Raw genomic sequence first — 55,428 nt, 5'->3', positions numbered from 1 at the left:
AGAAGCCGACGGCTCGCGATTCGAGGCGTCCCCGGCCCAGCCCGCGACCCGGCCATCGATGGGCTGCGACGACGAGGAATTGTCGTGGACCTTCGAGGTTCCCGACGACGACGTCGACCGACTATGGGTGGTCGTCTCCTGGTTGGAGGCGCGCGGCTACGACCTTCGACCGGCCGCGATTACGCGTCAGCTGAGCACCTCGGAGACCTATGTGTGGAAGTGGTATCTCGGACGGCTCGGCGGGTGGCGCAGCCAACGAACCGCGACGGCACCGACAGCGGTGTTTCCGGCGGTGAGGAGTCGGCCCAAGGGTGAGCAGAGCTAAGCGGCGGGCGCGCGGGACAGCTTGAACGACGGCCGGCGCAACCGCGACGACTCGGGTAGCTCGCCGACCGGTCGGTGCTCCGGTGCCTCCCAGATGTCGCCACCGAGCACCCCGGGCAGGCCGGCTTCGCTGGCGACGAAGACGGGATGGCTGCCCTCGGCTGACTGACGGTGGAAATCCCTGACCGCCGCGAACGCCCACTTGCCCAGCAGGCAAATCGCGACCAGGTTGACGATGGCCATCAGGGCCATCGCCAGATCGGCCAGCGCCCACACCAACGTGAGCTGAGACATCGCGCCGACGGCGATCGCCGCCAGCGTCACCACCTTCAGCACGTTGATCGAAAGCCGCCGGCCACCAAGGAAGAACACGTTGGCCTCCGCACACACGTAGTTGCTGAGCACAGAGGCAAACGCGAAGACGAAGACGACGGTCGTCATCAATACGGTGGTCCACGAACCGAGGCCGGCGGCGATCGCCGACTCCGTCAGGCTTGCGCCGGCAACCGAACCCGGGTGGGCCGGGTCGTAGACGCTTGGACCCGACATCAGCACGATGAACGCGGTCGCCGTGCAGATCACCATGGTGTCGACGAAGACGGCGAGCGACTGAATCAGGCCCTGCTCCACCGGATGTGACACAGTCGCGGCGCCCGCGATGTTCGGCGAACTACCCATCCCGGCCTCGCAGGCGAACAGGCCCCGCTTGACCCCGATCAGCATCACCGTAGCGATGCCGCCGGCGAAACCGCCTGCCATTTGCCGGATTCCGAACGCGCCACCGATGATTTCCTGAAGCACCGCCGGCAACGCGCTGACATTGACGGCGACGATCGCCAACGCGAGCAACGCATACACCAGCGCCACGACCGGAAGGACCCGTTCGGCGAACTTGGCGACGCTGCGGATCCCGCCGAACAGCACCGGCGCCGCGAGTGTGGCCAACCCCGCTGTCGTCCAGCCGATTCCGACACCGTGCGATGATTTCAACACGCCGCTGATCGCGTTGGTCTCCACCATGTTGAACGCGGTCGAAAAGGTGAACACCAGCAGCATGGCGAAGACGACGCCGCCCGCCCGCGAGCGCAGGCCGCCCTGGATGTAGAAGGCGGGGCCGCCGCGGAAGGTGCCGTCCGGGGAGCGCACCTTGAAAATTTGCGCCAGGGTGGCCTCGATCAACGCGGTCGCCATGCCGACCGCGGCCACCACCCACATCCAGAAGATCGCGCCGGGACCACCGACGGTGAGGGCGATCGCCACGCCGGCGATGTTCCCCGTGCCCACGCGCGACGCCAGGCCGACGCAGAAGGCCTGAAAAGACGAGATCCCACCCTCTTGGCGGTGGGATCTGCCTAGCTGGCGGATCATGCGCCTGAAGTATCGGACCTGAATGAATCGGGTGCGCACCGTGAAATAAATGCCGACACCTATGAGCAGGTAAACGAGGACGTGGCTATTCAGGAGATTGCTGAGCGGATCGACAAACTGCGCCTGAACGAAGTCCAAATCTCCCATCCTCTTCAAGCCGGCCGGCGGTTAATCGCAGGAGCGTATGCAGGAAATGTTGACGACATGTTTCGTTAACCGTGCGTTGGTCGCCGGGATTGTAAAAATCCGATGACGAGCGGTTATGACCCCGGATTGCCGCTCGTCGTCGACAACGCTTGGGGGCAGTAAACATTGGCAGCGATCGCGGTGAACCGGGCGGCGTTGTCCCCGTGCAATCCCGCGTTCTGAGACTGGATCGTCTTGACGACGTCCGCCATTTGCGTCCCCTGGCCGACGGCCTGGCACACCCATTTCCCGGCCGCTACGACCCGGGCCGGGTCGGGAAATGTGATGCCGGCCGCATGGAGCGAGACGAGGAATGCGTCGTCGTTGCTGTCGGCGCGCGCGGGCACCGCCATGCCGACTATGGCGGCAAGGCTTGTCAGCGTCAGGACCAGCGGCTTCACGGCCCACTGATGGTCGCAGAGCGGCGGCCGGGCCGCATCTCGAGCGACATGTCGGATAGCGTCAACCAACGGTTGACAGCCGGAGGGCCGTCAACTTAGAGTTGACGGCATGTCCGATCCGACACCCGTCGCCTACCCCGTCCGCCTCGACGAGCTGATCAACGCCATCAAACGGGTGCACAGCGACGTGCTGGACCAGCTCGCGGACGCCGTCCTGGCCGCCGAGCACTTGGGCGAGGTCGCCGATCACCTGATCGGGCACTTCGTCGACCAGGCCCGCCGCTCGGGTGCCTCCTGGACCGACATCGGCAAGAGCATGGGCGTCACCAAACAGGCCGCCCAGAAGCGGTTCGTGCCCCGCGCCGAGGCCACCACCCTGGACCCGGAACAGGGCTTTGGACGCTTCACGCCGCGGGCGCGCAATGCGGTGGTCGCCGCCCAGAACGCCGCCCACGACGCTGCCAATTGCGAGATCACTCCCGATCACTTGTTGCTCGGCGTACTCGGCGATCCCGCCGCACTGTCCAGCGTCTTACTGGGTCGGCAGAACGTCGACGTCGACACCTTGCGCGCCGCGGTGACCCTGCCGCCGGCCTGTGCCGAGCCACCGGAACTCATCCCGTTCAGCGGACCGGCCCGCAAGGCCCTCGAGCTGACCTTCCGCGAGGCACTTCGCCTCGGCCACAACTACATCGGCACCGAACACATGCTGCTGGCCTTGCTCGAGCTTGAAGACGGGGCCGGGCCGCTGCACCGGGCCGGCGTCGACAAGGACCGCGTCGAGGCCGACCTGATCGCCGCGCTCGACGCACTCACCAGCAGCAAGAACCCCTCCCCTTCGCCGTAGCGCGTGTGCGATCATGCGATGGTGCGCCGCTGGCTGATCGTTCTGTCCGCCCTTCTCGTCGCCGCGGCGGGCCTCACCGCTCCCCGCGCCCGGGCAGGAGACGCGCCGATCGGTCACATCGGCGACACCCTTCGGGTGGATACCGGCACCTATGTCGCCGACGTCACCGTCAGCGGCGTGGCCCCCGTCGACCCGCCGCCGGGATTCGGCTACACGCGCGAAGGCACCTTTAGGGGTTTCCCGGGCAGCACGGTTGACCGGGCCGACGTGACGGTCCGCGCCGTCCGGGTGCCGAATCCGTTCATCATGGCGACCACTTTCAGCTTCGACGGTGTGACCCCCTACGCCGACGCCTACAAGCCGCGGCCGTCGGATGCGCCCGACGCGCTGGACAACGTGCTCGTCAACGCGCCGAACGGGGCGATCGTGCGCGGCGGAGTCTATTGGGACGCCTACCGGGATCCGGTCTCCACGGTGGTCCTGCTGGACAAAAAGACGGGCTACCACCTCGCGCAGTGGAATCTGTAACGCTGGCGACGGGTTCGGCCGACGCCGACGAACTGGCCGCCGTTGCCGCACAAACCTTTCCGTTGGCATGCCCGCCCTCGACTCCTGCGGAGGATATCGCGTCGTTCATCGACGCCCACCTGTCGGCAGGACGCTTCGCGGACTACCTCGCCGACCCCCGCCGTGCCATCATCACCGCGGCCCACGACGGCCGAATCATCGGTTACGCCATGCTGATTCGCGACGCCGCCGGCAACACCGCCGAGCTGTCGAAGATCTACGTGCTGCCCGACCACCACGGCACCGGCGCCTCGACCGCCCTGATGGACCGCGCGCTGGCCACCGCCGAATCGTGGGGCGTGCGCTGCGTGTGGCTGGGCGTCAACCAGGCAAACCAACGCGCCCAACGCTTCTACGCCAAGAGCGGCTTCAACGTCAACGGCACCAGGACTTTTCAGGTGGGCACCCGCCTCGAGAACGACTACCTCATGGTTCGCGAGCTTGGCTGACGCCTGCGTGCCCCATCGATGTCAAGGCCAACAGTCGTGACGTCGCCCGCAGGTACTTCTTTCGATACCCGCCGGCCAGCATCTCCTCGCTGAAGACGGTGTCCAGCTTGGCACCGGACGCCACCACCGGGATGCCGGCGTCATAGAGCCGGTCGGTCAGCGCCACCAGCCTCAGCGCGACGTTTTGGTCGTCGATGCCGTGCACGCCGGTCAAAAACACCGCCGTCACGCCCTCGATCAGCGTCAGGTACCGCGACGGATGCATGGTGGCCAGGTGCGCGCACAGCGCGTCGAAATCGTCGAGCGTCGCCCCGTCGACCGCGGCGGCGCGTGCGGTCACTTCCGCGTCCGACAGCGGCTGCGGCGCCGGCGGCAGGCCGCGGTGCCGGTAGTCCGGGCCCTCGATCCGCACGGTGGTGAAAATGCTTGCCAGCGTGTTGATTTCGCGCAGGAAGTCCTGGGCGGCGAAGCGGCCCTCGCCGAGCTGCTCGGGCAGCGTGTTGGAGGTGGCGGCCACCGAGACCCCCCGCTCGACCAGCGACGAGAGCATCCGCGAAATCAGCGTGGTGTTACCGGGATCGTCGAGCTCGAATTCGTCGATGCACACCGCGGTGTAGTCGGCCAGCATGTCGATGCACTCGACGTAGCCGAACACCCCGGCGAGCTGGGTGAGCTCACCAAATGTGGCGAACGCCTTGGGAGTTGGGGGCTGCGGCCCCTCCCCGGGCAGCTGGTAGTAGGACGAGGCCAGCAGGTGGGTCTTCCCCACGCCGAAGCCGCCGTCGAGGTAGAGCCCTACGCCGGGCAACACCTCGCGCCTGCCAAACAGTTTGCGCCGGCCGGCCCGGCGTTCCACGGCCTGCCGGCAGAAGTCCTGGCAGGCGACGACGGCGGCGGCCTGGGTCGGTTCGGCGGGGTCGGGGCGATACGTCGCAAAGCTGACGTCGGCGAACGTTGGCGGCGGCCGCAATTGAGCGATCAGCCGCTCCGGCGACACGCTGGGATGCCGATCCACCAGGTGAGCCACCGCGGCGGAAGCGGACCCGTGCATGCACCGAACTGTAGCGGCGTGCTGCAATCGAGCTCATGCTGACGCTGCTCGGGTCGATCCGCGAACTCGACAACGGCGAACTCCCCCGGCTCTACGCCTACCCGGAGCGGGACGGCCCGTGGGTGCGCGCGAACTTCATCACCAGCGTGGACGGCGGCGCCACCGCCGACGGCAAGAGCGGTGGCATGGGAGGACCCGGCGATCGGCTCATCTTCGAGCTGCTGCGGGAACTTGCCGACGTCATCGTGGTCGGCGCGGGCACGGTGCGCATCGAGGGCTATTCCGGCGCGCAGCTGGGCGCCGCAGATCGCCAGCGGCGGCAGGCCCGCGGTCAGGGCGAGCTTCCGCCGCTGGCCATCGTCACCAAGTCGGGTCGCCTCGACCGCGACATGGCGGTGTTCACCCACACCGAGGTGCCTCCGCTGGTGCTCACCTGCACGGCGGCGGCCGAGGAGACGCGCCGCCGGCTCTCCGGGTTGTGCGAGGTGATCGACTGCTCGAGTGGCGATTCCGGCCAGGTCGACGAGGCGGCCTTGCTGGCGGTCCTCGCGGGCCGCGGCATGCGCCGCGTGCTGACCGAAGGCGGGCCGACCTTGCTCGGGGCGTTCATCCAGCACGACCTGCTCGACGAGCTGTGCCTGACCATGGCGCCCTACGTCGTCGGCGGCCTGGCCCGGCGCATCGCGACCGGACCCGGCCAGCTGCTGACCCGGATGCGCCGCGCCCACATCCTGAGCGACGACGCCGGCTACTTGTACGCCCGCTACGTCAAGGCATAGCTACTGTGGTCGGCATGAGTCGGCAGCTGGCGTCCGCGACGGTCCTGGTCGCGGTGACCACATTGCTGGCCGGCTGCGTCCCGGGCCTGGCCGCGGACCCGCGCTTCGCCACCAACTCCGGCGCCAAACCGCAGGGGGTGGCCACCACCAAGCCCCCGCCCAGCGGCCCGCCGCCGATCGCCGCGCCCAAGAACGACCTGTCCTGGCACGACTGCACGTCACGCGTCTTCGGCGACGCCGCCGTCCCCGCCAAGCCGGGCGTCCAGCTGGATTGCGCGACCTACGACACCGACCTCGACCCCGCGGGCGGCGGGGCCGGGACCCTGAGCATCGGCGTGGTCCGCGCGCGGTCGGACCAGACCCCGCGCGACGCCGGCCCGCTCGTCTTCACCACCGGCTCCGACCTGCCGTCGTCGGCGCAATTGCCGGTGTGGCTGGCCCGGGGCGGTACCGACGTGCTGCAGACCCACCCCATCGTCGCCGTCGACCGCCGCGGCATCGGGATGTCGAGCCCGATCGACTGCCGCGACCAGCTCGACCGCCAGGCCATGCGCGACCAAGCGCAATTCCAGCCTGGCGACGACCCCGTCGCCAACCTTTCCGAAATCTCGAACACCGCCACCACCAACTGCAGCGACGCCATCGCGCCTGGCGCCTCCGACTACGACAGCTCCCACGCCGCCTCCGACATCGAGCGGCTGCGCAGCCTTTGGGACGTGCCCGCGGTCGCGCTGGTCGGGATCGGCAACGGCGCCCAGGTGGCGCTGGCCTACGCCGCGTCGCGGCCCGACCGGGTGGCCCGGCTGATCCTCGACTCCCCGGTTGCGTTGGGCGTCAACGCCGAAGCGGCCGCCGAGCAACAGGTCAAGGGCCAGCAGGCCGCGCTCGACGCGTTCGCCGCCCAGTGCGTCGCGGTGAACTGCGCGCTGGGCCCGGACCCGAAGGGCGCCGTCAGCGCGCTGCTGGCCGACGCCCGCGCAGGCAAGGGGCCCGGCGGCGTACCAGTAGCCTCAGTGGTCAACGCGATCACCGTCGCGTTGGGCTTCCCGTCCGGCGGGCGCGTCAACGCCACCACCAGCCTGGCGAGCACCCTGGCGGCCGCCCGCTCCGGCGACGCCAGCCAGCTCAACAACCTGATCAATCACGCCTTCGCCGTCAACGACTCCGACGGCCAGTTCGTCAACTTCTGCAGCGACGCGGTCAACCGCCCGACCCCCGACCGGGTGCGCGAGCTCGTGGTGGCGTGGGGGAAGCTCTATCCGCAATTCGGCACCGTCGCGGCGCTCAACTTGGTCAAATGCGTGCACTGGCCCGTTATTTCGCCGCCGGCGGCCCCGAAGGACCTCAAGATCGACGTCCTGCTGGCCGGAGTGCAGAACGACCCGATCGTCGGCATGGAAGGCGTCGCGGCGACGGCCGCCACCATCATCAACGCCAACGCGGCCAGCAAGCGGGTGATGTGGCAGGGCATCGGTCATGGCGCCAGCATTTATTCGCCGTGTGCGGTGCCGCCGCTGATCGGCTACCTCAACAGCGGCAAGCTGCCGGCAACCGACACGTACTGTCCCGCCTGAGACTTCGCGATTGGGCCCGGTGTACGGTGCGCTGGTGACCGCAGCTGACTCGACCCGAACCGGCCTGCGCGAATCGATCCTGGCCCCGTTTCGTCCCCGCACCAGCGCGCCGAGCGCGGCGACGGTATTGCGATCGGCGCTGTGGCCGCTGGCGATTCTCTCGGTGCTGCACCGCAGCATCGTGCTCACGCTCAACGGCAACATCACCGACGACTTCAAACCGGTCTACCGCGCGGTGAACAACTTCCGCCACGGCCTGGACATCTACAACGAGCACTTCGACTACGTCGACCCGCACTACCTGTACCCGCCCGGCGGCACGCTCCTGATGGCGCCCTTCGGGTATCTGTCCTTCACACCGTCGCGCTATCTGTTCATCCTGATCAACACCGTGGCCATCCTGCTCGCCTGGTACCTGCTGCTGCGACTGTTCAAGTTCACGCTGTCCTCGGTGGCCGCGCCCGCCCTGCTGCTGGCGATGTTCTGCACGGAGACGGTGACCAGCACGCTCGTCTTCACCAACATCAACGGCTGTGTCCTGCTGGCGGAGATACTGTTCTTGTGGTGGCTGCTCGACCGCAAAGTCGGCCGTCAATGGTGGGCAGGCGTCGCGATCGGGCTGACACTCACACTCAAACCCCTGCTCGGGCCGCTGTTGTTGCTGCCCCTGCTGAACCGGCAGTGGCGGGCAGTGGTGGCCGCGATCGTGGTTCCGGTGGTGATCAACCTGGCCGCGCTGCCGCTCGTCAGTCACCCGATGGACTTCTTCACCAAAACGCTGCCGTACATCGGAGGGACCCGGGATTACTTCAATAGCTCGATCGAGGGCAACGGGGTGTATTTCGGCCTGTTCACGTGGCTGATCGTGTTCCTGCGGATCATGTTCACGCTGCTTGCGATTGGCGCGCTGTGGCTGCTGTACCGCTACTACCGCACCCGCGACCCGCTGTTCTGGTTCACCACCTCGTCGGGCGTGCTGCTGCTGTGGTCGTGGCTGGTGCTGCCGCTGGCCCAGGGCTACTACTCGATGATGCTGTTCCCGTTCCTGATGACCGTCGTGCTGCGCAACTCGCTGATCCGTAACTGGCCGGCGTGGCTGGGGATCTACGGCTTCCTGACGCTGGACGACTGGCTGATTTACCGGTACATGAGGTACGGCCGCGCGCTGCACTACCTGAAGATCACCTACGGCTGGTCGTTGCTGCTGATCGTGGCGTTCACCGTGCTGTGCTTCCGTTACCTCGACGCCAAGGCCGAGAACCGGCTGGACGGCGGCATCGATCCGGCGTGGCTGACGCCCGAGCGTGAGCGGGCTAACGTGGACGCATGACCTCCTCTGACACGTCGCGTCCCAAGGTGCAACTGTCTGATGACGAGTGGCGTAAGAAACTCAACCCGCAGGAGTTCGACGTGCTGCGCCGCGCCGGCACCGAGCGGCCGTTCACCGGCGAATACACCGACACCAAAACCGAAGGCATCTACCAATGCCGGGCATGCGGGGCCGAATTGTTCCGCAGCACAGAGAAATTCGAGTCACACTGCGGCTGGCCGTCGTTCTTCGACCCCGCCAACTCCGACGCGGTGATCCTGCGGACCGACCACTCGATGGGCACGACGCGCACCGAGGTGCTGTGCGCCAATTGCCACAGCCACCTGGGCCACGTTTTCACCGGCGAGGGCTACCCGACGCCGACCGATCAGCGTTACTGCATCAACTCGATCTCGCTGCGGCTGGTGCCGGCGGGCGCCTAGCGTCGACTGGGTTCCCCCGCGACACATAACCAGTTGTGAAGACACGCTGGAGCGCGTCGCAACCAGTTATGTGGCGCGGCATCCGCGACGAATGAGCGCCTCGCGCACGCGTCGGATGACGTCGTCCGGCTTGTCCTCGGCGATCACCCGGATGACGATCCAGCCAAGCGCGTCGAGCTTGCGCATCCGCCACTGGTCTCGGGCGTACTGGCGGCGGCTCGTGCGGTGCTGGTCACCGTCGTATTCGGCGCCCACCTTGTATCTCTCCCAACCCATGTCCAGCACGCCGACCGTTCGCCAGTTCTCATTCACCGGTATCTGTGTCTCGGGAGCCGGCAATCCGGCATCGATCAGCAAGAGTCGCAGCCAAGTCTCCTTCGGCGACGCGGCACCCGCATCGACAAGCGGTAGTGCCGTGCGTAGCCGCCGCAGGCCCCGCGCACGCGGGTACCGCTTGGCCAGCAGCAACACCTCCTCGACACAAAACGGCGTCGCCCGCATCAAAGCATCGAGCCGCGCGACCGCTTCGTCTCTGGGCAGTTGCCTGGCCAAGTCGAACGTCGTCCGAGCGAGAGTGGTCACCGGTAGAGCCGCGACACGGGTGACCTCGTCGGGCTCGACTCGCTGATTACGGGTGATGACGCCGACCGGAGCATGCTGATTGCGCCAGATCAATTCGATGGGCTCGTCGTCGTCGATCCAATTCGAGCCGTGCAATGCCGCAGCCGCGAGCCCCGCCACGACACCGCGTCTGCCTGACCACAGCCACGCTGCGGCGGTACGGGTCCGAAGCGACAGCGGCGAGCGCTCCGCCAGGTAAACGTCGGGATAGATCGCGCGGAACCCGGTCCGCAGCTGGTATGGCGTAAGCCGCCCCTGCCGCACGGCCTCGCTGCCTCTGAACACGTCGTCCACACGACGAAAGACGCCCCCGCCCACAGCACGGATCCACCAGACATTAACCGCTGCGACACTTTTCGGCGTGTCGTCGCAGACGTTTATGTGTCGCGGCGCGAGGCGCGAGGCGCGAGGGTCGCGGCGCGAGGCGCGAGGCGCGAGGCGCGCAGCGCGAGGCGCTGTAACTCAGTCCACGCGCGTGGCGTGCACTTCCCAGAACGGCGCGTGCACCCGGCCGCCCTCCAGCCACGGCTCCATGGCCCGGAACCGTTCCAGCATGGGCTGCACCTGGTCGGCCAGGTCGGGGTTGCGCGCCGCCATCATCTCGATCGTCTCGGTGCTGAGGTTGACCAGATAGGTGGTCGGGCCCAGGTAGGTGATCTCCCAGCCGCCGGCCGGCAGCACGTCACGAAAGTCGCTCTCGGATAGCGACCGCATCATCTTGAAGCCGTTGACGTCGTGCTCGCCGAACTCGAACATGTAGAGCCGCGCGCCGGGCTTGGTCGCCCGGTGCAGCGCCCGCACGTAGGACCGCTGGAGCTCCGCATCGGTGCTGAACACGTGGTAGAAGGCGCAGTCGACGACGGTGTCGAACCGGTTGTCGAGTCCCTCCAGCTTGGTGGCGTCGGCCAATTCGAAGTTCACCGACACCCCGGACTTGCGCGCGTTGTCCCGCGCCCGCTCCAACGCGCCCGCCGACCCGTCGATCCCGGTCGCCGAGTAGCCCTTGGAGGCGTAGTAGATCGCGTGGTGCCCTGGCCCGGTGCCGGGGTCGAGCACCTCGCCCTTGACCGCGCCGAGCGCGACCAGCCTCTGCACCACCGGCTGCGGACCGCCGATGTCCCACGGCGTGGCCGCGGGCAGGCCGTGCGACAGCCGTTCGTCGCGGTACATCTCCTCGAAACGGGTGGGGTCAGTCGGGTCGAATTGGGTCGTCATGTTCCCTTCATTTCCGGTTTACGGCAGCGAACTCACCAACTGCTCGACGGGCACGCGAGGCCCGGTGAAAAACGGCGTCTCCGCGCGGGTATGCCGACGGGCGTCGGTGGCGCGCAGCTCACGCATCAGGTCGACGATGCGGTCCAGTTCGGGGGCCTCGAAGGCCAGGATCCATTCGTAGTCGCCCAGCGCGAACGCCGGCACCGTGTTGGCGCGGACGTCCTTGTACTCGCGGGCGGCCATGCCGTGCTCGGCGAGCATGCGGCGGCGTTCCTCGTCAGGCAGCAGGTACCACTCGTAGGAACGCACGAACGGATACACGCAGATGTAGGCGCCGGGCTCCTCGCCGGCCAGGAACGCCGGGATGTGGCTCTTGTTGAACTCGGCCGGCCGATGCAGCGCCACGCTGCTCCACACCGGCACGCAGGCCCGCCCCAGTGTGGTCGTGCGCCGGAAGTCCGCGTAGGTGGCCTGCAGCGCCTCGACGCGCTCGGCGTGGGTCCAGATCATGAAGTCGGCGTCGGCGCGCAGGCCCCCCACGTCGTAGAGGCCGCGCACCACGACACCGCGCTCCTCCTGCAGCTTGAAAAAAGTTGATGCGTCGTCGATCACGGCGTCGCGTTCCTGGCCGAGCTCACCGGGCCGCACGGAGAACACCGAGAACATCAGGTAACGCAGCTGTGAGTTCAGGGCGTCATAGTCGAGCTTGGCCATGGAACCTATCGTGCCACTTCCGCGTCGAGCGCCTCGATCGCGCGCCCGGCTGACCCGATGCACGCGGGTACGCCGATGCCGTCCAGATAGCTGCCCGCCACGGCGATCCCCGGCGGCAGGCCGGCGCGCACCTCGGCGACCACCGCGGCGTGGCCGGGGCCGTACTGCGGCATCGCGTCGAACCAGCGCTGTACGCGGGCGTCGACGGGATCGACGGTCAACCCGAAGACTGCGGCGAGATCCTCGACCGCCCAGGCCAGCAGCTCGTTGTCGGACGCGGTACGGGCCAGGTCGTCACCGAACCGCCCGAACGACAGCCGCAGCAGCTGGGTGTCCCCGCGCTCGCCCCATTTTCTGGAAGACAGGGTGACGGCCTTGGCCCGCAACGGCTCACCGGTGGCCACCAGCACGCCCGAAGACTGCGGGAAGGGGGTGTCGGCGGGCACGGCGAGCGCCACCACCACCGCCGACGCGCTCGCGATCCGGTCCGCCGCCGCCGACGAACGCGGCGCGATGTGCCGGACGAGGACCGCCAACCGAGGCGCCGGGATGGCCAGGATCACCGCGTCGGCGTGCCAGCGGGCGCCCGTGTCGTCCAACAGCGACCAGCCCGGTTCGGCGGGGTCGAGCCGTTGCACCGCGGCGCGGACCCACCGCGGCCGGCCGCGCTCGACGAGCTCGTCGATCAGCACCCGGTAGCCGCCGTCGATGGCCCCGAACACCGGCGCGCCGGTCGACGGCGGCAACCCCTGCCGGACCGCGTCGGTCAGGCTGCGGGCACCGCGATCCAATGCCGCCGCCACGCTGGGGGCCGCCGCGCGCAAACCGATCGTCGACGCGGAACCCGCATACACCCCGCTCAGCAGCGGGTCTACCGACCGGGCCACCGTCTGCTCGCCGAACCGCTCCCCCACCAGCTCGGCCACCGCGGGGTCGCCGCCGGACTCCCAGCCGAAGGGGCGACCGGGTTCCGCCTCGATCCGCGCGACCGTCGCCTCGTCGACCAATCCGGCAATCGCGGCGGCCGACGACGGAATCCCGACGACCGTGCCCGCCGGCAGCGGGCGCAAGCCTTGCTGGCTGTAGATCAGGGGCCGGGCGCCAGTGGTCGACAGCTGGCGTCCCGACAGGCCCAGCTCGGCCAGCAGCGCCGGCATCTCGGGCCGGCGCAGCACGAACGCCTCGGCCCCGACGTCCATCGGGCGCCCGCCGACCACCTCGGTGCGCAACACCCCGCCCAGCCGGTCGCCCGGCTCGAACAGCGTGATCGTCGCGTCGTCACCGGCGGCCGCGCGCAGCCGGTACGCGGCCGTGAGTCCCGAAATCCCGCCGCCCACAACGCAATACGAAGAGGTCATAGCGAGTGGATCAACGCCACCACGTCGGTCAGCACGCCGGGATCGGTCTCCGGCAGCACCCCGTGGCCGAGGTTGAAGACGTGCCCGGTCGCGCCGGCGCGGACGGCGCGGCGGCCTTCGGTCACCACGGCCCGCGCGGCGTGTTCGGCCACCTCCCAGCCGGCCAGCAGCACCACGGGATCGAGGTTGCCCTGCAGCGCGGTACCGGGTTCGACCCGGGCGGCGGCGTCGACCAGGGACGTGCGCCAGTCCACCCCGACCACGGTGGCCTGTCCGGGCTTCATGCCGCACTTCAGCGCCGCCGACATCGCGCCCAGCAGTTCGGCGGTCCCCACCCCGAAATGCGTCATGGGCACGCCGTATTCGGCAAGGGTGGCGAACACCCGGGAGCTGTGCGGCAGCACGTAGTGGCGGTAGTGGGCCAGCGACAGCGTCCCCGCCCACGAGTCGAACATCTGGATGGCGTCCACCCCGGCCTCGATCTGGCTGCGCAGGAACGCGACGGTCAGGTCGGTGAGCTTCGACATCAGCTCGTGCCAGCTGGCGGGTTCGGCCAGCATCATCGCCTTGGCGCGGGCGTGGTTGCGGCTGGGGCCGCCCTCGACCAGGTAGGACGCCAGCGTGAACGGCGCACCCGCGAAACCGATCAGCGGAACGTCGCCCAGCTCGGCGACCAGCAGCGACACCGCCTCGGCCACCGGCTGAATCGCTTGTGCCTCAAGGGGTTTCATCGCTTCGATGTCGGCGTCGGTGCGCACCGGGTGCGCGATCACGGGGCCGACGTCGGCGACGATGTCCAACTCGACGCCCGCGGCGCGCATCGGTACCACGATGTCGGAGAACAAGATCGCCGCGTCCACGCCGTAGCGGCGTATCGGCTGCAGCGTGATCTCACACGCCACCTCGGGCTCGAAGCACGCCTCGAGCATGCTGTGCCGTTCGCGCAGCGCCCGGTACTCCGGCAGCGCGCGGCCGGCCTGTCGCATGAACCACACCGGCACCTGAGCGGGCTGGCGTCCGGTGACGGCGGCCAGGTACGGCGACTCGGGAAGGTCACGACGAGGATTGTTCATTGGCCTCAATGCTGCCACGGCCGCATATCGGCGCTTGCGTAACATCAATCCGATGCCGGTCAACTACGACGAGTTCCCCAGCCTGCGGTGCGAACCCGGCGAGAACGGCGTCCTGACGCTGGTTCTCGACGCCCCGGGGCTGAATTCGGTGGGCCCGCAGATGCACCGCGACCTCGCCGACATCTGGCCGGTGATCGACCGCGATCCCGACGTGCGCGTGGTGCTGGTCCGCGGCGAGGGAAAGGTCTTCTCATCCGGCGGCAGCTTCGACCTGATCGAGGAAACCATCGGCGACTTCGAGGGCCGGATCCGCATCATGCGCGAGGCCCGCGACATGGTGCTCAACATGGTCAACTTCGACAAGCCCGTCGTCTCGGCGATCCGGGGACCCGCGGTGGGCGCCGGGCTGGTGGTGGCGCTGCTCGCCGACATCTCGGTCGCCGGACGCACCGCGCGATTCATCGACGGCCACACCAAGCTCGGGGTGGCCGCCGGTGACCACGCCGCGATCTGCTGGCCGCTGCTGGTCGGCATGGCCAAGGCGAAGTACTACCTGCTGACCTGCGAGACGCTGGTCGGCGAGGAGGCCGAGCGCATCGGGCTGGTCTCCAAGTGCGTCGACGACGACGAGGTCCTGGCGACGGCCACCCGCATCGCCGAGGACCTGGCGCAGGGCGCGCAGAACGCGATCCGCTGGACCAAGCACAGCCTCAACTACTGGTACCGCATGTTCGGCCCCGCCTTCGAGACGTCGCTGGGCCTGGAATTCGTCGGTTTCGGCGGCCCCGACGTACGGGAAGGCCTGGCCGCGCACCGCGAGAAGCGCCCGGCCCGATTTACCGGCGGAAGTGCGACCTGAGCAGGCCAAACACCGGCTACCGGACCCGGGTGCGCCCGGGTAACGGGTTGGTCGCGACGGGCGCGAAATTCGGCGCGCCTGTTTCGGCGTGTCGGGGGATGGGTCTAGCGTCGAACGCTGTGACAGGCTCTGCTGAACCGGCCCCGTTTCGCGAGGCGGTGGCGTCGATGAACGCCGTGACCGTGCGGCCGGAGATCGAGCTGGGGCCGATCCGTCCGCCGCAGCGGCTGGCACCGTTCAGCTATGCGCTGGGGGCCGAGGTCAAACACCCCGACCTCGAGATCGTCCCGGAGCGCTCCGAGGGCGACGCGTTCGGTCGACTGATCCTGCTCTATGACCCGGAGGGCGCCGACGCCTGGGACGGCAACATCCGCCTGGTCGCCTACATCCAGGCCGACCTCGACTCCAGCGAGGCCGTCGACCCCCTGTTGCCCGAGGTCGCATGGAGTTGGCTGGTCGATGCGCTTCAGGCCCGCCTCGAGCAGACCACCGCCCTGGGCGGCACGGTCACCGCCACCACGTCGGTGCGCTACGGCGACATCTCGGGGCCGCCACGGGCCCACCAGCTGGAGCTGCGCGCGTCGTGGACGGCGATCACCCCGGAGGTGGGGGCGCACGTCGAGGCGTTCTGCGAGGTGCTCGAGCACGCGGCGGGCCTCCCGCCGACCGGGGTCACCGACCTGAGCTCGCGGTCACGCGCCTGACATGGGCGAGGCGGGGGCCGCCGGGCCCAACAGCACCGTGCCCGGCAGCACCCAGCCCGAAGCCACCCCGCTCCTGCATCCAGCCGACGGGGTTCCCGATCTTTCCGTGTCGGTCCGGGAGATCGCGGCCGCCGCGCAGCGGCTCGACCGTGGGCGGGGACCGTTTGCCGTGGACGCCGAGCGGGCGTCGGGTTTCCGCTACTCCAACCGCGCCTACCTGATTCAGATCCGGCGGGCCGGCGCCGGCACGGTGCTCATCGACCCGGTCAGCCACGGCGGCGACCCGCTGACCGCACTGCGGCCGGTCGCCGAGGTGCTCGGCAGCGACGAATGGATCCTGCACTCCGCCGATCAGGACCTGCCCTGCCTGGCCGAGGTCGGCATGCGGCCGCCGGCGCTGTACGACACCGAACTCGCCGGGCGGCTGGCCGGGTTCGACCGGGTGAACCTGGCGACCATGGTCGAGCGGCTGCTGGGGCTCGGGTTGGCCAAGGGCCACGGCGCCGCCGACTGGTCCAAGCGGCCCCTGCCGCCCGAATGGCTCAACTACGCGGCCCTGGACGTCGAAGAGCTCATCGAGCTGCGCGCCGCGATCGCCGACGTGCTGGCCCAGCAGGGCAAAAGCGATTGGGCCGCACAGGAATTCGACTACCTGCGGAACGCCGGTTCCCGAGAGGCAGGCGCGGCGGCGCGACGGGAGCGCTGGCGCCGGACGTCGGGGATCCACCGGGTGCGCGATCGCCGGGGCCTGGCCGCGGTCCGCGAACTGTGGGCGGCGCGCGACCTCATCGCCCAGCGCCGCGACATCGCGCCGCGGCGCATCCTGCCGGATTCGGCGATCATCGACGCCGCGATCGCCAACCCGAAGACCGTCGAGGACCTGGTCGCGCTGCCGGTGTTCGGGGGGCGCAACCAGCGCCGCAGCGCGCAGATCTGGCTGGCGGCGCTGGAGGCAGCGCGGCAAAACGAGGACCCGCCGGAGGAGGCCGAGGCGCCGAACGGGCCGCCGCCCCCGGCGCGGTGGAGCAGGCGTAAACCGGAGGCCGCCGCGCGGCTGGAGGCGGCCCGGACGGCGCTGGGCGAGGTGTCGCAGCGGGTGGCGGTGCCCACCGAAAACCTGGTCGCCCCCGACCTGGTGCGGCGGCTGTGCTGGGACTGGGAGGGCGCGCCGGACCCCCTCGAGGCGGTCGACGCGTTTCTGCGCGCCGGCCAGGCGCGGCCGTGGCAGCGCGAACTCGTGGACCCGGCGCTCGCCCGAGCGCTGCAGCCGCCGGCGACCGGCTAATCCATTTGCTCGCTGATCTGCGGCTCGGTCAGCGGGCTGCCCAGCGCGGCGACCCAACCGGTGACGCGACGGGCCACGTCCTGGTCGGTCAGCCCGAGGTCGGCCAGCACCTCGCCGCGCGAGGCGTGCTGGTAGAAATCCTGCGGCAGCCCGACGTCGCGGCAGGGCGTGTCGATCTCGGCGCGCCGCAGCGCGGCCGACACCGCCGAGCCGACCCCGCCGTTGACGCCGTTGTCCTCGCACGTGACGACCAGCTTGTGCTGGCAGGCCAGCCCGAGCACGGCGTCGGACACCGGAAGCACCCAGCGCGGGTCGATCACCGTCACGCCGATTCCCTGGTTGTGCAGCCGCTTGGCCGCCGCCAGCGCCATCGGCGCGAACGCGCCGATCGCGACGATCAGCACGTCTTCGTTCAGCCCGGGCGCGGGCACCGCGAGCACGTCGATACCCGACCGCCGCTCTAGGGCCGGAATGTCTTCGCCCACATCGCCTTTCGGGAACCGAATCGCCGTCGGGCCGTCACCCACGTCGAGGGCCTCGCCGAGCTCTTCGCGCAGCCGGGTCGCGTCGCGGGGTGCGGCCACCCGGATGCCGGGCACGATGCCCAGCATCGACAGGTCCCACATGCCGTTGTGGCTGGCGCCGTCGTTGCCGGTGACCCCGGCGCGGTCGAGCACCATGGTGACGGGCAGCCTGTGCAGCGCCACGTCCATCATGATCTGGTCGAAGGCCCGGTTGAGGAACGTCGAATAGATGGCCACCACGGGGTGCATGCCGCCCATCGCCAGCCCGGCCGCCGACGTCATCGCGTGCTGCTCGGCGATGCCCACGTCGAACAGGCGGTCCGGGAACTGTTTGCCGAACGCCGTCAGCCCGGTGGGGCCGGGCATGGCCGCCGTGATCGCGACGATGTCGCGGCGCTTCCTGCCGTAGGCGATGAGCGCGTCGGAGAACGTCGCGGTCCAGCCCGGACCGGCGATCTTGGTGGACTGGCCGGTGGCCGGGTCGATCACCCCGCAGGAGTGCATCTGTTCGGCCTCGTCGTCCTCGGCCGGACCGTACCCCATGCCCTTGCGGGTGACGACGTGCACGATCACCGGGCGCCCGAAGCCGCGGGCGTGGCGCAGCGCGACCTCGACCACGCGCTCGTCGTGACCGTCGACCGGACCGACGTACTTCAGGCCGAGGTCGGTGAACAGCAGCTGCGGTGACAGCGAGTCCTTGATGCCGGCCTTGACGCTGTGCATGAAGCGGTAGGCGATCTTGCCGAAAAGCGGCATCGAGCGCACCACGTCGCGGCCCTTTTCCAGCAGGTGTTCGTAGGCCGGCTGGAGCCGCAGCGACGCCAAATGGTCGGCGACGCCGCCGATCGTGGGCGCGTAGCTACGGCCGTTGTCGTTGACGACGATGATCACAGGGCGGCGCGAGGCGGCGATGTTGTTCAGCGCCTCCCAGCACATGCCGCCGGTCAGCGCGCCGTCGCCGACCACCGCCACGACGTGCCGGTTGCGGTGCCCGGTCAGCTCGAACGCCTTGGCCAGCCCGTCGGCGTAGGACAGGGCCGCGCTGGCGTGGCTGGACTCCACCCAGTCGTGTTCGCTCTCCGCGCGCGACGGATACCCCGAGAGGCCGCCCTTCTTGCGCAGGCCCTCGAAGTCGTGGCTGCGCCCGGTCAGCATCTTGTGCACGTAGGCCTGGTGGCCGGTGTCGAAGATGATCGGGTCGTGGGGTGAGTCGAACACCCGGTGTAGCGCCAGCGTCAGCTCGACGACGCCCAGATTGGGTCCCAGGTGTCCCCCGGTGGCAGCGACCTTGTGAATCAGGAACTCGCGGATCTCGCCGGCCAGATCGCTGAGCTGCTGTTGGGAAAGGTGCTGCAGATCGGCGGGGCCGCGGATCTGTTCCAGCATCCCGACAGTCTACGCAGCGACCGCCTCATCACTAGTTCGCCGACGTATTGTCTCCCTATGCGCGCCGCGGAACTCGCCGAGGAATTCCCGGTCGTCACCGTCGACTCCGATGCCCTCGATGCCGCCCGCCTGCTGGCCGAGCACAGCCTGCCCGGCATCGTCGTCACCGACCGGTCCGGAAAGCCCTTCGCGGTGCTGCCGGCGTCCCAGGTGGTCCGGTTCATCGTGCCGAAATACGTGCAAGACGACCCGTCGCTGGCCGGTGTGCTCAACGAATCCGTGGCCGACCGCGCCGCCGAGAAGCTGGGCGGCAAGACGGTCGGGGACATGCTGCCCGACCACCTGACCAACGTGCCGTCGGCGCAGGCGGACGACACGATCATCGAAGTGGCCGCGGTGATGGCGCGGCTGCGCAGCCCGCTGATCGCGGTGCTCAGAGACGAGCAATTGGCCGGCGTCATCACGGCGTCTCGTTTGTTGGCCGCGGCACTGAAACACTGAGTAGCACTGGTCCCCCAAAAGCCTTGAGCACACAGGACAATCGATGAGCGCCATCGCGGTCGTGGTGTTCGTCGTCGCCTATGCGCTGATCGCCACCGATCGCGTTCACAAGACAGCCGTGGCACTGGCGGGCGCAGCGATCGTCGTCGCCTTGCCGGTCATCAATTCCGACGACATCTTCTACTCGCATGACACCGGAATCGATTGGGATGTCATCTTTTTGCTGCTGGGCATGATGATCATCGTCAGCGTGCTGCGCCAAACCGGCGTGTTCGAGTACGTCGCGATCTGGTCGGCCAAGCGCGCCCGCGGCTCCCCGTTGCGAGTCATGATGCTGCTGGTGCTGGTCACCGCGATTGCGTCGGCCCTGCTCGACAACGTCACCACGGTGTTGTTGATCGCCCCGGTCACCCTGCTGGTGTGCGACCGGCTGGCGATCAATGCGGCACCGTTTCTGATGGCCGAGGCGTTCGCATCCAATATCGGCGGCACCGCGACGCTGATCGGCGACCCGCCCAACATCATCATCGCCAGCAAGGCCGGCCTGTCATTCAACGATTTCCTGATCCATCTCGCGCCGATCGTGGTGATCGTGATGGCCGTCCTGATCGCCTTGTTGCCGCGCCTGTTTCCCGGCGCGTTCACCGTCGATCCCGAGCGGGTCGCCGACGTGATGTCGCTGGAAGAGAAGGAGGCGATTCGCGATCGGAGGCTGCTGATCGCGTGCGGCATCGTGCTGGCGGCGGTGTTCGCCGCGTTCATCGCCCATTCGGCGCTGCACATGGCGCCCTCGATCGCGGCCCTGCTGGGCGCCGGCATTTTGATCGTGGTGTCGAGGCTGGAGCATTCCGATTACCTGTCCAGCGTCGAATGGGACACGCTGCTGTTCTTCGCCGGGCTGTTCATCATGGTCGGCGCGCTGGTGAAGACGGGCGTCGTCAAACACCTTGCGCACCTGGCGATCACCGCGACCGGCGGCAACGCCTTGTTGGCCACCATGGTGATCCTTGTCGCATCGCTATTGATCAGCGGCGTCGTCAACAACGTTCCGTACGCCGCGACGATGGCACCGATCGTCGCCGACCTGGTGCCGGCCCTCGGCGACCACGCCAACCCCGGGGTCTTGTGGTGGGCGCTTGCGCTTGGCACCGACTTCGGCGGCAACCTCACCGCCGTCGGCGCCAGCGCCAATGTCGTCATCCTCGGCATCGCCCGGCGCGCCGACAATCCCGTCTCCTTCTGGGAATTCACCCGCAAGGGCGCGGTCGTCACCGTGGTCTCCGCGGCGCTCTCGGCGCTGTACCTGTGGTTGCGGTATTTCGTGCTGAGCTGAGCCCTAGCAGACCAGCAGCGCCACGCATTCGGTGTGGTGGGTCAGGGGGAACGCGTCGAACACCTTGATCTCCTCGACGGCGTAGCCATGATCGCGGTAGATGCCGATGTCGCGCGCGAAAGACGCTGCCTCGCAGCCGATATGGACCACGCGCCGGACCCCCGCGGCGGCCAGCCGGTCGATGACGTCGCGCCCGGCGCCCGCCCGGGGCGGGTCCAGCACCGCGACGTCGGCGCGGCTGCGTTGCGCCGACAGCGCCCGCCGGACCGAATCGGTGACGATCTCGACCTGGGGCAGATCGGCGAGCGCGGCACGGGCGGCCCGCGTCGACGTTCGCGACGTGTCGACGCTCAACACCCGTCCCGACTCCCCGACCGCCTCGGCGAGCGGGGCGGCGAAAACCCCTGCGCCGCCGTAGAGATCCCAGACCGTCATGCCGGCGTCGGGTCGCGCCCAGTCGGCGACCAGGCCGCTGTAGACGGCGACCGCGTCCCGGTGCGCCTGCCAAAACGCCGTGACCGGCACCCGCCAGCTGCGCGCGCCCACCCGCTGCACCGCCTCGTAGCTGCCCTCCACCACGGTCGTCGTGGTCCGCTTGCCCTGCCGCAGGGTGCGCACCACGTGGCGCTCCCCCTCGTCGTCGACGGCCACATGGAGCTGGGCGCCCGGCGGCCAGTCGGTCTCGGCCAGCCCGTCCAGCATTCCGGCCGGAAGCTGCGCGCAGCGTAGGTCGGTCACCAGCTCGTCGCTGTGGTAGCGGTGAAAACCCGGGCGACGGTCCGCGCCCACGTCCAGCCGGACGCGGGTGCGCCAACCGGTGGGACCGGAAGCCGAGAGCGGGTCGGCCGCGCCGCTCCAGTGGTGCCCGCCCAGCCGCTGCAACTGGTTGGACACCACCTCGGCCTTGAGCGCCCGGGCCGCCTCCGGGGCGGCGAACGCCAGATCGCAGCACCCGGCACCGTCCACCCCGGCGATCGGGCACAGCGACGCGACGCGGTCGCCGGACGGCTTGATCACCTCGAGAACCTCTGCGTGCCAATAGGACCCGCGGTCGGCGGTGACGCGCACCCGGACCCGCTCGCCGGGCAGCGCGTAGCGGACGAACACGACCCGGCCCTCGTGGTGCGCCACGCAGCTGCCCCCGTTGGCGGGGGCGCCGGTGACCAGCGTCAGGTCGGTGGTCAATCGAAGATTCCGCGCCGGGCGTCGCCGGGCGCCGCGTGCGGTTGGAACGTCTTGAGCCGCTCCGACGAACTCAGTTGCCAGGGAACGGAAGTCACCATCACGTTGGGCATGAACAGCAGGCGACCCTTGAGCCGCAGCGCGCTTTGGTTGTGCAGCACCTGCTCCCACCAATGGCCCACCACATATTCGGGGATGAACACCGTCACCACGGTGCGCGGCGACTCCTTGCTGACCCGCTTGACGTAATCGAGTATGGGACGGGTGATTTCGCGGTATGGCGAGGCGACGACCTTCAGCGGCACGCTGATGTCGCTTTCCTCCCACTTGTGCACCAGCTCGCGGGTTTCCGCGTCGTCGACGCTGACCGTGAGGGCCTCGAGCGCATCGGGACGGGTGGCACGCGCGTAGGCCAGCGCGCGCAGGGTCGGCAGGTGCAATTTCGACACCAGTACCAGGGCGTGATTGCGGCTCGGCAGCACCATGTCATGCTGGGTGGCCTCTTGCTCCTCGAGCTCCTGGCTGACGGTGCCGTAGTGCCGGTGGATCATCTTCATGAGGATGAACAGCGCGCTCATCGCGAACAGGGCGATCCACGCGCCGGCCACGAACTTGGTGACCAGGACGACGAGCAACACCGCGCCGGTGGACAGCAACCCGACCGTATTGACCACGCGCGAGCGCATCATCTTGCGCCGGACCCGGGGATTGGTCTCGCTGCGCAGCAGCCGGGTCCAGTGCCGGACCATCCCGATTTGGCTGAGGGTGAACGAAATGAACACGCCGACGATGTAGAGCTGGATCAGGGCGGTGACCTCGGCGCGGAACGCGATGATCGCCAACAGGGCCGCCACCGACAGGAACAGGATGCCGTTGGAGAACGCCAATCGGTCTCCGCGCGTGTGCAATTGGCGCGGCAGGTAACTGTGCTGCGCCAGCACCGAGCCCAGCACCGGGAATCCGTTGAAGGCGGTGTTGGCGGCCAGCACCAGGATCAGGGCGGTGACCGTGGCGATCAGCAGGAAGCCGATGTGGAAGCTGCCGAACACCGTCTCGGCCAGCTGCGTGACGAGAGTCTTCTGGTAGTAGCCCGGCGGGGCCCCGGACAGCTGCGTGGCGGGATCCTCGACGAGCTTTACCCCGATCTTCTCGGCCAGCACGATGATGCCCATCAGCAGGGTCACCGCGATACCGCCCAGCCACAGCAGCGTCGTTGCGGCGTTGCGCGACTTGGGTTTCTCGAACGCCGGCACGCCGTTACTGATGGCTTCCACACCGGTCAGCGCCGCGCATCCGGACGAGAACGAGCGGGCCACCAGGAACGCCAGCGCGAAACCGATGACCGGGCCGTGTTCGGCGTGCATCTCGAATCCGGCGGATTCCGCGCGCAGCGGATTGCCGAGCACGAAGATGCGGAAGAGGCCCCAGCCGATCATGACCAGGACCCCGAAGATGAACGCGTACGTCGGCACCGCGAACGCCACCCCCGACTCGCGGACGCCGCGCAGGTTCAAGGCCATCACCAACAGGATCGCGGCGACACAGAACCACACCTTGTTCTGCGCGACGAGCGGGATCGCCGAGCCGATGTTCGACATCGCCGAGGCGGTCGAGACGGCAACGGTGAGAACGTAATCCACCATCAAAGCACTGGCGACCACGAGGCCGGCGGTGTCGCCGAGGTTGGTGGTGACCACCTCGAAGTCGCCGCCGCCCGACGGGTAGGCGTGCACGTTCTGCCGGTAGCTGGCCACCACGACCAACATCACCGCGGCCACCGCAAGCCCGATCCACGGCGTCAACGCGTAGGCGGCCACCCCGGCCACCGACAGCATGAGGAAGATCTCCTCGGGTGCGTAAGCCACCGACGACAGCGCATCGGAGGCGAACACCGGCAAGGCGATCCGCTTGGGCAGCAGCGTGTGACTCAGCCGATCGCTGCGAAACGGCTGACCGATCACCAACCGACGCGCGGCGGTTGAAAATTTGGACACGAGAGCCAAGAGTAAGCCCACCCGGGCTTGATAGCGTTCCGTAGGCGAGAATGTTCCGGACGGCCCAAAATCGGTTGACAACCGAGGTTGCCGATTCAGCGCAGGACGCAGCCGAGAGGACCTCAAGTGCGGGTGGTTGTGATGGGTTGCGGGCGGGTGGGCTCGTCGTTGGCCGACGGGCTGTCCCGCATCGGGCATGAGGTGGCGGTCATCGACCGCGATAGCACCGCGTTCAACCGGCTCAGCCCGGAATTCGCGGGCGAGCGGGTGCTGGGCCAGGGATTCGACCGAGACGTGCTGCTGAGGGCCGGCATCGAGGAAGCCGAAGCCTTCGCGGCGGTGTCCTCCGGCGACAACTCCAACATCATCTCGGCCCGGCTGGCCCGGGAGACGTTCGGCGTCCAGCGCGTCGTCGCGCGGATCTACGACGCCAAGCGCGCGGAGGTCTACGAACGCCTGGGCATTCCCACGATCGCCACAGTGCCCTGGACCACGGATCGCCTGCTCAACGCGCTGACCCGGGAAAGCGAGACCGCCAAATGGCGCGATCCGACCGGCACCGTCGCCGTGGTCGAGGTCGACCTGCACGAGGACTGGGTCGGCCATCGGGCCACCGAGCTCGAGCAGGCCACGGGCGCACGGGTGGCGTTTTTGATCAGGTTCGGCACCGGTGTGTTGCCCGGACCGAAGACCGTCATCCAGGCCGGCGATCAGGTTTACCTCGCGGCGATTTCCGGCCGCGCCGCCGAAGCGGTGGCCATCGCGGCGTTGCCGCCGAGTGAGGATCTGGAGAAATGAAAGTAGCGGTAGCTGGCGCGGGCGCGGTCGGCCGCTCGGTCACCCGGGAACTCGTCGCCAACAACCACGATGTGACGCTGATCGAGCGCAACCCCGAGCACGTCGACGTCGACGCCATCCCGGCCGCGCACTGGCGGCTGGGCGATGCCTGCGAACTGAGCCTGCTGCAGTCGGTGCACCTCGAGGACTTCGACGTGGTGGTCGCCGCGACCGGCGACGACAAGGTCAACGTGGTGCTCAGCCTGCTGGCCAAGACCGAGTTCGCGGTGCCGCGGGTGGTGGCCCGGGTCAACGATCCCCGCAACGAATGGCTGTTCACCGACGCCTGGGGTGTCGACGTGGCGGTGTCCACACCCCGCATGCTGGCGTCGCTGATCGAGGAGGCCGTCGCCGTTGGTGATCTGGTGCGGCTCATGGAATTCCGACGCGGCCAGGCCAACCTGGTCGAGATCACGCTGCCCGACGACACGCCGTGGGGCGGCAAGCCGGTGCGCCGACTGCAGCTGCCCCGGGACGCCGTGCTGGTGACGATCCTGCGCGGGCCCCGGGTCATTGTGCCCGAAGCCGACGAGCCGCTCGAGGGCGGCGACGAGCTGCTGTTCGTCGCGGTCACCGAGGTCGAAGAGGAGCTGAGCAAGCTGCTGCTGCCGGCGACCGAGCCAAGCAGTTAGACGGGGTCGGCGTCGGCTTCCTCGGCTGCGGGCATGGCGCGCTGGGCGGCCTTGATGGCCGCATAGGTCGCCAGCGCGGCCAGCAGAGTCAGCGGCCACCCCATCCCGATCCGCGCGACCCCGAGCCACCCGGTCTGGTCGGCGTCGTAGAGCAGCCGCTGGACCACGAAACGGGCGCCGAAGACCAGCGTCCAGCACACCGATGCGATGTCGAACGCGTAGACGGCACGCGGCACGTCGCGCCAGGCACGGTCACGCCCGCTGGCCCAGCTCCACAGGTGGCCCACCAGCGGGCGGCGGATCAGGACCGACACGGCGAAGACGATCGCCCATAGCAGCGACATCCAGATGCCGAGCAGGAAGTAGCCCTTGGACTGCCCGACGACGTAGGCGATCACCGCGCACACGGCGACCCCGATGAAACCGGATACCGCCGGCTGCGTGGAGTCCCGCCGGATCAGCCGCCACACCAGGACCAGCGTGGCGACGCCCAGCGCGGCCCCGATCGCGGGCATCAACCCCGCCAAGCCGGAAACCGCCACGAAAACCACCACCGGCAGCGAGGAATAGACGACACCGCTGACCCCGCCCATCTGCTCGAGCAGGCGATCGGGGCTGATGCGGTTGCCGGTGTTGCTCGGCGGCGTCACCGCTGAATTTCGTAGTGCGGGTTGTAGATGGCCTTGGTGCCGTTCTCCAGCTTGCCCATCCGGCCCCGCACCCGCAGGGTGCGGCCCGAGTCGATGCCCGGGATGCGGCGCTGCCCCAACCAGACCAGGGTGACGGTGTCGGTGCCGTCGAACAACTCGGCGCGCACGCCGCCGGAACAACCCTTGCCATTCGTCTCGACGCTGCGCAGGGTGCCGACCATCATGACCTCCTGGCCGCGCTCGCAATCGATCGCGCGCTGCGCGCCGGCGGTTGCGATTTCGTCGGTCAATTCTTCGGAGTCACGTTGCTCCGGATCCTCCGTCAACCGACGGGTGAGCCGGCGTAGATAACCTTGGGCCCCCATGGCCGCTCCTGAAAATAGTGGTAAAGCTTCGACGCTTCCATCTATGCCAACGGACACCGTAGACCTCTTGGTTCCCCGGCGCCAACCGAACCAAACTTGATGTTGGAGCGGGCCAGACGGCCGGGCAATATCGAGGGGTGGCTGTCGATCTGCGCGGTGTCACGACGGTGTTGTTGCCGGGCACCGGCTCCGACCACGACTACGTTCACCGGGCGTTTTCCGGCCCGTTGGCCGAGGCGGGCGCGTTGCTGCTCGCGCCGCCGCCGGAGCCGGATCGGTTGATCGACGGCTACCTGTCCGCCTTGGATGAGGCCGCGCGTCACGGGGCGATCGCCGTCGGCGGCGTCTCGATCGGCGGCGCGGTGGCGACCGCCTGGGCGCTGGAACGTCCCGATCGCGCGATCGCCGTCTTGGCGGCTCTGCCGGCCTGGGCCGGCGCCCCCGAGGCCGCGCCCGCGGCCCAGGCGGCGCGGTACTCGGCATCCCGGTTGCGCGCCGACGGGTTGGCGCTGACAACCACCCAGATGCGGGCGTCCAGCCCGCCGTGGCTGGCCGACGAGCTGACCCGGTCCTGGCGCGCCCAGTGGCCGCAATTGCCCGACGCCATGGAGGAGGCGGCGGCCTATGTCGCGCCGAGTTGCGCCGACCTGGCCCGGCTGTCCGCACCTCTGGCGGTGGCCGCCGCCGTCGACGATCCGATCCACCCGCTGCAGGTGGCCGTCGACTGGGTGGCCGCCGCCCCGCGCGCGGCGCTTCGGACCGTCACGCTGGATCAGATGGGCGCCGACACCGCCGCGCTGGGCGCGGCCTGCCTGGCGGCCCTGGCCGACATCGAATAGGCAGCTATCCCCCGGTCGTCGTCCGCAGCTGCTGCATCGCCGATCCCTCGGCGCTGCGGCGCGCGGCCGGCTCGTCGGGGGGCTGCTCTTGGGCCTGGGCCTGCTGCGCGGCCGCGGCCGCCCGCAGCTGTTCCGCCATCGGCTCGGGCAGCTGCACGGGCAACGGCGTCCGCACCGGCAGCGGCGTGTCACCGCGGCGAACCACGGTGTCTGCCAGCGCCGCACGCGCCTCCTGGTCCAGCGCGTCGATGGTCTCGTGCGGGCCGTTGATGACGCAGCGGATCATCCAGCGGTAGCCGTCGACGCCGATGAAACGCACCACGCCGGAGGCGGTGCCGACCACCTCGCGACCCCACGGCCCGTCCTTGATGCTGACCTTGGCCGAGTCCTTGCGCAGCGACTCGGCGAGCTCGCCGGCCACCTCACGCCACAGGCCGGCGGTCTTGGGCGCCGCGTACGCGGCGATCGTGAACCGGCCGTTGGGTGTGACCACCCATACCGCGCTGGGGACGCCGGTCTCGGTCAGTTCGACCTGCAGCTGGCCGGTCTCGGGCATCGGGATGAGCACCGAGCCCAGATCCAGCCGGGCCAGCTCGGCGACCGCGGGGTCGTCGAAGTCGTCGATGTCGAACGGGCCCTCGAGCTCTTCCAGATCTTCCGGGCCGTCCTCGGCGTCCTTGGGGTCCGTCTGCTCGATGTCGTCTTTGCCTGAGCGTCTACCTAATGCCATCACAAACTCGCATGTCCTCCGGAGGAACCGTGACCGCCGTCGCCACGGGATGTCTCGGCCAGCCCGGCCTCGTCGAACGACGACACCTCGACCAGCTCCACCAATTCCACCCGCTGCACCAGCAATTGGGCGATCCGGTCGCCGCGGTGCACCATGATGGACTCGTCCGGGTCGAGATTGATCAGCGCAACCTTGATCTCGCCGCGGTAGCCCGCGTCGATGGTTCCCGGACTGTTGACGATCGAAAGCCCAACGCGCGCAGCCAATCCCGAGCGCGGGTGAACCAGGCCGACCATCCCGTGCGGGATGGCGACCGCCACGCCCGTCCGCACCAGGGCGCGACGGCCGGGGTCCAGCTTGACGTCTTCGGCGCTGAAGAGATCGACGCCGGCGTCCCCGTCATGGGCGCGGCTGGGCAGCGGGAGTTCGGGGTCGAGGCGGACAACTTTGAGTTCAGAGGCCAGACTGGTTGACACGGGGCCACAGACTACCCTTGACCGCGTGTCTTCTACGCGCATCGCGCCGCACAGCGTGCGATATCGCGAACGACTATGGGTCCCGTGGTGGTGGTGGCCGCCGGCGTTCGGGCTGGCGGCGCTGATCGCCTTCGAAGTCAACCTCGGGGTCCGCTCCCTGCCCGACTGGCTGCCGTACGCAACGCTGTTCGTAGTGGCGGCCGCGGCGCTGTTGTGGCTGGGCCGGGTCGAAGTCCGCGTCACCACCGACCCCGCCGCGCCGGGCGGGGTGGAACTGTGGGCCGGGGAGGCGCATCTGCCGGTCAACGTGGTCGCCCGGTCCGCCGAAATAGCGCGTTCGGCAAAGTCCGCGGCCCTGGGCCGACAGCTCGACCCGGCGGCCTTCGTCCTGCATCGGGCGTGGGTCGGCCCCATGGTTCTGGTAGTCCTCGATGACCCGGACGACCCCACGCCGTACTGGCTGGTGAGCTGCCGCCACCCGGAGCGGGTGCTGTCGGCATTGCGCAGCTGACCTTCGCCGGGCTCAGGCCGCGCAGTCGGTACAGATCATCACGCCGTTCTTCTCGCTGGCCAGCCGGCTGCGGTGTTGCACCAAAAAGCAGCTCGAACAGGTGAACTCGTCGGCCTGCTTCGGAATGACGCGGACGGACAGCTCTTCACCGGACAGGTCGGCGCCGGGCAACTCGAAAGATTCGGCGGTTTCGGATTCGTCTACGTCGACAACAGCCGACGCCGCTTCGTTCCGTCGTGCTTTGAGCTCCTCCAGCGAGTCTTCCGAGACGTCGTCAGTCTCGGTACGCCGCGGAGCGTCGTAATCGGTAGGCATAATTTTCCCGCCTCATCCCCTCGAATGCCCTCGTAACCCAAGCAACGCTTTGTACCAGCGTCGAACGCATCCACCAAACGATTCGTGCCCGTATCGCGCCCCCTTACGGTGTGATTTACGTCACACCCCTGATTTGACCCTTGTCAGGTGTCTTAAACAGTGCAATTAGAGTGCAGCTGTGGTCGCACAAATCACCGAGGGTACCGCTTTTGACAAGCACGGTAGGCCCTTCCGGCGGCGCAATCCGCGTCCCGCGATCTTCGTGCTGGCCTTCCTGGTGGTGGCGACCGGGGTGGTGTGGACGGTGGCGCTGACGCGCCCGGCAAAAGTGCACGAGGCCGTGGTGTGCAACCCGCCCCCGCAACCGGCCGGGGACTCGGCGCCGGCCCAGCTCGGTGAGCAGGTACCGCGCAGCGCCATGGCCGATGTCGCGCCGGCCAAGCTCGCCGACGCCAAGGTCCGAGTGCTCAACGCCAGTGGCCGCGGCGGGCAGGCCGCCGACGTCGCGGGCGCGATGAAGGATCTGGGCTTCGCGCAGCCGACCGCCGCCAACGACCCGATCTACGCCGGCACCCGGCTGACCTGCCAAGGCCAGATCCGGTTCGGCACGGCCGGGCAGACGAGCGCGGCCGCGGTGTGGCTGGTGGCCCCGTGCACGGAACTGTTCAACGACAACCGCGCCGACGACTCCGTCGACCTCGTTCTCGGCACCGAGTTCAACGCGCTGGCCCACAACGACAACATCGACGCGGTGCTGGCCAGCCTGCGCCCGGGTGCCACCGAGCCGTCGGATCCCGCACTGCTGCAAAAGATTCACGCCAGCAGCTGCTGACGATCGATCGGCTCAGTCCGCAATCGGGTCCAGGCCGTTGAACCGCTTGAGCGCCGCCAACAGCTCGTCGGCGATGCCGGGGGCGGCGGCCACCACCAACCCCGCGCCGCCCACCGCGCCGTCCGGCGGCGGCACCAACACGCGCGCCCCCGCCTCGGCCGCGATCAGCGCACCCGCCGCGCGATCCCACACCTGCAGCCCGTGCTCGTAGAAGGCGTCCAGCCGGCCCGCCGCGACCATGCACAAATCCAGTGCGGCCGAACCGATCCGACGCACATCGCGGACCAGGGGCAGCAGGTGCGCCAACAGCGCCGCCTGGGTGGTGCGGCGCCGCGGTGAGTAACCGAAACCGGTGCCCAGCAACGACATCGACAAATCGTCGACGGCGGCGCACCGCAATGGCTCGGTCCCGCGCTCGTCGATGACATGCGCGCCAAGGCCCACCGCCGCCGAATACACCCGGCCGGCGACGACGTCGGCGACCGCGCCCGCGACCGACACCCCGTTGATCTGCGCGCCGACCGAGACCGCGTAGGCGGGGATGCCGTAGACGAAATTCACTGTGCCGTCGATGGGATCGAGCACCCAGGTGACGGCGTCAGGCGGCGTAGGCCCCAAATCACCGGCATCGGCGGGCCCACCCCCCTCCTCCCCGAGGATCGGGTCACCGGGGCGCAATTGGGCCAACCGATCTCGCAGCAGCCGCTCGGTCTCGGTGTCGACGATGGTCACCGGATCGGTCGGGGTGGTCTTCGACCGCACCGCGCCACTTCCGGAGGCGGAAACGTTCGCCGCGGCGGCACCGAACACCTCGGCGCGACGATGCCGCACGAATTTCGCGGCCTCGGCGGCCATCGTTTCGGCCACCGCACGCAGCCGCGCGGGCTCGGACGGCTGAACTGCGGGTCGCGTCACCGCTCTATCGCATCACAGCCGCCGCGGCCGCGCAGACGCCCCCGAACCGGCATCGTCCCCGCGTTAAGGTGAGCGGACACCCCAGTCCCGCAGGAGCCTCGATGACCAGCACCGCCTCGACCACTGACACGCCCAGCAGCGCCGCAGCTGCCGGCACGCCGCAGCGGCGGGGGTTCGGCATCGACGTCGGCGGCAGCGGGATCAAGGGCGGAATCGTCGACATGGACACCGGACTGTTGATCGGCGAGCGCATCAAGGTGTTGACGCCGCAGCCGGCAACGCCGCCGTCGGTCGCCAAGGCGATCGCCGAGGTTGTCAACGGGTTCGGCTGGACCGGTCCCCTCGGGGTGACCTATCCCGGCGTCGTCACCCACGGCGTCGCGCAGACGGCCGCCAACGTCGACAAATCCTGGATCGGGACCAACGCGCGCGACGTCATCAGCGCCGAATTGGACGGCCAGAAGGTCACCATCCTCAACGACGCCGACGCGGCCGGCCTTGCCGAGGAGCGCTACGGCGCGGGCCGGGACCAGTCCGGCCTGGTTGTGTTGCTCACCTTCGGCACGGGGATCGGCTCCGCGGTCATCCACAACGGGACGCTGATACCCAACACCGAGTTCGGTCATATCGAGGTTGGCGGCAAAGAGGCCGAGCATCGAGCGGCGTCATCGGTCAAGGAGAGAAACGGCTGGAGCTACGAAAGGTGGGCCAAGCAGGTCACCAGGGTGCTGGTGGCCATCGAGAACCTGATCTGGCCGGACTTGTTCGTCGCGGGCGGCGGCATCAGCCGCAAGGCCGACAAATGGCTGCCGCTGCTGGAAAACCGCACCCCGGTGGTGGCCGCCGCGCTGCAGAACACCGCCGGCATCGTGGGCGCGGCGATGGCCGCAACCTCCGACGTGACGCACTGAATTTTGGCCGGTAGGCGGGTGCGAGGCCGTACTGTCGTTACAATGGTCCTCGGCGACCAGCCCGACTGAAAGCGTGCGAGTGCACACGCAGTTATCAACGCCGACATTCGACATAGCAGACACTTTCGGTTAACCATGCCCAGACCCACCGAAAGTGCGTTCAACCGAAGGGGTGTAAGTGGCAGCGACCAAGGCAAGCCCGGCAACCGATGAGCCGGTGAAACGCAACGCCACGAAGCCTGCATCCGCCCCCGCCAAGCGACCGGCGGCCAAGGCCGCCAATGGCTCCGCGCCGGCGAAACGGGCCACCAAGACAGCACCGCGGGCCGCCAAGTCGACGAAGTCGCCGGAGGCCGAGTCGACGAAGGCCACGGCCAAGGCGAGCGAGAGCGCGAAGAAAACGCGCTCCCCGGCCAAGGGCGGCGCAGCGAAGACTCCTACGCGCGGCGCCAAGGCGGCCGCCAACGCCGCCCCGGCGGACGCCGACGCCGGCCTGGACGAGGCCCTGGACACCGACGGTGTCGTAGAGGATCTCGACGTCGAACCCGACCTCGAGGTCGAGACCGTAGAAGACCTCGAAATCGACGCCGAAGACCTAGTCCTCGACGACCTCGAGGACGTGGCGGCCGACGGCGACGATGCCGTGCTCGAGCCGGCCGACGCCGATGACGACGCCGTCACGCCGGCCGCCGCGACCACCGCGGCCGCGCCCGAAGAGGACGAGGAAATCGCCGAGCCCTCCGAAAAGGACAAGGCTTCCGGCGATTTCGTCTGGGACGAAGACGAATCCGAGGCGCTGCGGCAAGCCCGCAAGGACGCCGAACTGACCGCGTCGGCGGACTCGGTTCGCGCCTACCTCAAGCAGATCGGCAAGGTGGCGCTGCTCAACGCCGAAGAAGAGGTTGAGCTCGCGAAGCGGATCGAGGCCGGCCTGTACGCCACCCAGCTGATGAGCGAGTACGCGGAGAAGGGCGAGAAACTGCCCGCCGCCCAGCGCCGCGACATGATGTGGATCTGCCGCGACGGCGACCGCGCCAAAAACCATCTGCTGGAAGCCAACCTGCGGCTGGTGGTTTCGCTGGCCAAGCGCTACACGGGCCGCGGCATGGCGTTCCTGGACCTCATCCAGGAAGGAAACCTGGGCCTCATCCGCGCGGTCGAAAAGTTCGACTACACAAAGGGATACAAGTTCTCCACGTACGCGACGTGGTGGATCCGCCAGGCCATCACCCGCGCCATGGCCGACCAGGCCCGCACCATTCGCATCCCCGTGCACATGGTCGAGGTGATCAACAAGCTGGGCCGCATCCAGCGCGAGCTGCTACAGGACCTGGGCCGCGAGCCCACGCCCGAGGAACTCGCCAAGGAAATGGACATCACGCCGGAGAAGGTGCTCGAGATCCAGCAGTACGCGCGCGAGCCGATCTCGCTAGACCAGACCATCGGCGACGAGGGCGACAGCCAGCTCGGTGACTTCATCGAGGACAGCGAAGCGGTGGTGGCGGTCGACGCGGTGTCGTTCACCTTGCTGCAGGACCAGCTGCAGTCGGTGCTGGAGACCCTCTCCGAGCGCGAAGCCGGCGTAGTACGGCTGCGCTTCGGGCTCACCGACGGCCAGCCCCGGACCCTCGACGAGATCGGCCAGGTTTACGGCGTGACCCGCGAGCGCATCCGCCAGATCGAGTCGAAGACGATGTCAAAACTGCGCCACCCCAGCCGTTCCCAGGTGTTGCGCGACTACCTGGACTAGCCTCTTGGGCCGAAAGCCTTGATAGCCAAGCATTTTCGAGGCGGCTAGCGGTGGTATCGTGACCGCATGCAAACCCACCGCACCCTGGTCTCGTCCGGATCCGAATTCGAAGCCGCGGTCGGCTATTCGCGCGCGGTACGTGTGGGCCCGCACGTGGCCGTGGCCGGAACGACCGGCGCCGGGCCTGCCGGCGATATCGCCGCCCAGGCCCGAGATGCTTTGCGCCGCATCGAAATTGCGCTGCGCCAGGCGGGCGCGGCGCTCGGCGACGTGGTCCGCACCCGGATGTACGTGACCGATATCTCGCGTTGGCGAGAGGTCGCGGCGGTGCATTCGGAGGTTTTCGGCGAGACACGTCCGGTGGCCACCATGGTCGAGGTTTCCGCGCTGATCGCACCCGAGCTGCTGGTGGAGATCGAAGCCGACGCCTACGTCACGAGCGGCGGGAACGAGCCGTCGGGCGCCGGCCGATAGGGAGTGACAGCGATCACAGCGCCCACCGGCAGGGGACCGTACAGATGCGGGAACAGCATCGCCTGCGGATCGGTTGCCACCCCGGGTTCCCATCGCACGGGTGAGCCCAGCCGCGCCGGGTCGACGTGCAGCAGGACCAGGTCGTCGCGACCGCGGTAGAGCCGGGTGGCGGGCAGGTGCACCTGCTCGGGTGCCGACAAGTGGATGTAGCCGCCGCCGGCGGACGTGTCGGGACGGATTGCGCCGCGGGTTCGGGCGCGCGACCAGTCCTGCGCCCCGCACATGTGCACCAGTACGCCAGGAGCGAACGTCACAGTCGCCACCTTAAGGAGAGGCTGCGGCGGGTGTGAGCAGGTCGTGAGAAACGACACACCTGATAACGATCGGGGAACAACGCGAAAACCGGATACGTCTGAGACAGTGAATGCACGAGAACGGAGAGCCCATGAACGCAACGCTGACCAGTGCCGAGCTGACAAAGGCAGACCGCTGCGACCGCTGCGGTGCCGCGGCTCGCGTCCGTGCCAAGCTGCCTTCCGGACTTGAGCTTCTCTTCTGCCAACACCACGCCAACGAGCACGAGGCCAAGCTGACCGAGCTGGACGCCGTGCTGGAGGTCAGCGGAAGCTAAGGCTTACCGAGCCCACCCTGAGGCAACTCCGCCATAGGCAACAACTCACCCATAGGCAATGTGGAGCGGGCGAGCAGTCATCGGTAATGCTGGACGGGTATGAGCGCCCAGGCCGCGAAGCCGTCCCGTCACCACATTTGGCGAATCAGCCTTAGGACCCTGTCCAAGAGCTGGGACGACTCCATCTTTTCCGAGTCGGCCCAGGCGGGCTTTTGGTCGGCGCTTTCACTGCCGCCGCTGTTGCTCGGGCTGCTGGGTACCTTGGCCTACGTCGCGCCGCTGTTCGGTCCGGACATGCTGCCCAGCATCGAACGCCAGGTGATCTCGACGGCGCACAGCGTGTTCTCCCCCAGCGTGGTCAACGAGATCATCGAGCCGACCATCCGGGACATCGCCAGCAACGCCCGCGGCGAAGTGGTGTCGCTGGGTTTTCTGATCTCGCTGTGGGCGGGATCGTCGGCCATCTCGGCGTTCGTCGATTCGGTGGTCGAGGCGCACGACCAGACGCCGTTGCGCCACCCCGTGCGGCAACGCTTCTTCGCGCTGTTTTTGTACGTGGTGGGACTGGTGGCGGTGGTCGCGACGGCGCCCTTGGTGGCGGTGGGCCCGCGCAAGATCTCCGAAAACATCCCGGTTGGCCTGGCCAACGTGCTGCGCTACGGGTATTACCCCGCGCTGATCCTCGTCCTGACGGTCACGGTGATGATCCTGTACCGGGTGTCGCTGCCGGTACCGCTGCCGTCGCATCGGCTGATCTTCGGTGCCATCCTGGCGACCGCCGTCTTCGTGATCGCCACGCTGGGATTGCGGTTCTACCTGAGGTGGATCACCAGCACCGGCTATACCTACGGCGCGCTGGCCACCCCGATAGCGTTCCTGCTGTTCGCCTTCTTCGGCGGTTTCGCGATCATGCTGGGCGCCGAACTCAACGCGGCCATCCAGGAGGAATTTCCCGCACCCAAGACACACGCGCACCGGTTGCGCAACTGGGTGCTGGCGCGGATGCCCGCACACCGGCGGGCGGTCAATTCGGCGTCCAGCCCGGCGGCACCCCACCGCGACATCGCGGCCGCCGAGCCGCCGGCCTGATCAGTCCTTCTTGAGCCGTTCGTAGATCCGCTTGCACTCTGGGCAGACGGGCGAGCCCGGCTTCGCCGCCCGGGTGACGGGGAACACCTCGCCGCACAGTGCCACCACGTGGTTGCCCATGACGGCGCTCTCGGCGATCTTGTTCTTCTTGACGTAATGGAAGTACTTGGGGGTGTCGCTGCCGGTCCCGTCGTCGACGCGTTCGTCGGTGTCGGTGCGTTCGATCGTCTGGGTCTGCATACCTGACATCTCCATGCCTGACATTGTGCCTCCTAACTCACTGGTGGCGGAATCGATCTGTGTGGGACAGTGGATATATGAGGCGCCGCTCGGAGGTTAATTTCGACGGCTTTGACGACAGTGGCCGCCCGGTACTGATCACCACCGCCGCCCCTTCCTACGAGGAGGAGCACCGCGCCCGGGTGCGTAAATACCTGACGCTGATGGCGTTTCGGGTTCCGGCCCTGATTTTGGCCGCCGTCGCGTACGGCGCCTGGCATAACGGACTGATCTCATTGCTGATCGTGGGCGCCTCGGTGCCCCTGCCGTGGATGGCCGTGCTGATCGCCAACGACCGGCCGCCCCGCCGGTCCGACGAGCCGCGCCGGTTCGACGAGTCGCGGCGCCGCACGCCGCTTTTCCCGCGGGCCGAACGGCGCGCGATCGAGCCCCGGCAACCCGGCTACCCGCCAACAGAATCGCCGCACCGCGTCTACGACGACGGTTCCGGTTAGCCCGCCGATCGTCACACTTCTCAGGACATTCTCAGGTCGTCGGCACATTTCTGCACGTCAAGGCGTGTGAGATCACGAGACCGCGGGAACTCCCAGGGCGGATATGTCGTTAAACGACATGACAGTAAAAGCCAAACGGGAGGTCGCTATGGCGAATGCCACCACAAGCAGGTTTGACGGCGATCTGGATGCTCAAAGCCCGGCGGCGGACCTCGTGCGCGTATACCTCAATGGCATTGGTAAGACGGCGTTGCTCAACGCGGCAGGTGAAGTCGAACTGGCCAAGCGCATCGAAGCCGGACTTTATGCCGAGCATCTGCTGGAGACTCGTAAGCGCCTCGGCGAGAACCGCAAACGCGATCTCGAAGCCGTAGTGCGCGATGGCGAGGCAGCGCGCCGTCACCTGCTGGAAGCGAATCTGCGCCTGGTGGTTTCGCTGGCCAAGCGGTACACCGGCCGCGGGATGCCGTTGCTGGACCTCATCCAGGAGGGCAACCTGGGGTTGATCCGCGCGATGGAGAAGTTCGACTACACAAAGGGTTTCAAGTTCTCGACCTATGCCACCTGGTGGATCCGACAGGCCATCACGCGCGGCATGGCCGACCAGAGCCGCACCATCCGCCTGCCGGTTCACCTGGTTGAGCAGGTCAACAAGCTGGCGCGGATCAAGCGCGAGATGCACCAGAACCTGGGGCGCGAGGCCACCGACGAGGAGCTGGCCGCCGAGTCCGGCATCCCGATCGAAAAAATCAACGACCTGCTGGAGCACAGCCGCGACCCGGTGAGCCTGGACATGCCCGTCGGCTCCGAGGAGGAAGCGCCGCTGGGCGATTTCATCGAGGACGCCGAGGCGATGTCGGCGGAGAACGCCGTGATCGCCGAGCTGCTGCACACCGACATCCGCAGCGTGCTGGCCACTCTCGACGAGCGCGAGCACCAGGTGATCCGGTTGCGCTTCGGCCTCGACGACGGCCAGCCCCGCACCCTGGACCAGATCGGCAAGCTGTTCGGTCTGTCCCGCGAGCGGGTCCGCCAGATCGAGCGCGACGTCATGTCCAAGCTGCGCCACGGCGAGCGCGCCGACCGGCTTCGGTCGTACGCCAGCTAGGCCTCCCACTAGAGCCAGGTAGCAAGACGGTATGCCCGCCGCGTCAGCGGCGGGCATACTGCTTGCCTAGGAACCGTTACACCCATTCACGCAGCTGGCCAAGTAGACTCAGCGTCAACGGAGGGTGCTGGATGAACGACCTGGTTGATACGACCGAGATGTACCTGCGGACCATTTACGACCTCGAGGAAGAGGGCGTCACGCCGCTGCGTGCCCGGATCGCAGAACGCCTCGACCAGAGCGGCCCGACCGTCAGCCAGACCGTGTCGCGCATGGAGCGCGACGGATTGCTCCACGTCGCCGGGGACCGCCACCTCGAGCTCACCGACAAGGGCCGGGCGCTGGCCATCGCGGTGATGCGCAAGCACCGCCTCGCCGAACGACTGCTCGTCGACGTCATCGGGTTGCCGTGGGAGGAAGTTCACGCCGAGGCGTGCCGGTGGGAGCACGTGATGAGCGAGGACGTCGAACGCCGGCTGGTCAAGGTGCTCAACCACCCGACCACCTCCCCGTTCGGCAACCCGATCCCGGGTCTGCTGGATTTGGGCGTGGGCCCGGAGTTCGGCGCCGAGGACGCCAACCTCGTGCGGCTGACCGAGCTGCCCGGCGGGTCGCCGGTGGCGGTGGTCGTGCGCCAGCTCACCGAACACGTCCAGGGCGACATCGATCTGATCACCCGCCTGAAGGACGCCGGCGTGGTGCCCAACGCGCGGGTGACCGTCGAGACCGGTCCGGCCGGGGTCACGATTCTCATCCCGGGCCACGAGAAGGTCACCCTGCCGCACGCGATGGCGCACGCGGTCAAGGTCGAAAAGGTCTGACCCAGTGCAGATGGCGGCGACCAACTAGCTACCCCGCCCGGCGCCCGAACGCCCGTCGCGGCGGGAGCCGCACCCCCAATTGCTTGGCCAGGCGGTAGCCGGTGACCGCAAGTTCCCGGATGCGCTCGGGCCGCAGGCCCGACTGCAACGCCCGGTCCAGCATGCCCGCCATCCGATGGTCGGGGTCGCAGCGCAGCGCGGCGTCCAGCGACACCCCGGCGAGCGGGCCGTCGCCGCGGGCGTAGGCGCTGAACGCGAGCAACCCCAACGCCTCGACCCGCCACGGCGGGGGCAGGGTGCGCGACAGCAGCGCCCACAGCGACTCGGCGTCGCCGGCGCGCTCGCCCACCGCCAGCGCATACAGGGTGTCGCGCACCTGCACGTCGCTCAGGGCGCAGCCGAGCTGCGCCAGTTCGCCGTCGGACAGCGTCTGCCCGGCGGCGATCCGCGAGGCGGCGGCCATCGCGTTCTTCACGTCGCGGCGCCGGCACTGCGCAGGATTGGCGCGGCGCGCCGCCTCCCGCGTCGCGGCCTGCCGCGTGATCGTCTCGGCAAGCGCGGCGCTGCGCGCCGGGTCGTCGACCGCGATGACAGCCTGCAGGTCGGCGCGGCGCGCGTAGAGCCGCCTGCCGTCGAGCACCGCCGCGGCGGCCAGCGGCGAGGCGCAGGGATCCTCCACCGCGCCGCCGGCACCGCAGCCGTCCACGCAATGCCAGCGCCCGCCCAGGGCCACCCGATCCACCACGTGGGCGGCCCACAGCTCAATGTCGTGCTGCGCCAACGACTCTGCCAGCGTCGCGCACAGCTGGCGGTATTCCTCGTTGCATCCCGGGCAGCGCGCGCCGTCGGCGTCCACGATCACCGCGATCGCCGCCTCGGGCCTGGCCGCGGCGGCGATTTCGGCGAGGTGCCCAACCTGCTCGTCCATCTCCTCGGACAGGTCGGCCCGAAGCACCGACCCCAGTTCACCGTCGTCCACCGAGACCAGGACCAATGAACTTTCCGGGACGAAGCCGAGAACGGCGGGTAGCGCGGCGATCAGCGCTCCGGGGCGGTTGAGTTCGAAATCGGGTCGATGCGTCGTCATGAGCACCCACGCTGACGGCGGGCACCGTCAAACGGCGCTCGCGCAACGGGATCGAGCCGCTCGTCTGTGGAGAAAGTCTCGACTGTGGGCCTTATCGTCTATCCCATGGGTTCGATGCAGGAGTACGACATCGTCGTCATCGGTTCGGGACCGGGCGGCCAGAAGGCGGCCATCGCCTCGGCCAAGCTTGGCAAGTCTGTCGCCATCATCGAGCGCGGCCGAATGCTGGGCGGGGTGTGCGTCAACACGGGCACGATCCCGTCAAAGACGCTGCGTGAGGCGGTGCTTTACCTCACCGGGATGAACCAGCGCGAGCTCTACGGGGCCAGCTACCGCGTGAAGGACCGGATCACCCCGGCCGACCTGCTGGCGCGGACCCAGCATGTGATCGGCAAGGAGATCGACGTGGTGCGCAACCAGTTGATGCGCAACCGGATCGACCTGCTGATCGGTCACGGCCGCTTCGTCGACCAGCACACCATCGTCGTCGAAGACCCGGGCCGCCGGGAGATGACCACGGTCAGCGGCGAATACATCGTCATCGCCACCGGCACCAGGCCGGCACGACCGTCCGGGGTCGAGTTCGACGAGGACCGGGTACTCGACTCCGACGGGATCCTCGATCTCAAATCGCTGCCGGCCTCGATGGTCGTCGTCGGTGCCGGCGTGATCGGCATCGAGTACGCCTCGATGTTCGCCGCGCTGGGCACCAAGGTGACCGTCGTGGAAAAGCGGGACGACATGCTGGACTTCTGCGATCCCGAGGTGGTCGAGGCGCTCAAGTTCCACCTGCGTGACCTGGCGGTGACCTTCCGGTTCGGTGAGGAGGTGACCGCGGTCGACGTCGGTGCCGCGGGCACCGTCACCACCTTGGCCAGCGGCAAGCAGATTCCCGCCGAGACGGTCATGTACTCCGCGGGCCGCCAGGGCCAGACCGATCACCTCGATCTGCACAACGCCGGCCTCGAGGTCGAGGGGCGCGGACGCATCTGGGTCGATGACAAGTTCAAGACCAAGGTGGAACACATCTACGCCGTCGGCGACGTGATCGGCTTCCCCGCGCTGGCATCCACCTCGATGGAACAGGGACGCCTCGCCGCCTACCACGCGTTCGGGGAAGCGTGCGACGGCATCACCGACCTGCAGCCCATCGGCATCTATTCGATCCCCGAGATCTCCTACGTCGGGGCCACCGAGGTGGAGCTGACCAAGAACTCGGTTCCCTACGAGGTGGGGGTCGCGCGATACAAGGAGCTGGCCCGCGGCCAGATTGCCGGAGACTCCTACGGCATGCTCAAGCTGCTGGTGTCGACCGAGGATCGCAAGCTGCTCGGGGTACACATCTTCGGCACCAGCGCCACCGAGATGGTGCACATCGGCCAGGCCGTGATGGGCTGCGGCGGCACCGTTGACTACCTGGTCGACGCGGTGTTCAACTTTCCGACGTTCTCCGAGGCCTACAAGGTCGCCGCGCTGGACGTGACGAACAAGATGCGCGCGCTCAGCCAGTTCCGCCGCTGAGGCTCAGCAGCTGTCGTCGAGGTCGTTCGGGATGGGGTCGCCGGGGCCGCCGGCCTCGGCGCGGGCCAGCAGCTGCGCGGTTTGCGCGTCGAACGGGGCCGAGTAGGACACATTGGTGGCGCACCCGCCCCGTTCGAAGCCGCCGATCAGGCCCGTCAGCATGGTGCCGCTGACCCAGGGCGCGCCGCTGGTGCCGTCCACCAGCCCTTCGCAGGGAAACGAGGGGAACCCGGCGTCGTTGACCGAGGTGCTGGCCTGACAGCCGACGGGTGAGCCACCGACGCCGGCCGGATAGCCCATCACCGTGACGTGACTGCCCGGAGGGGGCGCGGTGCCCAGCGTCAGCGCCAGGCCTACGTGTGACTCGACCGAAACACCGGCGTCGTTGCTGACCCGCGCGATCGCGTAGTCGGCGTGCGGATCCTTGCCGCCTGTCCAGCGCGGATCGAGGTAGACCGCGTCGGCCTTCCACATGTCGGCGGGAGCGGGCGCGGCATCGCCGGCGAAACCCGGGACGAAGATCAGCTTGGCGGCCCCGGCCAGGCAGTGCGCCGCGGTCATCACCAGGTTTCCGGTCGCCGAGTGCACCACGGCGCCCGTGCAGACGTGCAGGGGGCCGTCGTTGATGAAGATCGCGCCGACGCGCCTGTCCGGGTCCACAGGACCCGCGACCGCCTTCTGCTGGGGCTGGCTGAGGCGCTGGACCACCGGGCCGGTAGCCACGGGAGCGGTGATGGTAGGGCGCGCCGCAGGGTCGGCGGGCCGGATGCACGACGTCAACAACGTCGCCAGGCAGACCCCCGAGCACAGCAACACGATCCGGATGGACATTTGGTGTCCATCATGCCTGACCAGGGGGTGGCAGGCGGAATTCCCGGCGTCGGCGCGTGCCGAGGGGTTTGCCCGGCGAATGGCGGATTATGTTCGCGCGTCGCCGCGTTTCGAACAAAAAGGCGGTCACGAGTTCGCTGTTCCATAATGGGTGCCCGTTGATTCGGGGGACACTTGACAGGGCACCCTGGAGAGACCCCCGAAAGGAGGACACCCCGATGGCCCGCCATCAAAACCCAGACGACGAGTACGACCAGCCGGGACAATTCGGCATGTACGAACTGGAATTTCCGGCACCCCAGTTGTCGACGGCCGACGGCCAGGGCCCCGTTTTGGTGCACGCCCTGGAGGGCTACTCCGACGCCGGCCACGCCATCCGCCTGGCCGCCACCCACCTGAGGGCCGCGCTGGACACCGAGCTGGTCGCGTCGTTCGCGATCGACGAGTTGCTGGATTACCGCTCGCGCCGACCGTTGATGACCTTCAAGACCGATCACTTCACCAACTACGACGATCCCGAACTCAGCCTGTACGCGCTGCGCGACAGCGTCGGCACGCCGTTCCTGTTGCTCGCCGGCATGGAACCGGACCTCAAGTGGGAGCGCTTCATCACCGCGGTGCGGCTGCTGGCCGAGCGGCTGGGGGTGCGGCGGACCATTGGCCTGGGCACGGTCCCGATGGCCGTCCCGCACACGCGCCCGATCACGCTGACGGCGCATTCCAACGACAAAGAACTGATCGCCGACTTCCAGCCGTGGATCTCCGAGATCCAGGTCCCCGGCAGCGCGTCGAACCTGCTGGAATACCGGATGGCCCAGCACGGCCACGAGGTGGTCGGGTTCACCGTGCACGTCCCGCACTACCTGACCCAGACCGACTACCCCGCCGCCGCACAGGCCTTGCTCGAGCAGGTCGCCAAGAGCGGATCGCTGGAGCTGCCGTTGTCCGCGTTGACCGACGCGGCGGCCGAGATCCGCGCCAAGATCGACGAGCAGGTCGAGGCGAGCGCCGAGGTGGCTCAAGTGGTGGCCGCGCTCGAGCGCCAGTACGATGCGTTCATCGACGCTCAGGAGAACAGGTCGTTACTAACTCGCGACGGGGACCTGCCTAGCGGCGACGAGCTTGGCGCAGAGTTCGAGCGATTCCTTGCCCAACAGGCGGAGAAGAAGGTCGACGACGACGACCAGGCGTGACTCCCTAAACGCCCATAGCCCGGGCCGACACCAAGGTTGGCGGAGATGACCGAGCGGAAGCGCAAGAGCAATCTTCGCCCGGTGCGGGAGGTAACCGCACCCACGCTCGAGTACCGCACCATTCACGGTTACAAGCGGGCCTACCGCATCGCCGGTTCCGGCCCGGCGATCCTGCTGATCCACGGCATCGGTGACAACTCCACCACCTGGAACGCCGTGCAGGCCAAGCTCGCCCAGCGATTCACGGTCATCGCGCCGGACCTGCTGGGCCACGGCAAATCCGACAAACCGCGCGCCGACTACTCGACGGCCGCCTACGCGAACGGGATGCGTGACCTGCTCAGCGTGCTCGAGATCGAGCGGGTGACCATCGTCGGGCATTCGCTGGGCGGCGGGGTGGCCATGCAATTCGCCTACCAGTTCCCGCATTTGGTCGACCGGCTGATCCTGGTCGCCACGGGCGGCGTCACCAAGGACGTCAACGTCGCCTTCCGGCTGGCCTCCTTGCCGATGGGCAGCGAGGCGCTGGCGCTGCTGCGGCTGCCGCTGGTGCTGCCCGCGGTTCAGCTGGCGGGGCGGATAGCGGGCCTGGCGATCGGATCGACCGGGCTGGGCCACGACCTGCCCAACGTGCTGCGCATCCTCGACGACCTGCCGGAGCCGACGGCCTCGGCGGCGTTCAGCCGGACCCTGCGGGCGGTGGTGGACTGGCGCGGGCAGATCGTGACGATGCTGGACCGATGTTATTTGACCGAGGCCATCCCGGTGCAGATCGTCTGGGGCACCAAGGATGTGGTGGTCCCCGTCCGTCACGCCTGGATGGCGCACGCCGCGATGCCCGGCTCCCGCCTCGAGATCTTCCAGGGCTCCGGCCACTTCCCATTTCACGACGACCCCGCTCGCTTCATCGACGTCGTCCAGCGCTTCATCGACAGCACCGCGCCCGCCGAATACGATCAAGCCGCGCTGCGCGAGTTGCTCCGCTCCGGGGGCGGCGAGAATGCCGTCACGGGCCCCCCCGACACCCGCGTCGCCGTGCTCAACGCGATGGGTTCCGACGAGCGCAGCGCCACCTGATAATCCCTTTGACCCGGGCCGTACAGTCGGGATATGGGCATCGACGTGACGGTGTTGCGCGTGTTCACCGACTCGGACGGGAATTTCGGTAATCCACTCGGCGTGGTGGACGCCGCGACGGTCGCACCATCCGATCGACAGCGGCTGGCGGCCCAATTGGGCTACGCCGAAACGGTATTCATCGATCTTCCGGCCGCCGGCGCGGCCACCGCGCACGTCAGGATATACACGCCGCGCGCCGAGATCCCGTTCGCGGGGCACCCCACCGTCGGCGCGGCGTGGTGGCTGCACGACAACGGTTGGCCGATCAAGACGCTGCAGGTGCCGGCCGGCCTCGTGCAGGTCAGCCGCCGGGACGACGTGACCGGCGTCAGCGCCCGCTCGGAGTGGGCGCCGGAGGTGGGCATCCACGAATTCGACTCCGCGGACGAGGTTCTCGCCGCCGACCCGGCCGACTTTCCCGATGACTCCGCGCACTACCTGTGGGCCTGGGTCGATCGGCCCGCCGGGGCCTTGCGCACCCGGGGATTCTTCGCGAACCTCGGCGTGCCGGAGGACGAGGCGACCGGCTCGGCGGCGATGCGGCTCACCGACTACCTCAGCCGCGACCTGCGCATCACCCAGGGCAAGGGCTCCGTCATCGAAACCGAGTGGAACGCCGAGGGCTGGGTCGGGGTGGCCGGGCGCGTCGTCAACGACGGTGTCCGACAGGTCGATTGAGTTCAGGACCGAAGACTCGTCCCAGAGCAGGTCATTTGGATAGGCCGGGCTTTCGTGTCATGGCTGCATTTCCGCTCCGGATGGGCATCGCGAGCGGGCGTGTTGATACTTGAGCGGGATGTCAGCGACCCCTCAGATCTTTGCGGAGAATCTTTCCGGATGCCGATTTCGGGATAAAGGTAATGAATTCGACGTCACGAATCTTTTTGTATGGAGCGACGCTTCTAGCCACGAACTCCATCACCTCGGCGCCGGTCAGCGAAGCGGAGGGTTGGGTGACGACAAAGGCCTTGGGGATCTCCTCGCCGGACTCGGAGTCTATGGCTGGAACCACCGCGGCATCCGCTATCGCAGGATGGGTCAGCAACAGTGACTCGAGTTCAGCGGGCGCCACCTGATAGCCCTTGTATTTAATGAGTTCTTTGAGGCGGTCGACGATATAGACACAGCCGTCGGCGTCGACGCAAGCCAGGTCCCCCGTATGCAGGAACCCGTCGCCGTCGATGGTGTTGGCAGTCGCCTCATCGTTGCCGAGGTAGCCGAGCATCACATTCGGGCCCTTGAACCACAGCTCGCCGGCTGCGCTGACACCCTGGTCGGGGACCGGGATCTCGACACCGGTCTGCGGCGCAACGAGCTTGCTTACCGTGTTCGGGAGAGTCCACCCGCAGGAATCCAACTGCGCGACAACGCCTACCGAATCCCGGCCCTGGTCGACCGGCATACCGTGGCCGACTCCGCTCAGTTCACTCATTCCAAAGCCCTGCAACACCGCCACACCGAGGCGCGCTCCCACCGCGCGTGCGAGTTCCGCGTCTAGTGGCGCGGCACCGCAGATAACGACTCCGAGCGAGGACAGGTCATAGGAATCCACCATTGGGTGCTTAGCCAGCGCCACGGCCACCGGCGGGACAACAAATGCCCGGGTGCAGCGGTGATCCTGAATGGCGCGCAAGAACGCGGCCAGGTCGAACGAAGGCATAACGACCAGCTTCGCGCGCGGCACCAGTGAAGCCGTGAGCAGCACCGACAACCCATATATGTGGAAGAACGGCAGCACGGCCAGAACGACGTCGTTGGGACCGACGACGTTGAGGGGTTGAAGTTGGGCGGCGTTGGCTACCAGGTTGCGGTGGGTCAGCATCACCCCCTTTGGTAGACCGGTGGTGCCGGAGCTGTAGGGGAGTACCGCCAAGTGGTCGGCCGGATGGAAGTTCCTGGTGCCTGCGCACTGAACTGCCGGCTGCGACCTGAGGTCGACGTCGTCGAGCATGAGCACCTCGCCCTGTGCGAGTCCGATTTGCGCGACGGCCGTTTCGGCTTTCTCGCGGTGCTCAGCCACGGTCAGCATCATCCGAGCATGTGAATCGCGCAACTGCCGTGCAACTTCGTCCACGGTCGACAACACGTTGAATGTGGTTGCGGTCGCGCCTGCTCGCAGGATGCCGTGAAACGCGACTGCGAACGCTGTGCTGTTGGGCGAAAGTAACCCAACCACGTCACCGACGCCAACTCCGCGGGCGACTAGATTCGCGGCGAATGCTTCGATTTGATCGATCAGCTCCCCGTAGCGTGTCGTGGCACCGGTCGTCGCCTCCACGAGCGCGACGAGCTCGCGGTCGGCGTCGGTGATGCCATCGAACAAGTAGTCGAAGACGGGGACGTCGGGAATGCTGACATCTGGGAAGGGGCTGGCGAAGCTCACTGTACTCCGATCTGGCTGCGACGACTTGATTTGCGGTCTTAGAGCCCATGACTTTTCAGCCAGGACTCAATAAGTTCGGCCAGCGCCCTCCATTGAGGTTCGAGCATCATTTCGTGTCCGACGCCGGGAATGAGGACTGGTTTGGTTCCGTAGGCCGCGGCGGTCCGACGCACGTGTGTGGGCCGATAAACTTGGTCGCGCTCTCCGCCGACGACCAACATCGGCGAGCGGACATTCTTGGTTTTGACAAGACTGCCAACCACCGTGTCCAACATCATCGCCCGTGTGCTGTCGGGTTGGATGCGACGCGTAAAGCTGTCGACGAGGCTGTCTGGCGCGTCGTCTCCGAAAAACAACTCCCGCGCGCCGGCGGACGTCCCGACTAGGTCTAGCGGGTTGGCGGTCAGGGCGAATTTCGTTGAGCGCCAGGGATGACGACGTATCATTCGCATTATCGAACCCAGCTGTCCGCCGCGCGGTGGGGTCGAAGCCATCAGTACGGCCGCTGCTGCGTCGTGGTTTTCGAGATACTTCTGCACGACAAAGCCGCCGATGGAATGCCCGACGAGGATGGGCGGGTCTGGAAGCGCGCCGACGACCTCACTAACATCGGTGACGTAGTCGGCAATCGAACACAACCGCAGGGACTTGCTCAACGGGCTCCGGCCGTGACCACGCAGGCTGGGCGCCAAGACACGAAACCCCCGGTCGACGAAGAAGGCGACGAAATTCTCCTCCCAGCACCAAGCGGCATGCCAAGCCCCGTGCACGAAAACAATTGAACGCGGACGTTTTTGAGTCCGCCGTCCGAAGTCAACCAATTCCAGCATCGTCTTCCTGATCCCGTCGCTTCTTACGGTGGATATGGAAGGGACTCGTCACACTCGAACCCAGGCACACATCTGGGGAACGAACTCGAGCTGACAATCTGACGAGTTCGCCTGGCGCCACAGGCGATCCAACAATGTGTCGATTGCGAGCTTTTCCGCGGTCATCGCGCCTGCGGCCGCCATGTGCGGAAGTACTTCGCGCGCCAGGCCCACCATCCACGGCAGCACCTGCGAGTCCGCTGCGCTCTCCACGAGAGTCTCCGTGAACATCGATGGCGCGGGCAGCCCTGCTTCGCGGAAGACGCGTACCAACCGTCCGCCGATATCAAACGGGGCACCCCCCCGTGTGAGCGTGTAGTGCACCGCGTCGTAAACCTCATGCAGTACGGCGAGCCGTGGATTGGACCGAATGCCGCGCGTGGCGTCCATCTCGTGAAGCGCTATGACACCGCCGGTCCGGATGAGCCTACGAGTCATTCGCAGGAAATCACCGGGGTCTTTTTGATGAATTAAAACGTACCGACACACAGCAGCGTCGAAGTCCGCTGGGCCTTCGTAAGATTGGATGTCGGACTGGATGAACTCAGCATTGGTGTGGCACCGAGCGCGGAACCGTTGCCGTGCGACAGCGATTGCATCTTCACTGGGATCGATACCGAACACGTTGCCGGTTGGGCCCACCAGATCAGCGAGCATCAGCGAGACGTCGCCAGGTCCACAGCCGATGTCAAGCACGCGCATACCCCGCTCGATACCTGCGCTCATCAGCAGGCGTTCGGTGATGGGTCGCAACATCTCGGCTTGCCTTATTAGACGGTCGATTTCGGGACGGGAGTGACCTAGCAGATAGTCCCGCTCTGGTATCGGCTGACCGGCCATCGAAGGTTCCTCTCTGGGCATACGGAGAGCCGCTGCCTCTGTTGTCGGCACGGCTGTTAAGCACGCCGTCGAGCGGTTCGTCATTTCAAAATCTTCGTACGCCCAGAAGAGAAGCGTCAGGCGATGTGGGCGGCCAGTTGAGTGGTGACTGCGCAGGATTCAGGCGCGCTCCCGCCAACAGGAGAGTCGATCTGTCCCGCGTTTTCGAGCAAGTGCGGATACTCCGTCGTTAGGAGTGATGGTTGTTACATTTTGTGTTGGGTGCGGATGAAGTGAGCTGCTTGTTCGCCGATGATGATGCAGGGTGCCATGGTGTTGGCGGTGGTGATGCGCGGCATGATGGAGGCGTCGGCGATGCGCAGGTTGCTTACGCCGTAGACGTTGAGCTGGCCGTCGACTACCGACATGGAGTCGCGACCCATTTTGGCCGTGCCTGATTGGTGCCAGTAGGTGGTGACGGCGTTGCGCAGGTAGGTTTCCAGTTCGTCCGCTGAGCTGTTGCCGGGCATGGCTTCCCGGGTGACGAAGGGACGTAGTTTGGCGCTGTTGCCGATTTCACGCAATGTTTCCACGCAGGCGATGGCAGTTTTGAGGTCCTCGGGGTCAGCTAGGGCATTGGCGTGGATTTGGATCGGGTCGGTTGGGCGGGGTCCCGTGAGCCGCAGCTGACCGCGGCTCTTGGGGTGCGTTGGTGCCCCGAACAGTGTCCATGCGTTCTCGGGCAGACCGTGTTCAGCGACGTTTTCGGGAGTGGCTTTGGGGAATGGGCCCAGGCAGGCGAACAGGTCGGGCCCGTCTATATCTGCGGTTAGTCCGGAGTCCCAGAACAGGGCGGCTTGCACTTGAGTGCCCCCCGGGGTGCCTTCGGGGAGTTCCCATACACAGTCGAACCCGAAGTGGTCTTGCAAGTCTCGGCCGATCCCGGGTAGGTGCTGCACGACCGGGATGCCGATGCGACGCAGTTCGGCGATGTCGCCGATACCGGAATGCATCAACACCTTCGGTGTGTGAATAGCGCCCAGCGACAGCACGACTTCGGTGCCAGCAGCCACCCGATGTGTCGACCCGGCGTAACCGATTTCTACACCGGTTGCCCTAGTGCCCTCGAACATCACTCGTGTCACCAGGGCATCGGTCAGCACGGTCAGGTTCGGCTTGTCCAGGTAGGGGCCAACATAGCTGCGAAAGACTGAGACACGCTGTCCGTCGCGGATACGCATGTCAGTGATCGCGGCGCCACGGAACTCTTCCATCAGTCGCCCGTTGGGACTCTGGTAGGTCGGAATTCCGAGCAGCTTGGCAGCCTCCAAAACCGCTGGGGCAACTGGGTGAACATCGGCCACCGGTTGAACGAAGACAAGGCCGTCACGGCCACGGTGAGATGATTCCCCGGTCCCGTGCCAGTCTTCGATACTGCGGTACAGCTCGAGCACCCGCTCGTAGCCCCATGACTTCTCACCGGATTCGGCGGCAAAAAAATCCCAATCGCTGCGGTGCCCGCGCGACCAAATCATCAGGTTGATGCTCGACCCCCCGCCCAACCCCTTGCCCATCGAAAATGGCAGCGCCCGCCCATGGACCCGCTCGTCAGGCTCAGCAGCGAATCCCCAATCACGTTCAGTTCCCAGATTGAGCGGCCACTGGTCGGCTTGCCTCACACTGTCAACCTCATCAGTACCGCCGGCCTCCACCAGCAGCACCGACACATCCGGAATCTCGGCGAGTCGGCGCGCAACCACCGAGCCCGACGTCCCGGCACCACACACGACAAAGTCGTACCTCTGCTCCAATACGCCTGCCACCACGACCTCCTCCATTCAATAACGAACGCTATCCTATTGGAACGTGGTGATCACGAAAAGGGTTCAACTGGAACTAAACTCACAGAAAAACAACAGGATAACCAGTGGTCGGGTCGTAGCCGCGCTGATGCTTTCGGAGAAGCACCCGCCGTCTGTGCTCCCCGGTGTTGGTGTCGGCACCGAAATTTCATGAAGCCGGTGCCGAGGCTCATGCGGGTGGCCAAGGGTGCCGAGAACACATACGGAGTGATGATGACATTCGTGCGGGACAACCGGTCGTCGAGAACGCCGAGCACCTCGACCGGCTCGCCCAGAGCGTCATTGTCGGCGTTGCTCAGGTTCACAGCGACTGAACTCTCGCGAGCTGCGGATCAATAGGCAGGTGAGGGCGGGCGTTTGCCGAAGTACAACCCGCCGGCCCATTCCCAGACCCGCTGATTGGTCAGCCCATGCTGGGCAATCATATTGAGATCACGTAGTTTTCGGCCCAGGGAAGACGATCGCTGCAGTGCGCTAGAACCAACCGCGTCGACAAGGAGTTGTACTGCATCTCGACACGTCGTCCCAGTGTGCACCACGCATCCGGCCCACTGCGCCCGTTGATCCAACGGCGGTTCATCGCCTGCCTGAATGGTGGCGAACAATCCGCCGAGCGTGTCGTAGACGTAGCTGCGCGTCGACCCGATCAAGGCAGCGGCCCGGGCCAGAGCCGCTCTCACGTTGGGCTCCGCCGTGACCGAGCCCCTCAACACGTTGCTGTACTTGGTTTCCAGCGAAGCGCGTGCCACAACCAACGCCTCGGCGGCCGCGCCCAGTGCCACGCCTACGCCGGCGCTCGGGGCCAGCCCAAACCAGGAATACAGGGCCTCGGAGCGCTTGTACTGCCCCGGAATCCAGGTGTACTCCTCGGGAACAAATGCGTCGGTGATGGTGTAGTCATGGCTTCCGCTGCCGACGAGTCCATCAGGGTCCCAGGTTTCCAGAACCTGCCATCGCGCGGCCGGCAGCATGGCCACCTTATATTCGGCCTTGCCCTTCTGGTTGCGCCGCGGTTCCCCGTTCACTGTTACCGTCGCACCACCCAAGATGACATCGGCGTGAGTCACTCCGCTGCCGAACGACCAGCGGCCGGACAACCGGTATCCGCCGTCGCAGGCCTCAAGCGTTCCCGCCGGTCCCTGAAATCCCGCGATGATCGTGTCTAGCGCGGGAAACAGGCGCCGGGCAGCTGCTTCCGCCACGTATGACGCGAAGAATCCGCTCTCCGAGCCGATCATCGCGCACCAGGCCGCGGAGGCGTCCGCCCGGGCCAGCGTCTCGATGATCTCGACTTGCGTACAGATGTCGGTTTCAGGCCCACCCCACGCCGCTGGCATCGCCATTCGGAACACGCCCGACCACCTCAGCGCATCGACGACTGCCCCGCTCAGCCTGCGCGCGCGCTCGGCCTCCATGGCCCGCTCGCGCAGTAGCGGTTCAATCTCCTTGACCCGGGCCATGATTGCAGCAGCGTCAAGCTCGTCCTGCGCGCAGTTCGGCATGCCAGACCTCCTTGTTTATCCATAATCTAGCATGCTAAGTTTCATGAAACAACCAGAGAATCGCTGTCGGACTCGAGCGCTCACCTCGAACCTCCGGATATCTGCGGGGAGCAAACCCCTGGGGCGCTAGGTAGAACTACCTTGTCTTGCATGGGATCTCGCACATCAATAGTAGTTGGCGCATCGTCGACAACAATCGGTGGCCGACGGCAGAGTTCTGCCAATAGATCAGGTTATGGTAGTTTCACAAAACTTAGCGTATCGTCGCGATCATGCTCAACAGTGATTACAGCGGCGAGAATTGCTCGGTCGCGCGAGCCTTGGAAGTGGTCGGCGAACGATGGACGCTGCTCATCATTCGCGACTTGTTAAGCGGCCCGCATCGCTTTGCCGAGTTGCAGCGCAAGCTCGGCATCGCCAAAAACGTTCTCACCGTTCGCCTTCAGAAGCTTGTCGACGAGGGCATTGTGGAGAAAATCCCGTATACCGGCGCCCGTGACTGGAACGACTACCGACTCACCCGCAAGGGCAAAGACCTGTTCCCGGTGCTCAATGCCCTTATGGCATGGGGCGACCGCTATGCCGCGCCGCCCGGCGGCCCACCTCTAATCTTTGAGCACGAATGTGGACACGCGGCCGGGCAGCGGGTGGTCTGCGCCTACTGCGGCGACGACATCGTCCCCCGGACGATCAGGTTCGTCCCCGGGCCCGGCGCGACCGCCAGCAGGGCGCCCAACTGACGTCTGGCTGGCGCGGGCTCGGTCCTGGTGGAGCGGGCCGTCGATGAGCGCTGCAAACCTGCTTCGGCGCGGGGCCGAAGCGTCTGGGTCGTCGGTGATCGCGTTGCGGGTGGCTGGGACACGGCTACCGACTAGACGAGGACGCTGCCGCCGTCAACCTTGACGACCGCTCCGGTGGAGTACGTCTGCTCGATGCAGTACAGGTACGCCCGTGCCACCTCGTCGGCCTCGGCGATCCTGCTCAAAGGGATCCGTTCTGCCGCAGCGGCGAACAGCGCGTCGCGGTCCTTTGCGCCCATGTTGTCCCACAGCGGTGAGCGCACCACGCCTGGAGCCACAGCATTCACCCGCACGGGCGCCAGCTCGACCGCAAGAGCGGCGGTCAGCGCGTTCATCGCGCCGCACAGACTCACCGGCAACGCGCCGAATTCCGGCTGCTCGGCGGCCGATCCACTGGTCAACGTGATCGAACCGTCCGCGGGCAGGAGCGGACCGATGACCCGAACCGCGGTGCACGCACCGATGAAACGAGTTTGGTAAAAGCCGGCGATAACGTCGGGTGTCAGTCCGGCCAGCGACGCTGTCTCCAGCGGCTCGCCCGCCGTGTAGACGAGGTGGTTGACCGGTCCGACCCGTTCGGCCAGCCGTTCGATGGACGCGGGGTCTCCGAGGTCAACCGTGGCGCCGACGGCGCCTGCGGGCAGCGCGCCCAGCGCACGCTCGACGCTCGACGTCCGGCGCGAGGCGACGACGGGTGTGGCGCCACGCTCGGCGACCGCCGCAGCCACAGCCAGGCCGATGCCGGACGTTCCCCCGATGATCAGGACACGTTGGTTGCACAGACTCATACATACAGGGTCAAGGCGGTGGCTTCGCTCGTCCAACACCCATTTGGTCCGGCAGCGATACCCTTTAGGTATGGCCACATTGGATCTGGACATGCGCAAGCTACGCTACTTCGTCGCCGTGGCGGAGGAACTCAACTTCGGCCGCGCCGCGGCACGCCTGCACATCGCCCAACCCGTGCTGTCCCGTCAAATTCGCGCGCTCGAGCACGAGCTGGGAGCCACGCTGTTCAATCGGGGCACCCGTGGGACCACGCTGACCCCCGCTGGGTTGCGGCTACTCGACGACGGCCGTTTCTTGCTCGCGGAAGTGCAGGCGCTGCGGCAGCGGCTAGCGCAAGCCGAAGCCCCCGCCGTCGTGGTCACGGTCGGCGTACTACCCGGCCTGTTGGCTACCGCTGCCGCAAGGGCGTTCGAGGCGGGCGATCCGGTGCGGCGCACGGTAATCGTGCCGGTGACCTGGAACGAGCAGGCCGAAGTGATCCGCCGCGGCGACGTGCAGGTGGTGTACGCCCGCTCGCCATTCGACCTGTCTGGCCTGGCGACCGCGCCGCTCCTTGAAGAGCCGCGCGACGTAGTGCTGCCCGCTGGTGACCCGCTGGCCGAGAGGCGGTCGGTATCGCTGGACGATCTGGCACGGCGGCGGTTGCTGCAAAATCCGGCATCGGTGCCCGAGTGGTATGCCATCGCCAGCCCGCAATTGCGCCGCGCGGCAGTGCAGTCGTCGGTCACCGGGGTGGAGCAGAAGCTCGAATTGGTGGCTGGCGGTGCCGGTTTCGCCGTGCTGCCCCGGTCGACGGCCATGTCCTACCGACGGCCGGACCTCCGGGTGGTGCCAGCCGACGGCCTCGCTCCTAGCCAGGTCGTGCTGGCATGGGACGCCACGGTCACGGATGCGGCGCGCGACGACTTCATCGCGGCCGCGATCGCCTGTGCCGGACAGACGATCGATCCGACCTCGCAAACGTAGGATATCGATGGTTATACTGCAACTGTTCGTGTCATGAGATATCCACCAGACCAAAAGGTAAAGGCGCGCGCCGCGTTAATCCGTGCGGGCACGCGCTTGATGAAGGTCGCCGGCTTCAACGGGATCGGGGTCGACGGGCTGGCCGCCGCGGCGGACGTGACCTCGGGGGCCTTCTATTCAAACTTCGCCCACAAGGAAGCGATGCTTGAGGCGATTGTCGAGGCCGCCGTCGGTGAACCCTTCGTTTCCGACACGAAATCGGGCACGAGGGCCGAGCGCAGGGCGCAGCTGGAAGCGTTTGTCGCGGAATACCTTAGCGCCGAGCACGTGGAAAACCCGGGCGACGGATGTGTGATGCCAAGCCTTAGCGCCGATGTGGCACGGGCGGGAATGTCCACTCGGGAGGCGTACGAATACAAGATCAGCGCGCTGGCGGGGCGGATGGCAGAGCTATTCGATGGCGCGGACCCGGAACGTCGGGCGTGGAGCCTTGTCGCGCTGATGGTGGGGGCGGTGTCGATCTCGCGCGCCATGGCTGATCCTGCCACGCAGGCCGAGGTGCTCGACGCCGCGAATAAGACCGCGGACAGGCTCATTTCACCCGGCAAACGACGCAAATGACCGGAGGCGGCACGTGGGCTTGGATTATGTGAATCGACCCGGAGGACAGCGGCTATCAACATTGCGATGATTCTCGTTGTGCCCATGGGTAATTTGGCCGCTGTACCGCCGGACGAAGCGGCATGCACGCCGCGGCGGCGGGCCGTTGTCGCCGCAAATCGCGACTTCCGTCGCGCACGCCGGAATCCTGTCGGGATCGTCGAACACCCCACCTCCGACACCGTGAGGCCAAAACCCAGGGCTGAGCGTGCGGTCGGGCCATGCACCCTGCATGACACCGGGGACCATGATGGCCGGCCGCTCGACCCGGACGGGGTCAACCCCTCACGGTCGGGGTAACAGAACGCCGGAATCACCGCGCATTTCAACAAATTGGGTTGTTCGACGCGTACTTCTCCT

At 67.4% G+C, this 55,428-nt stretch carries 59 protein-coding genes and 1 pseudogene (1 of these 60 only partly in view); 33 read left to right on the top strand and 27 right to left on the bottom strand.

Going from position 1 to position 55,428, the window contains the following annotated elements:
• A protein-coding gene (locus tag A5764_RS18785) for a hypothetical protein (RefSeq protein WP_067115332.1) crosses the window boundary here: on the top strand, positions 1 to 325 show its 3' portion. It extends 224 nt beyond the left edge of the window; 325 of the gene's 549 nt are visible here — the last part of the coding sequence; its start codon lies off the left edge, out of view; it ends in the stop codon at positions 323 to 325.
• Here the strand turns inward: A5764_RS18785 and A5764_RS18780 are convergent.
• Complete coding sequence (locus A5764_RS18780) at positions 322 to 1,839, bottom strand: sodium:alanine symporter family protein (RefSeq protein ID WP_082951787.1); 1,518 nt, start codon at positions 1,837 to 1,839, stop codon at positions 322 to 324. The two genes, A5764_RS18785 and A5764_RS18780, sit on opposite strands and share 4 nt — an antisense overlap.
• A 113-nt stretch (positions 1,840 to 1,952) precedes the next feature.
• The gene (locus tag A5764_RS18775) at positions 1,953 to 2,279 is read right to left on the bottom strand and encodes a DUF732 domain-containing protein (protein ID WP_082951786.1); all 327 of its coding nucleotides are present in this window, start codon (positions 2,277 to 2,279) and stop codon (positions 1,953 to 1,955) included.
• 109 nt (positions 2,280 to 2,388) lie between these two features.
• On the opposite strand from A5764_RS18775, the gene A5764_RS18770 reads away from it, so the two are divergent.
• Genes A5764_RS18770 through A5764_RS18760 form a run of 3 tightly spaced genes read left to right on the top strand, consistent with a single transcriptional unit; the run spans position 2,389 to position 4,142 of the window.
• Positions 2,389 to 3,126, top strand: coding sequence for a Clp protease N-terminal domain-containing protein (locus A5764_RS18770; protein WP_067115329.1), 738 nt, complete (start codon positions 2,389 to 2,391; stop codon positions 3,124 to 3,126).
• 21 nt (positions 3,127 to 3,147) lie between these two features.
• Complete coding sequence (locus tag A5764_RS18765; RefSeq protein WP_156664757.1) at positions 3,148 to 3,654, top strand: hypothetical protein; 507 nt, start codon at positions 3,148 to 3,150, stop codon at positions 3,652 to 3,654.
• A complete protein-coding gene (locus tag A5764_RS18760) occupies positions 3,642 to 4,142 on the top strand; it encodes an N-acetyltransferase (RefSeq protein WP_067115322.1) in 501 nt (166 codons plus the stop codon). Before A5764_RS18765 ends, A5764_RS18760 begins: the two co-directional genes overlap by 13 nt.
• Here the strand turns inward: A5764_RS18760 and zapE are convergent.
• Positions 4,120 to 5,230, bottom strand: a pseudogene (gene zapE / locus A5764_RS18755) (cell division protein ZapE). The gene A5764_RS18760 and the pseudogene zapE sit on opposite strands and share 23 nt — an antisense overlap.
• Here zapE and A5764_RS18750 point away from each other — a divergent pair.
• Genes A5764_RS18750 through msrB form a run of 4 tightly spaced genes read left to right on the top strand, consistent with a single transcriptional unit; the run spans position 5,229 to position 9,298 of the window.
• Entirely contained in the window at positions 5,229 to 5,972 is a 744-nt protein-coding gene (locus A5764_RS18750; RefSeq protein WP_067115316.1) for a pyrimidine reductase family protein, read from the top strand. The pseudogene zapE and the gene A5764_RS18750 sit on opposite strands and share 2 nt — an antisense overlap.
• Positions 5,969 to 7,546: an alpha/beta hydrolase gene (locus tag A5764_RS18745; RefSeq protein WP_156664756.1), complete on the top strand. Its 1,578-nt coding sequence runs from the start codon at positions 5,969 to 5,971 to the stop codon at positions 7,544 to 7,546. The genes A5764_RS18750 and A5764_RS18745 overlap by 4 nt, the downstream gene beginning before the upstream one ends.
• Positions 7,547 to 7,565: 19 nt before the next feature.
• Positions 7,566 to 8,876: an arabinofuranan 3-O-arabinosyltransferase gene (gene aftC, locus A5764_RS18740; RefSeq protein ID WP_067115356.1), complete on the top strand. Its 1,311-nt coding sequence runs from the start codon at positions 7,566 to 7,568 to the stop codon at positions 8,874 to 8,876.
• Positions 8,873 to 9,298 (top strand): peptide-methionine (R)-S-oxide reductase MsrB, encoded by a 426-nt coding sequence (gene msrB, locus A5764_RS18735; RefSeq protein ID WP_067115310.1) that lies wholly within the window; start codon positions 8,873 to 8,875, stop codon positions 9,296 to 9,298. The genes aftC and msrB overlap by 4 nt, the downstream gene beginning before the upstream one ends.
• Positions 9,299 to 9,364: 66 nt before the next feature.
• Here the strand turns inward: msrB and A5764_RS18730 are convergent, their stop codons facing one another.
• The 5 genes from A5764_RS18730 to hemE all read right to left on the bottom strand — a co-directional run bounded on the left by A5764_RS18730 (position 9,365) and on the right by hemE (position 14,279).
• A complete protein-coding gene (locus tag A5764_RS18730) occupies positions 9,365 to 10,213 on the bottom strand; it encodes an endonuclease domain-containing protein (RefSeq protein WP_067115308.1) in 849 nt (282 codons plus the stop codon).
• 168 nt (positions 10,214 to 10,381) lie between these two features.
• Positions 10,382 to 11,134, bottom strand: coding sequence for a class I SAM-dependent methyltransferase (locus A5764_RS18725; RefSeq protein WP_067115306.1), 753 nt, complete (start codon positions 11,132 to 11,134; stop codon positions 10,382 to 10,384).
• Positions 11,135 to 11,152: 18 nt separating this feature from the next.
• A complete protein-coding gene (gene hemQ / locus A5764_RS18720) occupies positions 11,153 to 11,848 on the bottom strand; it encodes a hydrogen peroxide-dependent heme synthase (RefSeq protein WP_067115304.1) in 696 nt (231 codons plus the stop codon).
• Positions 11,849 to 11,853: 5 nt separating this feature from the next.
• A complete protein-coding gene (locus tag A5764_RS18715; protein WP_067115302.1) occupies positions 11,854 to 13,206 on the bottom strand; it encodes a protoporphyrinogen oxidase in 1,353 nt (450 codons plus the stop codon).
• Entirely contained in the window at positions 13,203 to 14,279 is a 1,077-nt protein-coding gene (hemE, locus tag A5764_RS18710) for a uroporphyrinogen decarboxylase (RefSeq protein WP_067115300.1), read from the bottom strand. Before hemE ends, A5764_RS18715 begins: the two co-directional genes overlap by 4 nt.
• 52 nt (positions 14,280 to 14,331) lie before the next feature.
• Between hemE and A5764_RS18705 the strand changes: the two genes are divergently transcribed.
• From A5764_RS18705 to A5764_RS18695, 3 genes are all read left to right on the top strand, one after another.
• Positions 14,332 to 15,138 carry an enoyl-CoA hydratase/isomerase family protein gene (locus tag A5764_RS18705; RefSeq protein ID WP_067115298.1) on the top strand — a complete coding sequence of 269 codons (807 nt, stop codon included), beginning with the start codon at positions 14,332 to 14,334 and terminating at the stop codon, positions 15,136 to 15,138.
• Positions 15,139 to 15,236: 98 nt separating this feature from the next.
• Positions 15,237 to 15,842, top strand: a complete 606-nt coding sequence (locus A5764_RS18700) for a DUF3000 domain-containing protein (RefSeq protein ID WP_067115296.1) — start codon at positions 15,237 to 15,239, stop codon at positions 15,840 to 15,842.
• A 1-nt stretch (position 15,843) separates the two neighbouring features.
• Positions 15,844 to 17,127: a ribonuclease D gene (locus A5764_RS18695; protein ID WP_067115293.1), complete on the top strand. Its 1,284-nt coding sequence runs from the start codon at positions 15,844 to 15,846 to the stop codon at positions 17,125 to 17,127.
• On the opposite strand, the gene dxs is transcribed toward A5764_RS18695, so the two are convergent.
• Positions 17,124 to 19,037 carry a 1-deoxy-D-xylulose-5-phosphate synthase gene (gene dxs, locus A5764_RS18690; protein WP_067115290.1) on the bottom strand — a complete coding sequence of 638 codons (1,914 nt, stop codon included), beginning with the start codon at positions 19,035 to 19,037 and terminating at the stop codon, positions 17,124 to 17,126. The two genes, A5764_RS18695 and dxs, sit on opposite strands and share 4 nt — an antisense overlap.
• A 57-nt stretch (positions 19,038 to 19,094) precedes the next feature.
• Here dxs and A5764_RS18685 point away from each other — a divergent pair, with 57 nt between their 5' ends.
• The gene (locus A5764_RS18685) at positions 19,095 to 19,538 is read left to right on the top strand and encodes a CBS domain-containing protein (protein ID WP_067115287.1); all 444 of its coding nucleotides are present in this window, start codon (positions 19,095 to 19,097) and stop codon (positions 19,536 to 19,538) included.
• A gap of 43 nt (positions 19,539 to 19,581) precedes the next feature.
• Positions 19,582 to 20,871 carry an ArsB/NhaD family transporter gene (locus A5764_RS18680; RefSeq protein WP_067115284.1) on the top strand — a complete coding sequence of 430 codons (1,290 nt, stop codon included), beginning with the start codon at positions 19,582 to 19,584 and terminating at the stop codon, positions 20,869 to 20,871.
• Positions 20,872 to 20,874: 3 nt separating this feature from the next.
• Here A5764_RS18680 and A5764_RS18675 read toward each other — a convergent pair whose 3' ends face one another.
• Positions 20,875 to 22,056, bottom strand: a complete 1,182-nt coding sequence (locus A5764_RS18675) for a class I SAM-dependent RNA methyltransferase (protein ID WP_067115282.1) — start codon at positions 22,054 to 22,056, stop codon at positions 20,875 to 20,877.
• On the bottom strand, positions 22,053 to 24,047 hold the full coding sequence (locus A5764_RS18670) for an APC family permease (protein WP_067115279.1): 1,995 nt from the start codon (positions 24,045 to 24,047) through the stop codon (positions 22,053 to 22,055). Before A5764_RS18670 ends, A5764_RS18675 begins: the two co-directional genes overlap by 4 nt.
• 126 nt (positions 24,048 to 24,173) lie before the next feature.
• Between A5764_RS18670 and A5764_RS18665 the strand changes: the two genes are divergently transcribed.
• A complete protein-coding gene (locus A5764_RS18665; protein WP_156664753.1) occupies positions 24,174 to 24,845 on the top strand; it encodes a TrkA family potassium uptake protein in 672 nt (223 codons plus the stop codon).
• A complete protein-coding gene (locus A5764_RS18660) occupies positions 24,842 to 25,516 on the top strand; it encodes a TrkA family potassium uptake protein (RefSeq protein ID WP_067115277.1) in 675 nt (224 codons plus the stop codon). Before A5764_RS18665 ends, A5764_RS18660 begins: the two co-directional genes overlap by 4 nt.
• Here the strand turns inward: A5764_RS18660 and A5764_RS18655 are convergent.
• Positions 25,513 to 26,109, bottom strand: coding sequence for a DUF3159 domain-containing protein (locus A5764_RS18655; protein WP_067115351.1), 597 nt, complete (start codon positions 26,107 to 26,109; stop codon positions 25,513 to 25,515). The genes A5764_RS18660 and A5764_RS18655 overlap by 4 nt on opposite strands.
• A gap of 53 nt (positions 26,110 to 26,162) precedes the next feature.
• Positions 26,163 to 26,531, bottom strand: coding sequence for an OB-fold nucleic acid binding domain-containing protein (locus A5764_RS18650; RefSeq protein WP_067115275.1), 369 nt, complete (start codon positions 26,529 to 26,531; stop codon positions 26,163 to 26,165).
• Between the two features lie 137 nt (positions 26,532 to 26,668).
• Here A5764_RS18650 and A5764_RS18645 point away from each other — a divergent pair, with 137 nt between their 5' ends.
• Entirely contained in the window at positions 26,669 to 27,370 is a 702-nt protein-coding gene (locus tag A5764_RS18645; RefSeq protein WP_067115273.1) for an alpha/beta fold hydrolase, read from the top strand.
• A 4-nt stretch (positions 27,371 to 27,374) separates the two neighbouring features.
• On the opposite strand, the gene A5764_RS18640 is transcribed toward A5764_RS18645, so the two are convergent.
• Positions 27,375 to 28,100: a DUF3710 domain-containing protein gene (locus A5764_RS18640; RefSeq protein WP_156664752.1), complete on the bottom strand. Its 726-nt coding sequence runs from the start codon at positions 28,098 to 28,100 to the stop codon at positions 27,375 to 27,377.
• Positions 28,100 to 28,564 carry a dUTP diphosphatase gene (dut, locus tag A5764_RS18635; RefSeq protein WP_369807341.1) on the bottom strand — a complete coding sequence of 155 codons (465 nt, stop codon included), beginning with the start codon at positions 28,562 to 28,564 and terminating at the stop codon, positions 28,100 to 28,102. The genes A5764_RS18640 and dut overlap by 1 nt, the downstream gene beginning before the upstream one ends.
• A gap of 37 nt (positions 28,565 to 28,601) precedes the next feature.
• Here dut and A5764_RS18630 point away from each other — a divergent pair, with 37 nt between their 5' ends.
• Positions 28,602 to 29,087, top strand: coding sequence for a DUF3093 domain-containing protein (locus tag A5764_RS18630; RefSeq protein ID WP_067115266.1), 486 nt, complete (start codon positions 28,602 to 28,604; stop codon positions 29,085 to 29,087).
• Positions 29,088 to 29,099: 12 nt separating this feature from the next.
• Here A5764_RS18630 and A5764_RS18625 read toward each other — a convergent pair whose 3' ends face one another.
• On the bottom strand, positions 29,100 to 29,402 hold the full coding sequence (locus A5764_RS18625; RefSeq protein WP_067115263.1) for a DUF4193 domain-containing protein: 303 nt from the start codon (positions 29,400 to 29,402) through the stop codon (positions 29,100 to 29,102).
• 178 nt (positions 29,403 to 29,580) lie between these two features.
• On the opposite strand from A5764_RS18625, the gene cei reads away from it, so the two are divergent.
• Positions 29,581 to 30,234, top strand: coding sequence for an envelope integrity protein Cei (gene cei / locus A5764_RS18620; protein WP_067115250.1), 654 nt, complete (start codon positions 29,581 to 29,583; stop codon positions 30,232 to 30,234).
• A 12-nt stretch (positions 30,235 to 30,246) separates the two neighbouring features.
• On the opposite strand, the gene A5764_RS18615 is transcribed toward cei, so the two are convergent.
• Positions 30,247 to 31,149 carry an inositol monophosphatase family protein gene (locus tag A5764_RS18615; RefSeq protein ID WP_156664751.1) on the bottom strand — a complete coding sequence of 301 codons (903 nt, stop codon included), beginning with the start codon at positions 31,147 to 31,149 and terminating at the stop codon, positions 30,247 to 30,249.
• A gap of 101 nt (positions 31,150 to 31,250) precedes the next feature.
• Between A5764_RS18615 and ppgK the strand changes: the two genes are divergently transcribed.
• From ppgK to A5764_RS18600, 3 genes are all read left to right on the top strand, one after another.
• On the top strand, positions 31,251 to 32,060 hold the full coding sequence (ppgK, locus tag A5764_RS18610) for a polyphosphate--glucose phosphotransferase (RefSeq protein WP_067115248.1): 810 nt from the start codon (positions 31,251 to 31,253) through the stop codon (positions 32,058 to 32,060).
• 178 nt (positions 32,061 to 32,238) lie between these two features.
• Positions 32,239 to 33,810 carry an RNA polymerase sigma factor gene (locus A5764_RS18605; RefSeq protein WP_067115245.1) on the top strand — a complete coding sequence of 524 codons (1,572 nt, stop codon included), beginning with the start codon at positions 32,239 to 32,241 and terminating at the stop codon, positions 33,808 to 33,810.
• Between the two features lie 66 nt (positions 33,811 to 33,876).
• On the top strand, positions 33,877 to 34,284 hold the full coding sequence (locus tag A5764_RS18600) for a RidA family protein (protein ID WP_067115243.1): 408 nt from the start codon (positions 33,877 to 33,879) through the stop codon (positions 34,282 to 34,284).
• Here the strand turns inward: A5764_RS18600 and A5764_RS18595 are convergent.
• Positions 34,239 to 34,607, bottom strand: coding sequence for a DUF952 domain-containing protein (locus A5764_RS18595; RefSeq protein ID WP_231989750.1), 369 nt, complete (start codon positions 34,605 to 34,607; stop codon positions 34,239 to 34,241). The two genes, A5764_RS18600 and A5764_RS18595, sit on opposite strands and share 46 nt — an antisense overlap.
• Positions 34,608 to 34,729: 122 nt before the next feature.
• Here A5764_RS18595 and A5764_RS18590 point away from each other — a divergent pair, with 122 nt between their 5' ends.
• Both A5764_RS18590 and A5764_RS18585 read left to right on the top strand, forming a co-directional pair.
• A complete protein-coding gene (locus tag A5764_RS18590; protein WP_067115347.1) occupies positions 34,730 to 34,915 on the top strand; it encodes a hypothetical protein in 186 nt (61 codons plus the stop codon).
• A gap of 99 nt (positions 34,916 to 35,014) precedes the next feature.
• Positions 35,015 to 36,004 (top strand): YihY/virulence factor BrkB family protein, encoded by a 990-nt coding sequence (locus A5764_RS18585; RefSeq protein WP_067115237.1) that lies wholly within the window; start codon positions 35,015 to 35,017, stop codon positions 36,002 to 36,004.
• Here A5764_RS18585 and A5764_RS18580 read toward each other — a convergent pair whose 3' ends face one another.
• Complete coding sequence (locus A5764_RS18580) at positions 36,005 to 36,244, bottom strand: DUF3039 domain-containing protein (RefSeq protein ID WP_067115345.1); 240 nt, start codon at positions 36,242 to 36,244, stop codon at positions 36,005 to 36,007. It abuts the gene before it with no gap.
• A gap of 59 nt (positions 36,245 to 36,303) precedes the next feature.
• Here A5764_RS18580 and A5764_RS18575 point away from each other — a divergent pair, with 59 nt between their 5' ends.
• From A5764_RS18575 to A5764_RS18565, 3 genes are all read left to right on the top strand, one after another.
• Positions 36,304 to 36,738 carry a DUF3099 domain-containing protein gene (locus A5764_RS18575; RefSeq protein ID WP_369807340.1) on the top strand — a complete coding sequence of 145 codons (435 nt, stop codon included), beginning with the start codon at positions 36,304 to 36,306 and terminating at the stop codon, positions 36,736 to 36,738.
• A gap of 118 nt (positions 36,739 to 36,856) precedes the next feature.
• Positions 36,857 to 37,846 (top strand): sigma-70 family RNA polymerase sigma factor SigB, encoded by a 990-nt coding sequence (gene sigB, locus A5764_RS18570; RefSeq protein ID WP_082951784.1) that lies wholly within the window; start codon positions 36,857 to 36,859, stop codon positions 37,844 to 37,846.
• Between the two features lie 131 nt (positions 37,847 to 37,977).
• Entirely contained in the window at positions 37,978 to 38,667 is a 690-nt protein-coding gene (locus A5764_RS18565) for a metal-dependent transcriptional regulator (protein ID WP_067115228.1), read from the top strand.
• 28 nt (positions 38,668 to 38,695) lie between these two features.
• On the opposite strand, the gene A5764_RS18560 is transcribed toward A5764_RS18565, so the two are convergent.
• The gene (locus A5764_RS18560) at positions 38,696 to 39,754 is read right to left on the bottom strand and encodes a DUF4192 domain-containing protein (RefSeq protein ID WP_067115226.1); all 1,059 of its coding nucleotides are present in this window, start codon (positions 39,752 to 39,754) and stop codon (positions 38,696 to 38,698) included.
• 114 nt (positions 39,755 to 39,868) lie between these two features.
• Between A5764_RS18560 and sthA the strand changes: the two genes are divergently transcribed.
• Positions 39,869 to 41,275 (top strand): Si-specific NAD(P)(+) transhydrogenase, encoded by a 1,407-nt coding sequence (gene sthA, locus A5764_RS18555; RefSeq protein WP_156664754.1) that lies wholly within the window; start codon positions 39,869 to 39,871, stop codon positions 41,273 to 41,275.
• 3 nt (positions 41,276 to 41,278) lie between these two features.
• On the opposite strand, the gene A5764_RS18550 is transcribed toward sthA, so the two are convergent.
• Positions 41,279 to 42,106, bottom strand: a complete 828-nt coding sequence (locus A5764_RS18550; protein ID WP_067115219.1) for a serine protease — start codon at positions 42,104 to 42,106, stop codon at positions 41,279 to 41,281.
• Positions 42,107 to 42,324: 218 nt separating this feature from the next.
• On the opposite strand from A5764_RS18550, the gene A5764_RS18545 reads away from it, so the two are divergent.
• From A5764_RS18545 to A5764_RS18535, 3 genes are read left to right on the top strand one after another with little or no spacing between them, the layout of a single operon-like run.
• Positions 42,325 to 43,299, top strand: a complete 975-nt coding sequence (locus tag A5764_RS18545) for a proteasome assembly chaperone family protein (protein WP_067115217.1) — start codon at positions 42,325 to 42,327, stop codon at positions 43,297 to 43,299.
• Positions 43,300 to 43,344: 45 nt separating this feature from the next.
• Positions 43,345 to 44,376: an alpha/beta fold hydrolase gene (locus tag A5764_RS18540; RefSeq protein ID WP_067115215.1), complete on the top strand. Its 1,032-nt coding sequence runs from the start codon at positions 43,345 to 43,347 to the stop codon at positions 44,374 to 44,376.
• Between the two features lie 33 nt (positions 44,377 to 44,409).
• Positions 44,410 to 45,096, top strand: a complete 687-nt coding sequence (locus tag A5764_RS18535; RefSeq protein WP_067115212.1) for a PhzF family phenazine biosynthesis protein — start codon at positions 44,410 to 44,412, stop codon at positions 45,094 to 45,096.
• 121 nt (positions 45,097 to 45,217) lie between these two features.
• On the opposite strand, the gene A5764_RS18530 is transcribed toward A5764_RS18535, so the two are convergent.
• From A5764_RS18530 to A5764_RS18510, 5 genes are all read right to left on the bottom strand, one after another.
• Entirely contained in the window at positions 45,218 to 46,801 is a 1,584-nt protein-coding gene (locus A5764_RS18530) for an AMP-binding protein (RefSeq protein WP_067115210.1), read from the bottom strand.
• A 38-nt stretch (positions 46,802 to 46,839) separates the two neighbouring features.
• Positions 46,840 to 47,631 (bottom strand): alpha/beta hydrolase, encoded by a 792-nt coding sequence (locus tag A5764_RS18525; protein WP_067115208.1) that lies wholly within the window; start codon positions 47,629 to 47,631, stop codon positions 46,840 to 46,842.
• Positions 47,632 to 47,679: 48 nt separating this feature from the next.
• A complete protein-coding gene (locus tag A5764_RS18520; RefSeq protein ID WP_197501623.1) occupies positions 47,680 to 48,510 on the bottom strand; it encodes a class I SAM-dependent methyltransferase in 831 nt (276 codons plus the stop codon).
• Between the two features lie 245 nt (positions 48,511 to 48,755).
• Complete coding sequence (locus A5764_RS18515) at positions 48,756 to 50,327, bottom strand: GMC family oxidoreductase (protein WP_067115203.1); 1,572 nt, start codon at positions 50,325 to 50,327, stop codon at positions 48,756 to 48,758.
• Positions 50,328 to 50,683: 356 nt separating this feature from the next.
• Entirely contained in the window at positions 50,684 to 51,853 is a 1,170-nt protein-coding gene (locus A5764_RS18510) for an acyl-CoA dehydrogenase family protein (protein ID WP_067115200.1), read from the bottom strand.
• Between the two features lie 272 nt (positions 51,854 to 52,125).
• Between A5764_RS18510 and A5764_RS18505 the strand changes: the two genes are divergently transcribed.
• Complete coding sequence (locus A5764_RS18505; RefSeq protein ID WP_067115197.1) at positions 52,126 to 52,593, top strand: helix-turn-helix domain-containing protein; 468 nt, start codon at positions 52,126 to 52,128, stop codon at positions 52,591 to 52,593.
• Positions 52,594 to 52,724: 131 nt separating this feature from the next.
• Here A5764_RS18505 and A5764_RS18500 read toward each other — a convergent pair whose 3' ends face one another.
• Positions 52,725 to 53,441, bottom strand: a complete 717-nt coding sequence (locus A5764_RS18500) for an SDR family oxidoreductase (RefSeq protein WP_067115195.1) — start codon at positions 53,439 to 53,441, stop codon at positions 52,725 to 52,727.
• A gap of 70 nt (positions 53,442 to 53,511) precedes the next feature.
• Between A5764_RS18500 and A5764_RS18495 the strand changes: the two genes are divergently transcribed.
• Both A5764_RS18495 and A5764_RS18490 read left to right on the top strand, forming a co-directional pair.
• On the top strand, positions 53,512 to 54,408 hold the full coding sequence (locus A5764_RS18495; RefSeq protein ID WP_067115193.1) for a LysR family transcriptional regulator: 897 nt from the start codon (positions 53,512 to 53,514) through the stop codon (positions 54,406 to 54,408).
• 33 nt (positions 54,409 to 54,441) lie between these two features.
• On the top strand, positions 54,442 to 55,029 hold the full coding sequence (locus tag A5764_RS18490) for a TetR/AcrR family transcriptional regulator (RefSeq protein ID WP_067115191.1): 588 nt from the start codon (positions 54,442 to 54,444) through the stop codon (positions 55,027 to 55,029).
• The last annotated feature ends 399 nt before the right edge of the window (positions 55,030 to 55,428 follow it).

The organism is Mycobacterium sp. 852002-51057_SCH5723018 (assembly GCF_001667035.1).
In the GTDB taxonomy this organism is placed as follows: domain Bacteria; phylum Actinomycetota; class Actinomycetes; order Mycobacteriales; family Mycobacteriaceae; genus Mycobacterium.
The sequence above is the reverse complement of the archived record's forward strand: the minus strand, read 5'-3'. Positions and strand labels throughout refer to the sequence as shown.

Bases quoted from the DNA above. Each gene is read 5' to 3' on its own strand.
- A5764_RS18780 (WP_082951787.1), bottom strand. From the start codon at position 1,839: ATGGGAGATTTGGACTTCGTTCAGGCGCAGTTTGTCGATCCGCTCAGC.
- A5764_RS18770 (WP_067115329.1), top strand. From the start codon at position 2,389: ATGTCCGATCCGACACCCGTCGCCTACCCCGTCCGCCTCGACGAGCTG.
- A5764_RS18750 (WP_067115316.1), top strand. From the start codon at position 5,229: ATGCTGACGCTGCTCGGGTCGATCCGCGAACTCGACAACGGCGAACTC.
- msrB (WP_067115310.1), top strand. From the start codon at position 8,873: ATGACCTCCTCTGACACGTCGCGTCCCAAGGTGCAACTGTCTGATGAC.
- A5764_RS18725 (WP_067115306.1), bottom strand. From the start codon at position 11,134: ATGACGACCCAATTCGACCCGACTGACCCCACCCGTTTCGAGGAGATG.
- hemQ (WP_067115304.1), bottom strand. From the start codon at position 11,848: ATGGCCAAGCTCGACTATGACGCCCTGAACTCACAGCTGCGTTACCTG.
- A5764_RS18715 (WP_067115302.1), bottom strand. From the start codon at position 13,206: ATGACCTCTTCGTATTGCGTTGTGGGCGGCGGGATTTCGGGACTCACG.
- hemE (WP_067115300.1), bottom strand. From the start codon at position 14,279: ATGAACAATCCTCGTCGTGACCTTCCCGAGTCGCCGTACCTGGCCGCC.
- A5764_RS18705 (WP_067115298.1), top strand. From the start codon at position 14,332: ATGCCGGTCAACTACGACGAGTTCCCCAGCCTGCGGTGCGAACCCGGC.
- A5764_RS18700 (WP_067115296.1), top strand. From the start codon at position 15,237: ATGGGTCTAGCGTCGAACGCTGTGACAGGCTCTGCTGAACCGGCCCCG.
- A5764_RS18695 (WP_067115293.1), top strand. From the start codon at position 15,844: ATGGGCGAGGCGGGGGCCGCCGGGCCCAACAGCACCGTGCCCGGCAGC.
- dxs (WP_067115290.1), bottom strand. From the start codon at position 19,037: ATGCTGGAACAGATCCGCGGCCCCGCCGATCTGCAGCACCTTTCCCAA.
- A5764_RS18685 (WP_067115287.1), top strand. From the start codon at position 19,095: ATGCGCGCCGCGGAACTCGCCGAGGAATTCCCGGTCGTCACCGTCGAC.
- A5764_RS18680 (WP_067115284.1), top strand. From the start codon at position 19,582: ATGAGCGCCATCGCGGTCGTGGTGTTCGTCGTCGCCTATGCGCTGATC.
- A5764_RS18660 (WP_067115277.1), top strand. From the start codon at position 24,842: ATGAAAGTAGCGGTAGCTGGCGCGGGCGCGGTCGGCCGCTCGGTCACC.
- A5764_RS18655 (WP_067115351.1), bottom strand. From the start codon at position 26,109: ATGGGCGGGGTCAGCGGTGTCGTCTATTCCTCGCTGCCGGTGGTGGTT.
- A5764_RS18650 (WP_067115275.1), bottom strand. From the start codon at position 26,531: ATGGGGGCCCAAGGTTATCTACGCCGGCTCACCCGTCGGTTGACGGAG.
- A5764_RS18640 (WP_156664752.1), bottom strand. From the start codon at position 28,100: ATGGCATTAGGTAGACGCTCAGGCAAAGACGACATCGAGCAGACGGAC.
- A5764_RS18625 (WP_067115263.1), bottom strand. From the start codon at position 29,402: ATGCCTACCGATTACGACGCTCCGCGGCGTACCGAGACTGACGACGTC.
- ppgK (WP_067115248.1), top strand. From the start codon at position 31,251: ATGACCAGCACCGCCTCGACCACTGACACGCCCAGCAGCGCCGCAGCT.
- A5764_RS18600 (WP_067115243.1), top strand. From the start codon at position 33,877: ATGCAAACCCACCGCACCCTGGTCTCGTCCGGATCCGAATTCGAAGCC.
- A5764_RS18590 (WP_067115347.1), top strand. From the start codon at position 34,730: ATGAACGCAACGCTGACCAGTGCCGAGCTGACAAAGGCAGACCGCTGC.
- A5764_RS18585 (WP_067115237.1), top strand. From the start codon at position 35,015: ATGAGCGCCCAGGCCGCGAAGCCGTCCCGTCACCACATTTGGCGAATC.
- A5764_RS18580 (WP_067115345.1), bottom strand. From the start codon at position 36,244: ATGCAGACCCAGACGATCGAACGCACCGACACCGACGAACGCGTCGAC.
- sigB (WP_082951784.1), top strand. From the start codon at position 36,857: ATGACAGTAAAAGCCAAACGGGAGGTCGCTATGGCGAATGCCACCACA.
- A5764_RS18565 (WP_067115228.1), top strand. From the start codon at position 37,978: ATGAACGACCTGGTTGATACGACCGAGATGTACCTGCGGACCATTTAC.
- A5764_RS18560 (WP_067115226.1), bottom strand. From the start codon at position 39,754: ATGACGACGCATCGACCCGATTTCGAACTCAACCGCCCCGGAGCGCTG.
- sthA (WP_156664754.1), top strand. From the start codon at position 39,869: ATGCAGGAGTACGACATCGTCGTCATCGGTTCGGGACCGGGCGGCCAG.
- A5764_RS18550 (WP_067115219.1), bottom strand. From the start codon at position 42,106: ATGTCCATCCGGATCGTGTTGCTGTGCTCGGGGGTCTGCCTGGCGACG.
- A5764_RS18545 (WP_067115217.1), top strand. From the start codon at position 42,325: ATGGCCCGCCATCAAAACCCAGACGACGAGTACGACCAGCCGGGACAA.
- A5764_RS18540 (WP_067115215.1), top strand. From the start codon at position 43,345: ATGACCGAGCGGAAGCGCAAGAGCAATCTTCGCCCGGTGCGGGAGGTA.
- A5764_RS18535 (WP_067115212.1), top strand. From the start codon at position 44,410: ATGGGCATCGACGTGACGGTGTTGCGCGTGTTCACCGACTCGGACGGG.
- A5764_RS18525 (WP_067115208.1), bottom strand. From the start codon at position 47,631: ATGCTGGAATTGGTTGACTTCGGACGGCGGACTCAAAAACGTCCGCGT.
- A5764_RS18520 (WP_197501623.1), bottom strand. From the start codon at position 48,510: ATGGCCGGTCAGCCGATACCAGAGCGGGACTATCTGCTAGGTCACTCC.
- A5764_RS18515 (WP_067115203.1), bottom strand. From the start codon at position 50,327: ATGGAGGAGGTCGTGGTGGCAGGCGTATTGGAGCAGAGGTACGACTTT.
- A5764_RS18510 (WP_067115200.1), bottom strand. From the start codon at position 51,853: ATGCCGAACTGCGCGCAGGACGAGCTTGACGCTGCTGCAATCATGGCC.
- A5764_RS18505 (WP_067115197.1), top strand. From the start codon at position 52,126: ATGCTCAACAGTGATTACAGCGGCGAGAATTGCTCGGTCGCGCGAGCC.
- A5764_RS18500 (WP_067115195.1), bottom strand. From the start codon at position 53,441: ATGAGTCTGTGCAACCAACGTGTCCTGATCATCGGGGGAACGTCCGGC.
- A5764_RS18495 (WP_067115193.1), top strand. From the start codon at position 53,512: ATGGCCACATTGGATCTGGACATGCGCAAGCTACGCTACTTCGTCGCC.
- A5764_RS18490 (WP_067115191.1), top strand. From the start codon at position 54,442: ATGAGATATCCACCAGACCAAAAGGTAAAGGCGCGCGCCGCGTTAATC.